50 protein-coding genes, 1 tRNA gene and 3 pseudogenes (1 of these 54 running past the window's edge) are annotated in these 57,671 nt (G+C 57.3%); 36 read left to right on the top strand and 18 right to left on the bottom strand.

The features are described from left to right. Positions 1 to 734, bottom strand: partial view of an MFS transporter gene (locus F7R06_RS00285; protein ID WP_090322809.1) — the 5' portion only. The gene continues 505 nt to the left of window position 1, outside the view; 734 of the gene's 1,239 nt are visible here — the first part of the coding sequence; its start codon is at positions 732 to 734; the stop codon falls past the left edge of the window. 771 nt (positions 735 to 1,505) lie between these two features. Here F7R06_RS00285 and F7R06_RS00280 point away from each other — a divergent pair. The 4 genes from F7R06_RS00280 (at position 1,506) to F7R06_RS00255 (ending at position 6,099) form a co-directional block, all read left to right on the top strand. Further along, positions 1,506 to 1,688 carry a hypothetical protein gene (locus tag F7R06_RS00280; RefSeq protein ID WP_162493930.1) on the top strand — a complete coding sequence of 61 codons (183 nt, stop codon included), beginning with the start codon at positions 1,506 to 1,508 and terminating at the stop codon, positions 1,686 to 1,688. Positions 1,689 to 1,765: 77 nt separating this feature from the next. After that, positions 1,766 to 2,647, top strand: a complete 882-nt coding sequence (locus tag F7R06_RS00275; protein ID WP_090322817.1) for an McbB family protein — start codon at positions 1,766 to 1,768, stop codon at positions 2,645 to 2,647. A gap of 772 nt (positions 2,648 to 3,419) precedes the next feature. Then, positions 3,420 to 4,625, top strand: a complete 1,206-nt coding sequence (locus F7R06_RS00265; protein WP_090322820.1) for a YcaO-like family protein — start codon at positions 3,420 to 3,422, stop codon at positions 4,623 to 4,625. 754 nt (positions 4,626 to 5,379) lie between these two features. Continuing rightward, positions 5,380 to 6,099 carry an AAA family ATPase gene (locus F7R06_RS00255; protein ID WP_090322826.1) on the top strand — a complete coding sequence of 240 codons (720 nt, stop codon included), beginning with the start codon at positions 5,380 to 5,382 and terminating at the stop codon, positions 6,097 to 6,099. A gap of 53 nt (positions 6,100 to 6,152) precedes the next feature. On the opposite strand, the gene F7R06_RS00250 is transcribed toward F7R06_RS00255, so the two are convergent. The 9 genes from F7R06_RS00250 to F7R06_RS00210 all read right to left on the bottom strand — a co-directional run bounded on the left by F7R06_RS00250 (position 6,153) and on the right by F7R06_RS00210 (position 14,587). Continuing rightward, positions 6,153 to 6,431 (bottom strand): DUF971 domain-containing protein, encoded by a 279-nt coding sequence (locus F7R06_RS00250; RefSeq protein WP_090322828.1) that lies wholly within the window; start codon positions 6,429 to 6,431, stop codon positions 6,153 to 6,155. After that, the gene (locus tag F7R06_RS00245) at positions 6,428 to 7,390 is read right to left on the bottom strand and encodes a HEAT repeat domain-containing protein (protein WP_090322831.1); all 963 of its coding nucleotides are present in this window, start codon (positions 7,388 to 7,390) and stop codon (positions 6,428 to 6,430) included. Before F7R06_RS00245 ends, F7R06_RS00250 begins: the two co-directional genes overlap by 4 nt. After that, positions 7,387 to 8,235 carry an ABC transporter ATP-binding protein gene (locus F7R06_RS00240; RefSeq protein WP_090322833.1) on the bottom strand — a complete coding sequence of 283 codons (849 nt, stop codon included), beginning with the start codon at positions 8,233 to 8,235 and terminating at the stop codon, positions 7,387 to 7,389. Before F7R06_RS00240 ends, F7R06_RS00245 begins: the two co-directional genes overlap by 4 nt. Continuing rightward, positions 8,235 to 9,017, bottom strand: a complete 783-nt coding sequence (locus F7R06_RS00235) for an ABC transporter permease (protein WP_090322836.1) — start codon at positions 9,015 to 9,017, stop codon at positions 8,235 to 8,237. Before F7R06_RS00235 ends, F7R06_RS00240 begins: the two co-directional genes overlap by 1 nt. A gap of 128 nt (positions 9,018 to 9,145) precedes the next feature. Beyond that, positions 9,146 to 10,564, bottom strand: coding sequence for an ABC transporter substrate-binding protein (locus tag F7R06_RS00230; protein ID WP_090322839.1), 1,419 nt, complete (start codon positions 10,562 to 10,564; stop codon positions 9,146 to 9,148). Positions 10,565 to 10,783: 219 nt separating this feature from the next. After that, complete coding sequence (locus F7R06_RS00225; RefSeq protein ID WP_008060065.1) at positions 10,784 to 11,029, bottom strand: 4Fe-4S dicluster domain-containing protein; 246 nt, start codon at positions 11,027 to 11,029, stop codon at positions 10,784 to 10,786. A gap of 26 nt (positions 11,030 to 11,055) precedes the next feature. Next, positions 11,056 to 12,786, bottom strand: coding sequence for a fumarate reductase/succinate dehydrogenase flavoprotein subunit (locus tag F7R06_RS00220; RefSeq protein WP_090322840.1), 1,731 nt, complete (start codon positions 12,784 to 12,786; stop codon positions 11,056 to 11,058). Continuing rightward, a complete protein-coding gene (locus F7R06_RS00215; protein WP_090322843.1) occupies positions 12,783 to 13,535 on the bottom strand; it encodes a GntR family transcriptional regulator in 753 nt (250 codons plus the stop codon). The genes F7R06_RS00220 and F7R06_RS00215 overlap by 4 nt, the downstream gene beginning before the upstream one ends. A gap of 164 nt (positions 13,536 to 13,699) precedes the next feature. Continuing rightward, a complete protein-coding gene (locus F7R06_RS00210) occupies positions 13,700 to 14,587 on the bottom strand; it encodes a Dyp-type peroxidase (RefSeq protein ID WP_090322845.1) in 888 nt (295 codons plus the stop codon). Positions 14,588 to 14,915: 328 nt separating this feature from the next. Here F7R06_RS00210 and F7R06_RS00205 point away from each other — a divergent pair, with 328 nt between their 5' ends. Continuing rightward, the gene (locus tag F7R06_RS00205; RefSeq protein WP_090322849.1) at positions 14,916 to 16,541 is read left to right on the top strand and encodes an NADP-dependent glyceraldehyde-3-phosphate dehydrogenase; all 1,626 of its coding nucleotides are present in this window, start codon (positions 14,916 to 14,918) and stop codon (positions 16,539 to 16,541) included. 44 nt (positions 16,542 to 16,585) lie between these two features. Next, complete coding sequence (locus F7R06_RS00200; protein WP_090322851.1) at positions 16,586 to 17,629, top strand: FUSC family protein; 1,044 nt, start codon at positions 16,586 to 16,588, stop codon at positions 17,627 to 17,629. Positions 17,630 to 17,636: 7 nt separating this feature from the next. On the opposite strand, the gene F7R06_RS00195 is transcribed toward F7R06_RS00200, so the two are convergent. After that, positions 17,637 to 18,530: a DMT family transporter gene (locus F7R06_RS00195; protein ID WP_090322853.1), complete on the bottom strand. Its 894-nt coding sequence runs from the start codon at positions 18,528 to 18,530 to the stop codon at positions 17,637 to 17,639. 136 nt (positions 18,531 to 18,666) lie between these two features. On the opposite strand from F7R06_RS00195, the gene F7R06_RS00190 reads away from it, so the two are divergent. Beyond that, positions 18,667 to 19,104, top strand: coding sequence for an Lrp/AsnC family transcriptional regulator (locus F7R06_RS00190; protein WP_090322856.1), 438 nt, complete (start codon positions 18,667 to 18,669; stop codon positions 19,102 to 19,104). 66 nt (positions 19,105 to 19,170) lie between these two features. On the opposite strand, the gene F7R06_RS00185 is transcribed toward F7R06_RS00190, so the two are convergent. Next, complete coding sequence (locus F7R06_RS00185; protein WP_090322858.1) at positions 19,171 to 19,842, bottom strand: Bax inhibitor-1/YccA family protein; 672 nt, start codon at positions 19,840 to 19,842, stop codon at positions 19,171 to 19,173. A 123-nt stretch (positions 19,843 to 19,965) separates the two neighbouring features. On the opposite strand from F7R06_RS00185, the gene F7R06_RS00180 reads away from it, so the two are divergent. Further along, positions 19,966 to 20,053 (top strand) — tRNA-Ser (locus F7R06_RS00180). Positions 20,054 to 20,610: 557 nt separating this feature from the next. Here the strand turns inward: F7R06_RS00180 and F7R06_RS00170 are convergent. Continuing rightward, positions 20,611 to 21,891, bottom strand: a complete 1,281-nt coding sequence (locus F7R06_RS00170; RefSeq protein WP_090322863.1) for a haloacid dehalogenase-like hydrolase — start codon at positions 21,889 to 21,891, stop codon at positions 20,611 to 20,613. Positions 21,892 to 22,144: 253 nt separating this feature from the next. Here F7R06_RS00170 and F7R06_RS00165 point away from each other — a divergent pair, with 253 nt between their 5' ends. From F7R06_RS00165 to F7R06_RS30935, 12 genes and pseudogenes are all read left to right on the top strand, one after another. After that, positions 22,145 to 22,915: a DeoR/GlpR family DNA-binding transcription regulator gene (locus F7R06_RS00165; protein ID WP_090322866.1), complete on the top strand. Its 771-nt coding sequence runs from the start codon at positions 22,145 to 22,147 to the stop codon at positions 22,913 to 22,915. Between the two features lie 377 nt (positions 22,916 to 23,292). Beyond that, positions 23,293 to 24,282 carry an aldo/keto reductase gene (locus tag F7R06_RS00160; RefSeq protein WP_090322869.1) on the top strand — a complete coding sequence of 330 codons (990 nt, stop codon included), beginning with the start codon at positions 23,293 to 23,295 and terminating at the stop codon, positions 24,280 to 24,282. Beyond that, positions 24,279 to 24,869 (top strand): flavodoxin, encoded by a 591-nt coding sequence (locus F7R06_RS00155; RefSeq protein ID WP_090322872.1) that lies wholly within the window; start codon positions 24,279 to 24,281, stop codon positions 24,867 to 24,869. The genes F7R06_RS00160 and F7R06_RS00155 overlap by 4 nt, the downstream gene beginning before the upstream one ends. 25 nt (positions 24,870 to 24,894) lie before the next feature. Beyond that, positions 24,895 to 25,887 (top strand): aldo/keto reductase, encoded by a 993-nt coding sequence (locus F7R06_RS00150; RefSeq protein WP_090322874.1) that lies wholly within the window; start codon positions 24,895 to 24,897, stop codon positions 25,885 to 25,887. A gap of 59 nt (positions 25,888 to 25,946) precedes the next feature. Further along, positions 25,947 to 26,420: a (R)-mandelonitrile lyase gene (locus tag F7R06_RS00145; RefSeq protein WP_090322877.1), complete on the top strand. Its 474-nt coding sequence runs from the start codon at positions 25,947 to 25,949 to the stop codon at positions 26,418 to 26,420. A gap of 233 nt (positions 26,421 to 26,653) precedes the next feature. Next, positions 26,654 to 27,427, top strand: coding sequence for a carboxymuconolactone decarboxylase family protein (locus tag F7R06_RS00140; protein WP_090322879.1), 774 nt, complete (start codon positions 26,654 to 26,656; stop codon positions 27,425 to 27,427). Between the two features lie 127 nt (positions 27,428 to 27,554). Then, positions 27,555 to 28,499, top strand: coding sequence for an alpha/beta hydrolase (locus F7R06_RS00135; RefSeq protein ID WP_174552498.1), 945 nt, complete (start codon positions 27,555 to 27,557; stop codon positions 28,497 to 28,499). Between the two features lie 57 nt (positions 28,500 to 28,556). After that, positions 28,557 to 29,612: an alpha/beta hydrolase gene (locus F7R06_RS00130; RefSeq protein WP_090322885.1), complete on the top strand. Its 1,056-nt coding sequence runs from the start codon at positions 28,557 to 28,559 to the stop codon at positions 29,610 to 29,612. Between the two features lie 82 nt (positions 29,613 to 29,694). Continuing rightward, positions 29,695 to 30,587 (top strand): annotated as a pseudogene (locus tag F7R06_RS00125) (LysR family transcriptional regulator). Positions 30,588 to 30,897: 310 nt separating this feature from the next. Next, positions 30,898 to 31,467: a lipid-binding SYLF domain-containing protein gene (locus tag F7R06_RS00120; RefSeq protein WP_090322888.1), complete on the top strand. Its 570-nt coding sequence runs from the start codon at positions 30,898 to 30,900 to the stop codon at positions 31,465 to 31,467. A 707-nt stretch (positions 31,468 to 32,174) separates the two neighbouring features. Further along, a complete protein-coding gene (gene alr / locus F7R06_RS00115) occupies positions 32,175 to 33,404 on the top strand; it encodes an alanine racemase (protein ID WP_090322891.1) in 1,230 nt (409 codons plus the stop codon). A 731-nt stretch (positions 33,405 to 34,135) separates the two neighbouring features. Further along, positions 34,136 to 34,357 (top strand): Rid family hydrolase, encoded by a 222-nt coding sequence (locus tag F7R06_RS30935; RefSeq protein WP_245706703.1) that lies wholly within the window; start codon positions 34,136 to 34,138, stop codon positions 34,355 to 34,357. 344 nt (positions 34,358 to 34,701) lie between these two features. Here the strand turns inward: F7R06_RS30935 and F7R06_RS00105 are convergent, their stop codons facing one another. The 3 genes from F7R06_RS00105 to F7R06_RS00095 form a co-directional block, all read right to left on the bottom strand. Next, positions 34,702 to 36,942: a TonB-dependent receptor gene (locus F7R06_RS00105; RefSeq protein ID WP_090322894.1), complete on the bottom strand. Its 2,241-nt coding sequence runs from the start codon at positions 36,940 to 36,942 to the stop codon at positions 34,702 to 34,704. 110 nt (positions 36,943 to 37,052) lie between these two features. Continuing rightward, positions 37,053 to 37,454 (bottom strand): ParB N-terminal domain-containing protein, encoded by a 402-nt coding sequence (locus F7R06_RS00100; RefSeq protein WP_090322897.1) that lies wholly within the window; start codon positions 37,452 to 37,454, stop codon positions 37,053 to 37,055. Positions 37,455 to 37,480: 26 nt separating this feature from the next. Next, complete coding sequence (locus tag F7R06_RS00095) at positions 37,481 to 38,371, bottom strand: HpcH/HpaI aldolase/citrate lyase family protein (protein ID WP_090322899.1); 891 nt, start codon at positions 38,369 to 38,371, stop codon at positions 37,481 to 37,483. On the opposite strand from F7R06_RS00095, the gene F7R06_RS00090 reads away from it, so the two are divergent. From F7R06_RS00090 to F7R06_RS00035, 12 genes are all read left to right on the top strand, one after another. Continuing rightward, positions 38,370 to 38,618, top strand: coding sequence for a hypothetical protein (locus tag F7R06_RS00090; RefSeq protein WP_139204796.1), 249 nt, complete (start codon positions 38,370 to 38,372; stop codon positions 38,616 to 38,618). The two genes, F7R06_RS00095 and F7R06_RS00090, sit on opposite strands and share 2 nt — an antisense overlap. 365 nt (positions 38,619 to 38,983) lie before the next feature. Continuing rightward, a complete protein-coding gene (locus F7R06_RS00085; RefSeq protein WP_090322903.1) occupies positions 38,984 to 40,378 on the top strand; it encodes a Y4yA family PLP-dependent enzyme in 1,395 nt (464 codons plus the stop codon). Between the two features lie 5 nt (positions 40,379 to 40,383). Then, positions 40,384 to 41,436, top strand: a complete 1,053-nt coding sequence (locus F7R06_RS00080; protein ID WP_343287506.1) for a PLP-dependent cysteine synthase family protein — start codon at positions 40,384 to 40,386, stop codon at positions 41,434 to 41,436. Positions 41,437 to 41,461: 25 nt separating this feature from the next. Further along, the gene (locus F7R06_RS00075) at positions 41,462 to 42,622 is read left to right on the top strand and encodes an NAD/NADP-dependent octopine/nopaline dehydrogenase family protein (RefSeq protein WP_090322906.1); all 1,161 of its coding nucleotides are present in this window, start codon (positions 41,462 to 41,464) and stop codon (positions 42,620 to 42,622) included. A gap of 39 nt (positions 42,623 to 42,661) precedes the next feature. Beyond that, complete coding sequence (locus tag F7R06_RS00070; protein WP_090322908.1) at positions 42,662 to 44,512, top strand: IucA/IucC family protein; 1,851 nt, start codon at positions 42,662 to 42,664, stop codon at positions 44,510 to 44,512. 13 nt (positions 44,513 to 44,525) lie between these two features. Beyond that, positions 44,526 to 45,770 (top strand): MFS transporter, encoded by a 1,245-nt coding sequence (locus tag F7R06_RS00065; protein ID WP_090322911.1) that lies wholly within the window; start codon positions 44,526 to 44,528, stop codon positions 45,768 to 45,770. 141 nt (positions 45,771 to 45,911) lie between these two features. Next, on the top strand, positions 45,912 to 46,427 hold the full coding sequence (locus F7R06_RS00060; protein WP_090322914.1) for a sigma-70 family RNA polymerase sigma factor: 516 nt from the start codon (positions 45,912 to 45,914) through the stop codon (positions 46,425 to 46,427). Beyond that, positions 46,428 to 47,405: a FecR domain-containing protein gene (locus F7R06_RS00055; RefSeq protein WP_090322917.1), complete on the top strand. Its 978-nt coding sequence runs from the start codon at positions 46,428 to 46,430 to the stop codon at positions 47,403 to 47,405. Positions 47,406 to 47,499: 94 nt separating this feature from the next. Next, positions 47,500 to 49,914: a TonB-dependent receptor gene (locus F7R06_RS00050; RefSeq protein WP_090322919.1), complete on the top strand. Its 2,415-nt coding sequence runs from the start codon at positions 47,500 to 47,502 to the stop codon at positions 49,912 to 49,914. Positions 49,915 to 49,976: 62 nt separating this feature from the next. Continuing rightward, complete coding sequence (locus F7R06_RS00045; protein WP_090322923.1) at positions 49,977 to 51,164, top strand: ABC transporter substrate-binding protein; 1,188 nt, start codon at positions 49,977 to 49,979, stop codon at positions 51,162 to 51,164. Beyond that, entirely contained in the window at positions 51,161 to 52,222 is a 1,062-nt protein-coding gene (locus tag F7R06_RS00040) for a FecCD family ABC transporter permease (RefSeq protein ID WP_090322925.1), read from the top strand. Before F7R06_RS00045 ends, F7R06_RS00040 begins: the two co-directional genes overlap by 4 nt. Continuing rightward, complete coding sequence (locus F7R06_RS00035; RefSeq protein WP_090322927.1) at positions 52,216 to 52,971, top strand: ABC transporter ATP-binding protein; 756 nt, start codon at positions 52,216 to 52,218, stop codon at positions 52,969 to 52,971. The genes F7R06_RS00040 and F7R06_RS00035 overlap by 7 nt, the downstream gene beginning before the upstream one ends. 45 nt (positions 52,972 to 53,016) lie before the next feature. Here F7R06_RS00035 and F7R06_RS00030 read toward each other — a convergent pair whose 3' ends face one another. Both F7R06_RS00030 and F7R06_RS00025 read right to left on the bottom strand, forming a co-directional pair. Continuing rightward, positions 53,017 to 54,387, bottom strand: coding sequence for a heavy metal sensor histidine kinase (locus F7R06_RS00030; protein ID WP_090322930.1), 1,371 nt, complete (start codon positions 54,385 to 54,387; stop codon positions 53,017 to 53,019). Continuing rightward, positions 54,384 to 55,055 (bottom strand): heavy metal response regulator transcription factor, encoded by a 672-nt coding sequence (locus tag F7R06_RS00025; RefSeq protein ID WP_090322932.1) that lies wholly within the window; start codon positions 55,053 to 55,055, stop codon positions 54,384 to 54,386. Before F7R06_RS00025 ends, F7R06_RS00030 begins: the two co-directional genes overlap by 4 nt. A 146-nt stretch (positions 55,056 to 55,201) precedes the next feature. Between F7R06_RS00025 and F7R06_RS00020 the strand changes: the two genes are divergently transcribed. The 4 genes and pseudogenes from F7R06_RS00020 to F7R06_RS00005 all read left to right on the top strand — a co-directional run. Beyond that, entirely contained in the window at positions 55,202 to 55,705 is a 504-nt protein-coding gene (locus F7R06_RS00020; protein ID WP_090322934.1) for a GlcG/HbpS family heme-binding protein, read from the top strand. Positions 55,706 to 55,715: 10 nt separating this feature from the next. Next, positions 55,716 to 56,126 carry a hydroxyisourate hydrolase gene (uraH, locus tag F7R06_RS00015; RefSeq protein ID WP_090322936.1) on the top strand — a complete coding sequence of 137 codons (411 nt, stop codon included), beginning with the start codon at positions 55,716 to 55,718 and terminating at the stop codon, positions 56,124 to 56,126. Between the two features lie 507 nt (positions 56,127 to 56,633). Then, positions 56,634 to 57,407: pseudogene (locus tag F7R06_RS00010) on the top strand (PAS domain-containing protein); the annotation flags it as partial. A 137-nt stretch (positions 57,408 to 57,544) separates the two neighbouring features. Further along, a pseudogene (locus tag F7R06_RS00005) lies at positions 57,545 to 57,671 on the top strand (ATP-binding cassette domain-containing protein); the annotation flags it as partial.

Raw genomic sequence — 57,671 nt, 5'->3', positions numbered from 1 at the left:
AGGAAAATCGGGAAACACAATACGTTCACCACGAGGGTGGCCGCGAAGCCCAGCAAAAGCTTGGAGTTGCCGGTAACGATGGCAATGCCATTGACCGTTTCCCGGATCGAGAACTCCTCCTCGAACTCACAGGGCTCAACATTGGGCAACATAGCCGTGTAAATGGCGGCGCAGAAGAATGTCAAACCATCGATCAATATGCCCCAGACCGGATCCCAGAAAATGATGAATACTCCCAGCGTCGCGGGAAACAGCACAGCGACCAGGTTGTCGACAAAGTTCATCGCACCATTGCCCGCCACCAGTGCTTGTTTGGGCAGTAATTTGGCAAGCAGTACTTGGGCGCACGGACGGGAAACCCCAATGCCGATGCCAAATATCAGGTAGACAAAGACCAAGCACCACCACGGTGCACCGGAGAAGAACAGCGCCACTGCGGCCAGTTGCGCGCAACCCCTCGCCGTGTCGGTGTAAATCAGTACTTGCTTCGGCGACTTTCGATCCGCCAGCAAGCCTCCGGCCAGGGCCCCGATCACGCTCCCTACCCCGACTGCCGCCATAACAAAACCAAATACTTCTGCTCCGTAGCCGGTCCGGATAAGCGCTATCGGCAGAGCGGCTAGACAAATAGCGTCGCCGGCCATCGAGAGACTTTGGCCTATCAGCAATTTGCGAAAAGACGTGACGCTCAGCGCTTCGGTATAAGGTGATAAGCGATCGGCAATGGAGATCATAAGTAATCCTCCTTGAGACCTATACTTGCGTCCTGGTTTAAGCGCATAGCGAGCTTCACCCCCCCTCTCCGGACTTCAAGTTCTCCTCGACCGAGAATCGAGACCTTGAGCTGCTGTCCACGGAAGCGGTATGTCAGTCGATACTTGATTGGCTGACCCACCGCTTTCGCGAGCAGGCGCGCGTGCATCAGATTAGGTTGGATTCGGGGACGAGTTGTGCCAAGTACGCCCATACCCACGGATAAATCCTTTGGATAATACCTGCTGCAGTTCATACCCCTAAGCGCGCTGTTAGACAACCCGCAAACGCAATGCCCTGCAGTCCTTACTCTAACGAAGCGGACAATCAAAAAATCGGGCCTACCGTTCGTCGTATTTTTTTTAAAAAATCAGCACTTGAAAAAATAAAAATCATAAAAAAACACAAAACGCACATTTAATCCTACAGAAATCCCCCACTCGACATAGCAAGATCATTTCTACTTACCGAAAATTAAAATACGGTTTGAAAAAGAGATTTAAAAATTCCACGCTAGACACTATCCGCACTAAAACCAAACCAAACCATCAAGATTCCGAATCTCATGCAGGACACTTCTTGAAAGTGTGTAGGAATGCCCCTACAACACAAAAAGGCCCCTCCCTTGCACACAACAGAAAAATCAACTAACTATTGCAACACCACTTAATTTCAAGTGGCAAACACAACGAGTAAAAACAAAATGAAAAACAACGAACTTGGAAAAGTGCTATTCAATTTTAGAAATGATGTTGGATCGAACTCCAATCCACAAGTCGCTGGCGGCTCCGGAAGTGCAGGAGGTTGCGGGGGCAGCGGTGGATGTGGTGGGGGTGGCGGATGCAGCGGTGGTAGCGGTGGAGGAAATGGGGGCTGTGGCGGAGCAGGAGGCACTGGCGGTGGTGGCACCGGTGGCTGCAGAAGCATGTAGTTGAAACCGATAATAAACTGCCTACTAATTTCCCAGGCTAACAGGATCTTTCAAAGTGAAAGATCCTTTAGGAGGAGATAAATGCAACTGATATTCTCAGAATTTGACATTGTGAGCCTGCCTAATGAGTCACTAATAATATCTATCAATGGCGCATCAAAAACCGAGTCAAAAAAACTATTGAATGTGCTGCAGGAACTAAAAAAACAAAAGCTACCCAGCATACCGAAAGCGCTATTCGATAAAATAGTATCCGCCCAAAAACTACCTCTAAAAGAAACTTATAGGTTCTTGAATTTCGCCATAGGCCTTAAAAATCAACCATCGGAAATATATTTCAAAAAGGTATTAATAGCGCATGATTGGGGCAACCGAGAAGAATTCGAAGCTATCATTGATCAAGAAATTAAATTCGACTACGAAATAGTTAGCGACTTTGAATCCTTAATTGACCGAGCCCAAGGCAATGCATTTCTAATTAAAATAATATGCATGCAATACAATTATTCAAAACTTAAAAACCTATACTTTTGTTTAGCAGACTCATCTCCGAGCAGCGCCATCTCGATAGGATACTTGAACGGAGGCACGTTTCGTATAAGTCAACCATACATTCCTAACATTGGAAACCCCTGCCATTTTTGCCTTGTAGAGAGGCAACTAAATTATGAAAGAATCAACGAAAGTCGAAACTCCTGGTCTGCCCTACTGAACTTTTGCGTTGACCAAAACATTACAACACCCTCCCCAAATTTAAGCTTGTTACAGAGAAATCTAGCATTAGGCACTGTAATAAAAAAAATCAAGCTTCATACGGAACACAATCAAGACTTCAGATATCAAGACAACTCTCTTGCATCAATGAGTATAGATTTAAACAGTGGATTAATTACTGAAGAGTTGACCACTCACTGGCATTCCTGCACCTGTTTGAGATCTAAATATGAAAAATATTCCACATGATTACTATCTGAAATTCCTCGATCAAAAAGTCATGGAGGACACCTTGGAATTCCATAGCAAAGGCAATTTCACCATCCATGACTGCGTTAAAAATATATCCATATTGCACAACCTTCCGCCACAGACACTTTCAGATTTAACAGGTAACGAACTGCAATTATATCCTGATATGGATATCACTACAAAAGGCGAAACGCTCAACGCGCTAGAGCCTACAAGCCCTTTACATCGAAATCAATCATGCGATTTCTTCGACGATCAAAACATAACATTCGATTTGATAAAAAATTAATCAGCCCACTATTAAGAATTAGCAAAGACACTCATAAAAGAGGATACCCTAGTGCAGGAGCACTATATTCGGTAGAAGTATTTTGTTGCTCGCTATCACCTAAAAACACATGGCCATGCCCTGAAAAAATATTACATCCACTACCACACTCAAGAAAATTTGAAATAATGCAGGGGAGTTACGACGCCAACTCAATAAAAGAGGCTATTTTGCCCAAAGGAAGCAAAATTGGCAATCCCAGCCTAGCCATAGTTTATGTAATGTATATGCCAAAAACGCTATTTAAATATCGTTATCGCGGCTACAGGTTAGCGCTAATGGAAACCGGATCAATATATATGCTAATTGATCTTCAATGCAAACATTTAAATATCAAAAGCCGTCAATGGTCTGGGTACACCGACAACATGCTGTGTAAGGTCATCGGACTAAATCCAACTCTATTTTTTCCTGCATGTGTACAGTTGATCGGAGGCTAAATTGAAAATTTCAAGTTACAGCAATGATCCCTCACTACCTGGGGAAATGTGGTGCCACCCCCCATGCATTTTCGACTTCCCTTTTTGCACGGAGATTGGCGATCAATGGGGCTCAATAGGTTCAGGAATTGGCACAAGCTCAACATCAATAAAAACCGGCTTGGGCGAATACTTCGAGAGACGTCACTTCTATTTAGAAATATTATCCGATAGCTTTTCGACTCTAGAGGATAGTCTTACGCCCAAAGAGGTCGATAGTTTCAGAAAAGCATTTAGTCAAACCGCTGCTAAAAACATAAACCTAGCTGATCTGACGGGTCGAAAATTCAACATGACCACCGCCATACGTATTTCTGATTTTTCATGCTGTTCAATTCCGACCGTGTGTATCTCCCTGACCCACAACAACAGCGACGACGACAAAATTTACCCAAGTCGAGACACGTGTGGATGCAGCTTTCATTGGAATCCAGAACTCGCGATTCTTGGCTCTATTAAAGAATCATTAGAACGCCAATTTCTCACTCGATTCTGGCTAACCAAACAATGCATAGAGACAATCAAACCAGCCGAGATATCAGCTACGATAAAAACGCTCCCTTCATACGGTCTATTCAACGCACTGACAAAATCAGGACAACTATTAATAATTGACATTTCCGACGATGACTTCCCAGGAGTTTGCTTACTAACAGTTTACGGGAGCAATGACTCCAGTAGAAATGTTCACTACTGCGCAGGAATGTCTTATTCAGAAAGTCGGGCAGAAGCATTGAACAAGTCAATATTGGAGTTATGGCAAACATTTCGGTTCATGAATTTATTCAGAGTTTTTCACGGCGACCCAGACACTCTTAAGGACTCTTACATTCGCCACTTTGTAAAATGCAACCACTATAAAACCTTTGAAGAAATCACGTCACAACTAAACTACCGCCCACGCGCATCACACAATAAAAGCACACATTGCAAGTTAGATACTGAAAATTTGATTGGATGTTTGAGACGGAAAAACTTCGAAGGATACCTCTACGTAAAAACAACTCAAATAGAAGAAACCAACTACACATTTTGCAAATTCACTTCGCCCTGTATATTTATGCACATGAACAATTCAGCAGACATCAACATAATCAACGATTATTCAGAGGCTTTTTTCCTCGAAATACATAACGAAAGAAAAGAAACAATGGTTCCATTCCCATAGAGAATTCAATCATGACTAAAAATATCTGGCCCAGAATTTTTTCCCTGACCTCCATATTCATTAAAGAACAATTAAAAGAACCCATCTCATTATTTTGGATCATGATATCACCTTGCGCGATGTTCTATTTTTTTGCAGCAACCAGGCAAGACGCCAACTATTTCTCCAGCAACTACATTACAGTCTCAGCATGGTTTTATGCCTATATCTCCTCGAGCGTTGCATTATTCGGATTCGCCTTTTACATAATCGGAAGAAGGGAAAGCGGATTCACACGATCATTTATTTACTCCAAGGACTCAAAATTAATTTTCCTTTTATCACACTTCATTACTTATTCACTAATATCGACATCCTATTGTGCGACCTTTTACCTAATGACGAAATTTCCATTTGGAAACTACAACCTCAATGAATTACTAAATATCACACTACGCTTCTACGTCTGCTTCATCATGTTTTGCACTCTCGGGGCTGTATTTTCATGGCTACCGATTAACTTTCAGAACTCGAACACGTTGCTTTCCATCTTTTCGTTCTGCATGCTAATTCTCGGAGTAATGAGTACCGCCACAGCAAACCACATCACTGATACTTTGAATCTTGCAAACCCACTAACTCTTGCAAGCAAAATAATGGAACAAGGCCTTCAATCCAATCAGCCCACCACAATCGCAATAGTTTTTTTGTTCACTTTTACACTATTTAAGACATTCAAACATCTTAGAATAAATCCTGTATGGAGCCGATATTAATGAAAAAGTTTAGGGCGCAAAACATTGATTTTTCCTATTCAACCACCCCCCTCTTAACCCAGGCGTCTCTTGAGGTTACTCAAGGAGATATTGTCGGAATTCTCGGACCCAACGGCTCTGGAAAAACAACTTTTTTCGATATCATCTGCGACCTTAAAAAAGCAAAGTGCGGCTTTATAAAAAACGACTTTAGTCATTTCTTATACCTTTCTCAAATCATTACCACTTCTCCACCGTTGCGCATGCGCGACATTTTTAAAATGGTGACTGCGCTGTCATCAAGCGAACCAATGACACAAGATAAAGCCCTAATAAAATTAAGTGCGTGGAGTCCTGCGATAGTTGACCGGTACCAAGACATTTGGAACAAAAAATCATCGCTATGCAGCTACGGAGAAACACGCTGGTTCTTTACGCTTTCTCTTCTTTCAATCTCTGCAGACTTCGTGATTCTCGACGAACCTACTGCTGGTGTAGATCCAGAATTTCGTCACTATATTTGGCAATGTCTTCACGGCGCAGCCAGAGAGGGCACTGCCATTCTAGTTTCCTCGCATAATGTTGATGAAGTCATTAACCATTGTGATTATTTTTACATGCTCAGCCAGCACCGCTTCAATCGCTTTGCCAATGGTAGTGAGTTCATGAATAAGTATGGAGCAAAGACTGTGGACGATGCATTTATCCGAGCCATTACTGAACCTGAATTCGCGACATAAAAAACTGGAACCGCACATAGGGGGAGATGCTCCAGACTGAAATAGCTCCCTATTCAGTCCCTAAATCCAGCCAGATAAGCCCACGGATATATCCCCCGCTCATGCCCATCACTGAACACCAGCTGCAGTCCATACCCCTGCGCATTCACTTCGACCACCTGAACGCGGTCATCAACCAGCGGTGCCATTCCCCGCATTCGAAACGCCCGGCATTGCGAACACGGGCATTGGCGACGCAACTCGACGTGGTCCAGCCACTGTTCGCGACCGTCCGGCCAGTTCAAGCGCAATTGTTGTTTGCTTCGGGAATTGCCGATGACCAGCGGGCTCATTGCAGTTGACTCAAGGCAATGCGCACCGCCTTGCGCACTTCCGGGTCGCCGTCGTCCTGGGCGGCCAACAGCGGCGCGATGGCATCCCGCTCGTTCAACTCGCCCAAGGCCAGCGCGGCTTCCTTGCGCAGATTGCTGATGCGGTGGCCGAGGGTTTCGATCAAGGCATCCAGAGCCGGGGCATAACGTAAACGCCCAAGGCTGCGGGTGGCGCGCAGGCGGACTTGCCAGTAATCGTCACCCAAGGCTTCGACCAGCGCGGCACCGGCGTCGAGGTGTCCGACCTTGCCCAACGTGGTGGCGGCCTCTTCGCGCACTTGCCAGGCCTGGTCCCGCAGGGCCTGTCGCAGGGCCGGCAGCACCTGTGCGTCTGACGCCAGCCCCAACGCCCCGGTGGCCGCGCGACGGACTTCAGTGTCCGGGTCATCGCTGGCCAGCCGTGCCAGGGCCGGTAAGGCATCGAGCTGCTTGAGCCAGCCCAGCACGCCAACCGCTTCACGCCGGACGTTGGCGTCGTGATCGTCCAGCGCCAGCAAGGCCGCCGGGGCTGCCAGGGGAAAGCGCAACTCGCGCAAGGCCCGGAATGCAGCGATGCGCACGCCGATGTCGGCATGCCCGGTCCACGGCAGAATCACCCTGCCGGCCGCTTCACTCTTGAGCAGGCTGAGGCTTTGCGCGGCGGCGGCTTGCACCGCTGGCGCGGGATCGGTCAGGGCCTGGCACAACGCCTCGACCACGGGCTCGTCCTCCCAGGCTTCGAGCAAGCGCGCGGCTTCGGCGCGAACCTCCTCGGCCGGGTCGTGCGCCAGGCGATCGACCAGCCACAGCAGGCCATCCGGTTCTTCCAGGTCAGCCAGGTCGATCAGGGCGATACGGCGCACACCGGCATCCTCATCGGTCAGGCGTGGTTGCAGGGCGAGAATGTCGTCGTTATCGGTTACATCAAAGAGTGAGGTCATAGGGCAAATCGCGGCAGTTTGTTTTCAGGAGGAAGTCCGAGAGGGTTCAGGCGCGGTAGCTGCCGACCGTCTTCGTGACGCAGAAGCTCGAGGCAGTGACGCTTCAAGCGCGAGAACTTGTGGCTGGTCACCAGTTCGGTGGTGCGTGGCCGAGGGAAGTCCAGGTGCAGGTCTTCGATGATCCGGCCGGGGCGCGAGCTCATCACCAGCAAGCGATCGGCAAGGAACAGCGCTTCATCGATGTCGTGGGTAACGAACACCACGGTGGTGCGAATCCGTGTCCAGATGTCCAGCAGCAGTTCCTGCATGTTCAAGCGCGTCAGGGCGTCAAGAGCACCGAAAGGCTCGTCCATCAGCAACAACCGTGGACGATTGACCAGCACCCGGGCGATTTCCACCCGCTGCTGCATGCCGCCGGACAGCTGATCCGGCCAGCGCTCGGCAAAGCCTTCAAGGCCCACCAGGGCGAGGATTTCATCGGCGGCCCGGTGCCGTTCGGCTTTGCCGATACCGCGCATTTTCAGGCCGAAGGCGACGTTGTCGCGCACCGTGCGCCAAGGGAACAGCGTGTGCTGCTGGAACACCATGCCGCGCTGTGGCGACGGGCCAGACACCGGCGCGCCGTCGACGTTGAGGACGCCGGTGCGCGGTTGCAGGTGACCGGCCAGCGCACCGAGCAAGGTGGATTTGCCGCAACCGGACGGCCCGAGGATGCACACGAACTGTCCCGGTTCGATCTGGCAATCGAGCCCCTGCACCGCTTCAAAAGCGGCGCTGCCCTCGCCCAGGCTGATCGACAGGGCGCGAATATCGATACGCCCTTCCGGGTGTTGAAAAACGCTCATCAGGCTTTACCTCGTGGTCGATGCCAAGGCGTGAACAGTCCACCGAGGCGCTTGATCAATAGGCTGCTGCCCATCCCGAGTACCCCGATCAGCAACATGCCGACCACGATGTCGGCGTAGTTCTGGATGGTGTAGGACTCCCAGGTGTAATAACCGATGCCGTACTGGCCGGAGATCATTTCGGCGGTCACCAGGCAAAACCACGAGGTGCCCATGCCGATGGCCAGGCCCGTGATGATGCTTGGCGCAGCCCCCGGCAGAATCACTTCCAGCAGAATCGCCCGCCGCCCTGCTCCGAGGCTTTTCGCCGAGGCGATCAGCCGTGGATCGACACCTTCGACGCCGTGCACGGTGTTGAGCAGGATCGGAAACAACGCGCCGGTGAAGGTGATGAAGACCATCGACAGTTCTGACGAGGGGAACATCAGGATCGCCAGGGGGATCCAGGCCACGGCCGGTATCGGCCGCAGTACTTCCAGCGGCGGCAGCAACAGGTCTTCGGCCCATTTCGAACGGCCGATGGCCAGTCCCAGGGCAATGCCGATGACCAGTGCTGCGAGGTAACCGGCGAACACCCGGCCAAGGCTGCTGCTCAAGTGCTGGGCGAGTTTGCCGGAGTCGCCGAGACCGAGGGCCGCCTGGATCACGGCCAGCGGTGTTGGCACATTGGCGAATGTCACCAGGCCGAGGTTCCAGTGATGGCTGGCGGCGAGTTGCCAGAACAGCAGGCAGAGCAGCAAGGAGGCGGCTCGGGGAGGCCAGCGCTTAAAGGGTCCGTTCACAATTGTTCCTCTCAACCGATTTCCTGTAGGGGCGAGCCTGCTCACGATGAGGTGTCAGTCGACATTTCCTTGGCTGACACTCCATCGCGAGCAGACTCGCTCCTACAGGGGACTGCGGTGTTTTTGAATTAACGCACGGCCACCGCCTGGGTGGTGGCATCGGTGAAGTCGAACACCTTGCCGCCCTGGGCCGTGGCGAATTGTTGGGCCTGTCCCTTGAGCAAAAACGCACTGAGGCGCCCTTTCGCATCACTGGCAAACCACGCCTGATCCGCCAGCAACTTGATGCCGCTGTCGCTGGCCTGGGCATACACCGCGCGGATGTTCTTGCCTTCCTGCTTGAGGCTGGCCAGCGCGGTGAACGCGGCTTCCGCCGACGCGTACTGACGGACTTTCGGTTCGCCACGCACCCAGATCTCGGCCACGTGGCTGAAGTCGGTGATGGCTTTGCCAGTGGACGCATCGACCGCCTTGAGCGGGGTTTGCGCGTAGTTGGCCAGTTGCGCGTTGTAGTCCAGTTTCGAGGCCTTGAAGGCGGCGCGGATGTACTGGTCGTCGATGAAGGTATTCAGATCGAGCCCGCGATCAGCCTTTTTCAGTAGTTTGAGGGTGTCGATGGCGGTGCCGACAGCCTGGCGATATTCAGGCTTCCAGCTCAGGTCACGGGTCTGTACGCCCAACGGACCGTGGAACAGGTAATTGACCTCGGCATCGACCCCGGTGACCTTGGCGATCAGTTCGCTGTACTTCTCCGGTTCGGCGGCGAGCAACTGATTGGCCTCGATGCTGGCGCGCAGGTAGGCGACGACGATCTCCGGGTATTTTTTCGCGTAGGCCTGGTCAACCAGCGCACCGTGGAATGTTGGCGCGCCAGCCTGGGAACCGTCATAGATCTTGCGTGCGAAGCCCCGGCTCGGGAACAGCTCGGCGAACGGCACGAAGTCGGCATGGGCGTCGATCTTGCCGGCCTGCAAGGCGGAGCCGGCGACTTCCGGTGGCTGGGCAATGATGTTCACGTCCTTGAGCGGGTCCCAACCCTGGGCCGCCACGGCACGCAGCAACATGCCATGGGCGGTCGAAGCGAACGGCACGGAAATGGTCTTGCCCTTCAGCTCGGCCAGCGACTGCACGCCCGAGGCACTCGGCACCACGATGCCGTTGCCACTGCCCTTGATGCTGCCCGACAGCACGCTGATGAACAGGCTGTGCTTGCCCGCCGTTTCGAACGCCACACCGTTGAACGAACCGGGGAAATCGGCCATGGCGCCGAAGTCGAGTTTGCCGGCAACCATTTCGTTGGTCAGGGGCGCGCCGCTGGTGAAGTTCTTCCACTCCACGTCGTACTTGGCGTCCTTGTATTGCCCGTCGTGGGGCAGGTACTTGTCGAGCAGGCCCAGTTCGCGGATCAACAGACCACCAGCGGCGCAGTTGATCGTGGTGTCCTGGGTGCCGATGGCAATGCGGATGGTTTCGGCCGAGGCCGACAAGGTGAATGAGGCCAGTACCAGACCGGCAAACGCTGCACGCAGCGATGTTGGCAAAACCATGGTGAATCCCCTCGAATCGTTTATTGGATGTTCGTCTCCGCCACGATCAGGGCGTGGTGGGAAACGAGGGGTGTTTGAAACAGGCGTCCGGTGGTGGCCGGATGGCTTTAACGCATTTTTTCAACACACGATCTGGAGCCGGCTTGAACGGCGAAAGCGGTGTGTCTGTTGCAGAGGTGGTGAATGTGAAATCGTTTTCGCTGGCAAGCCAGCTCCAAGTCAGCGCAACAAATAAGGGATGTCCACTTTCACCGCCCCGGTCGGGCAGTCCTTCTCACAGGGCATGCAGTACCAGCACTCATCGAAGGCCATGTAGGCCTTTTGCGTGGCCGGGTTGATGGCCAGCAAGTCCATCGGGCAGACGTCGACGCACACGGTGCAGCCTTTGTGGGCGATGCAAAGATCCTCGTCGACGGTGACCGGCGCGTTGGAGCGGAAGAAGATTTCCTGGGGTTGATAGGCCATGTTCGGTCTCTCTTTTGTTGACAGCATCAAGCCGCGTCGGCACCGACCCGCAACCGGTCGTAGGCCTGCATTTCATCGGCGTCGAGCGGGATGATGTAAGGCTCGACGGCTTTCTTGAAACTGGTCATCAGGCCGTTTTCATCCTTTTTCAGGTGGCAATGGCAGAACCAGTCGTTGTCGTTGCGTTGCGGATGATCGACCCGATAGTGGTAAAGCCCCCAGCGACTTTCAGCGCGGAACAACGAGGCCCGGGCGGCCATTTCGGCACAGTCGCGGATCATGCTGACTTCCATGGCACGCATCAGTTCGTGGGCGTTGTGGGCCTTGATCTGATCGAGGTCGCGCTGGATATCGCTGAAGCGCTGCAGGCCGATTTGCATCTTCTTGGTCACTTTCGGCGGTTGCAGGTAGTCGTTGACGAAGCGTCGCAATTTGTACTCGACCTGGGCCGGTGGCAGGCCGTGTTCGCGGTCCAGAGGCGCGTAGACCCGTTGTTTCTCGGTTTCGATCTGCGCCGCATCCAGCGCCGAAAACTCACGCCCGGCGACGAAATCCGCCGCATTGGTCCCGGCAAACCAGCCGTAGGTGAACGCGCCGAGCATGTAGTTGTGCGGCACTGCTGCCATGTCCCCCGCCGAGTACAAACCCTTGACCGAGGTTTCGGCTCGCTCGTTGACCCACACCCCCGATGCCGAATGCCCGCTGCAAAAACCGATCTCGGAAATGTGCATCTCGACCATCTGCGTGCGGTAGTCGGTGCCGCGATTGGCGTGGAACTGGCCGCGACTCGGGCGCTCGTTGCTGTGCAGGATTTCTTCGATGTTCTGGATGGTTTCCTCGGCCAGGTGATCGAGTTTGAGGAACACCGGACCATTGCCGCTTTCCAGCTCCTGATGGAACTCCCACATCATCTGCCCGCTCCAGTAGTCGCACTCGATGAAGCGTTCGCCCTTGTTGTTGGCGGTGTAGCCGCCCAGCGGACCGGTGACATAAGCGCAGGCCGGGCCGTTGTAGTCCTTGATCAGCGGGTTGATCTGGAAGCATTCCAGGTTCGCCAGTTCGGCCCCGGCGTGATAGGCCATGGCGTAGCCGTCGCCGGCATTGGTCGGGTTTTCGTAAGTGCCCATCAGGTAGCCCGAGGACGGCAGGCCCAAACGCCCGGCGGCGCCGCACGCCAGAATCACCGCCTTGGCCTTGATCACATGAAAGTCGGCCGTGCGGCAATCGAAGCCCATCACACCGTTGACCGCGCCCTCTTCGTCCTTGAGCAAACGGGTACAGACCAGGCGATTGGTGATGTTCACCCGCGCCCGCTTCAACTGGCGATACAGCACTTTCTTGATGTCATGCCCTTCGGGCATCGGCAGCACGTAGGCGCCCATGTGGTGAACCTTTTTCACCGCGTAGTCGCCGGTTTCGTCCTTTTCGAACTTCACGCCCCAGCGGTCCAGTTGCTCGATCGTTTCGAAGCTGTGGGTCGCATAGGCGTAGACCGCCGTCTGGTTGACGATGCCGTCGTTGGCGATGGTGATTTCCTTGGTGTACTGCTCCGGCGTCGAGTGGCCGGGGATGATCGCGTTGTTCAGGCCGTCCATGCCCATGCTGATCGCGCCGCTGCGCTTGACGTTGGCCTTGTCGATCAACAGCACCCGCAGGTCGCGGTTGCGTTCCTTGGCCTTGATCGCCGCCATGGGCCCGGCGGTGCCACCGCCGATCACGACGATGTCGTATTCCTGCTCCAACGTGTTTCGGCTCATGCCTGCTCCCCTTTTTGCCGGTCGATCCGCAGGCGGTACTGGAACGCGTCGCCTCGGTAGTAAAGGTGTTCGAAGTCCAGGGGGCGGCCTTCAGCGTCATGGGTCAGACGCTCGATGCGCATGATCGGCGAGCCCGGTTCGACGTTCAGCGCCTGGGTCAGATCGCTGTCAGCCAGCACCGCATCGATGGCCAGATCGGCGTGACCGAGGGCCAGGCCGCAGTCGTTTTCGAGGATCAGGAAGATGTCGCGGGTGACCAGGTCTGCCTTCTCCAGGCGCTCGCCGATGGCTTTGGGCAGGTAGGTGATTTCCAGCGAAATCGGCTCGCGATTGATCAAGCGCACCCGTTTGATCTGCGCCACGACTTCACCCTCGGCGACCTGCAAACGCTCGGCCACCTGTTTGTCGGCGGCAATGAATTTGAAACTGCGCAGGCGGTTGATCACCTCGTAGCCGCGACCGGTCATGGACTCGGCCAGGCCTTGCAGGGTGCTGACGTTCTGGAAGGTCTTGGGTTTGGCGACGAAGGTGCCCTTGCCGTGAATCTTGAAGATCAGCCCTTCCTTTTGCAGGTCACTGAGGGCCTGGCGCACGGTGATGCGGCTGACTTTGAACAGCGCGCCGAGCTCGCTCTCCGAGGGCATCTGGCTGTCTTGCGGGTACTGACCATCGAGAATGCGGGCGCGCAGCACATCCCGCAGCTGGGTGTGCAAGGGAACGCTAGTGAGGGATAGAACGTTATCGGTCATGAAGATCACTTGTTATAACGAGTTATGACGTGATCTTAGAGTTCTAAAGAGAGGGCTGAGAAATACTGTTTGGGAATAAGGTTAGAGCGCACGATCAAGCGTGCGGTGAAACACCTGTGGCGAGGGAGCTTGCTCCCTCGCCACAAAAGCCAGCTCGTGATCGGTCAGTCGATACGCAGTGCACGCAGGTCCAGTCGACCGTCCTTGAGCGGCGGGCACCAGTAATAGCCGCCGGTAATCGGCCGGCTGATTCGGTACAAACCGTCGGTGATGCCGTCTTCCAGGCCGCTCATGCGCCGCAGCTGGACTTCGAAGGCGTCGAGGGAGAAACCGAACGCGAGGAACATCAGGCCAGCGCGGTCGCCTTCGATCCATGGCATCGAGCGACGCACGATGAACGCCTCGGGCGCGAAGCTTTCCTGGGCTGTGCGTTTGACGTGGGCGGAGATTGGCGCGTCATCGAGTTCTTCGTTGTCGCTCAGGCGTCGGCCCATGATGTGGTCGGTTTCGTGGGAAGGCAGCGCGTGGAAGCCCTTCAAATCGTGCTGCCACTGCTGAATCGCGGCAAAACTGCCACCGACCGTGCCGTCGACGCCTTCAGCCACCAGCGCGGCAGCCGCAGCGGCCTCGTCCTGGGGGTTTTCGGTGCCGTCTTCGTAGCCGGTCAGGTCATGGCCGTCGCGATGGCGGAAGCCTTCGGTCATCTGCACCAGGCGCAAGGCTGGCGCCAAGGCCGCTTCAAGGGCATTGCTGCGATTGAGCAGCTCACCACGGTCGACGCCATGCAACCAGCACCAGAGCGCGTGTTGGGTCGACGGGTTGTCAACGCCCACGCCCGTCAGCGCCGGGAACACCCGCAGCCCTTCAATGTTGCCGTTCAGGGCCTTGACCAGGGATTCACCGAAGCCGACCACGGCCGACTGGCCGTCCACCAGTTGCATCAAATTGTCGAGCGCCGCCGGCAGCGCAGCGGCGGATTCGAGGGCGAAGAACATATGGCGAGCTTGAGGCGGAACAGGGGTGGCGAGAATGCCCGGCTGGTAATGACTCATATGAACTCCTTATGAAAGAGCACGAAGTTTAACCGCAGCACCGGCCGTTGTGTGTGCTCAGGTCAATGTCCATGTACAAGAACTGCATAAAGCGGTCTACGCTAGAGACACAAGATCCAGACCCTCAACCCCTCTACTCTGCCTGTCGCCGCGCGATCGACTCAACATCCGGGGCATTGAACGTTGAATGTAGGAGCGAGCTCGCTCGCGATAAACCCAAGACCACCGCGGGGCGTCTGATTTTTACGCGTTATCGTTCACGACCTTCGCGAGCGAGCCCGCGCCTGCCATGGCCCGGGCTCGCCAACATCTCTTCAGGGGTAGCGACATGACCACAGCGAACATCCTTGGCAATCTGTTTCCCGAGGCCGGCAGCATCCCGGAAAAATACCGCCTCGACGGCCCCACCGAACAGCGTGAATACCTGGTCGACGGCATATTGAAAACCTGGCCCGGCCCCCTCGCCCAGGTCCGCAGCCCAGTGTATTTCAGTGGCCCGAATGGCGATGAACAAGTCATCCTCGGCAGCACGCCATTGCTCGATGCCGAGACCGCCTTGACCGCCCTCGACGCCGCCGTCCGCGCTTATGACCGCGGCCAGGGCTTGTGGCCGACCCTGCGCGTGGCCGAGCGCATCCAGCATGTCGAATCCTTCCTCGGCCGCATGCGCGAACAGCGCGAGGCAGTGGTCAAGTTGCTGATGTGGGAAATCGGTAAAAACCTCAAGGACTCGGAGAAAGAGTTCGACCGCACCTGCGATTACATCGTCGACACCATCAACGCCCTCAAGGAACTCGATCGTCGCTCGAGCCGCTTCGAGCTGGAGCAGGATACCCTTGGCCAGATCCGCCGCGTACCGATGGGCGTGGCCTTGTGCATGGGCCCCTACAACTACCCGCTGAACGAAACCTTCACCACGCTGATCCCGGCGCTGATCATGGGCAACACCGTGGTGTTCAAACCGGCCAAACTCGGCGTGCTGCTGATTCGTCCATTGCTGGAAGCCTTCCGCGACAGCTTCCCGGCCGGGGTGATCAACGTGATCTACGGCAGCGGTCGCGAGACTGTCAGCGCCCTGATGGCCAGTGGCAAGATCGATATCTTTGCGTTCATCGGCACCAATAAAGCCGCCAGCGACCTGAAAAAACTCCATCCAAAACCCCACCGTTTGCGCGCGGCGCTGGGCCTGGATGCGAAGAATCCCGGTATCGTCCTGCCGGAGGTGGATCTGGACAATGCGGTCAATGAAGCGGTCACCGGATCCCTGTCGTTCAATGGCCAGCGCTGCACGGCGCTGAAAATCCTCTTCGTCCACGAAGACGTGGTCGAGCGCTTCATCGAAAAATTCAACGCCAGGCTCGCCACGCTCAAACCCGGCATGCCGTGGGAAAGCGGCGTGGCCCTGACGCCGCTGCCGGAGTCGGGCAAGGTCGCTTACCTGCATGCGCTGGTGGCGGATGCGCTCGACAAGGGGGCGAAAGTGGTCAATCCCCATGGAGGTCAGGCACGCGCGTCGTTCTTCTATCCCGCGCTGCTGTACCCGGTGACGCCGCACATGCGCGTCTATCAGGAAGAGCAGTTCGGTCCGGTGGTGCCAATCGTGCCTTACCGGCATCTGGATACGGTGATCGATTACGTCTTGGAGTCGGACTTCGGCCAGCAGTTGAGCATCTTCGGCACCAACCCGGTGGCGGTCGGGCGACTGGTGGACACCTTCGCCAACCAGGTCGGGCGCATCAACCTCAACGCCCAATGCCAGCGCGGGCCCGACACCTACCCTTTCAACGGGCGCAAGAACTCGGCCGAGGGCACTTTGTCGGTGCATGACGCACTGCGGGTGTTCTCGATCCGGACACTGGTCGCCACTAAATTCCAGGAGAGCAACAAGGACCTGATCAGCGAGATCATCAGCGGCCGCAGTTCAAGCTTCCTGACCACCGATTACATTTTCTGAGGAGTGCCGATCTGAGCCAGTCCAAAGCCCTTCAACTGCCGCCGCTGCTGCGCCGTTTACTGCGTCCGCTACTGGACCCGTACCGGCGCTATCGTCATGCCAGGGTCATCCACGCCGTACGGGTGTCACTGGGGTTGCTGGCGTCGATCCTGCTGACCACTGGCATCCACCTGCCCCACGGTGAGTGGGCGTCGGTGACGATGCTGGTGGTGATCGGCGGCTTGCAACACCACGGCAATATCGGCAAAAAATCCGCCGAGCGGGCCATCGGCACCCTGGTCGGGGCGACGATCGGCCTGGTGCTGGTGGTGCAACAGGCGTGGCTTGGCATGCCGTGGCTGACCTATTTCGCCATGGCGGTGATTTGCGGTTTTTTCTCGTACCACGCCATCGGCAAGGGCGGTTATACGGCACTGCTGGCTGCCATTACCGTGTTCATCGTCGCGGGTCATGGTGACAATCCGGTTTCTGACGGGTTGTGGCGTGGGGTCGATATCCTCATCGGTATTGCCCTGGCCCTGGCGTTTTCCTTCGCCCTGCCGCTGTACGCGGTCTATTCCTGGCGCTACAACCTGGCCGACGCCTTGCGTGATTGCGCGACGATCTACGGACGCATCATCAACGGTCAACCCGTCACGGCGGACGAACATCTCAAGCTTATGGGGCGCCTGAACACGGTGATGGTGCAGTTGCGCTCGCTGATGCCCTCGGTGTCCAAGGAAGTGAAGATTTCCATGACCGAACTCGATGCCATCCAGCGTCACTTGCGCATGTGCGTCAGCACACTGGAGATCCTTGGCAACACCCGGCCGGATGCCAGTGACCCGGACGCCATGGCCCATCTGCAATCGGCTTTGAAAGCGGAGCACCGGCTGATTCGGGTGCAATTGATCGGCATGGCCCGGGCGTTGAAATCAGGCGCGTCCCAGCGGCTCAGCCGCCCCGTCGAAGTGCTGCCGGATTCAAGCCTGGACACGCCGGTCTATAGCTCGCTGGACGGTTACCGATTGCTGGTCCGGCAGTTGGCGGCCAACATCGGCGAGATGCGCCAGCGCCTGGCGAAGACTTCGCCGCGCTGGAACATCTGACCCTTGATTACTGTGCAACCGTGCGACGCAACTTCAGGCCCCAGCCCTGTTGCATCCCCGCCGCCGCCAGCAGAATCGCGGCAACGCCGATCCATTGCAGGGGTTCCAGGCGATGACCGAAGGCAAACCAGTCGACAAAAATCGCCGCAATCGGATAGATGAACGACAGCGCGCCGGTCAGGGCGGTCGGCAGTTTCTGGATCGCGCCGTATAGCAGCACGTACATCACCCCCGTGTGCACGATGCCCAGGGTGACCAGGCTGGCCCAGGCACTCGGTGCCTGCGGCAGCGCCGAAAAATGCGCGAATGGCGCCAGCAGGAGCACGCCGGTGCTGACCTGAATCAGTGCGATCAGATGCGGCGGCGTGCCGGTCAGGCGTTTGATGATCAACGCGGCAATCGCATAAAGAAATGCAGCGCCCAACGCCAGAACGATGCCGATCAGGTACTCGTTGCCGCTCTCGCCCTGCCCGCCATGGGCACTGACAATCGCCAGCATCCCGAGAAACGAAACGCCCAGCCAGGCGATCTTCTGCAGCGTGATTTTCTCGTTTAGGAACAGCGCGGCCAGGCCCACCAGCATGAACGGCTGCACGTTATAGACGGCGGTGCCGATGGCAATCGACGCGCGGGAATAAGAGGCGAACAACAACACCCAGTTGCCGACAATCGCCACGCCGCTGAGCACCGCCAGCAGGAAGGTGGTGCGGGTCAGGATACCGGGACGCAGGAAACCGAATGCAGCGCAAATCAGCAGCAAGGTGCCGGCCCCGAACAGGCAGCGCCAGAACACCACATCCAGTACCGGTTGCCCGGACACCAGCACAAACCAGCCGATGGTCCCGGAGATCAGCATGGCGGCGGTCATTTCGAACGAGCCGCGACGTATTGTTTTGTCCATCATCAGACTCCTGTGTTTGAGGCCAAAGTATGCCAATCCAACCGGGAGCTTCTCCAGTGCATAAATCAGGCTAAACTCGGATTCTGCCTTTTTTATCAAGGTAACTTTGAAGAGTTGCCTAATCGAGGATTGCACCATGACCGATGACATCGACCAAGTGCTGATCACGGCGCTGATGGACGACTCACGACTTTCGCTCAAGGCCCTGGCGCAGATCAGCGGCCTGTCGTCGCCGAGCGTCGCCGAGCGCCTGCGACGACTTGAAGAGCGTGGCGTGCTCAAGGGTTATACCGTTGAAATCGATCCGAAATGCTTTGGCTATCAGCTCCAGGCGATCGTGCGCATTCGTCCACTGCCGGGTCAGTTGCAGGAAGTCGAACGGCAGATCCAGGCTATTCCGGAATTCACCGAATGCGACAAGGTCACCGGCGACGACTGCTTTATCGCGCGCTTGCATGTGCGTTCCATGGAACAGTTGGACACCCTGCTTGACCGGCTCAATACCCACGCCGAAACCAATACGGCAATCGTCAAGAAAACCCCGGTCAAACGCCGGTTGCCGCCAATGGCCTAGCGGTTTTCGGCAAATCACAGGCAAGAAAAAACCCGCCGAAGCGGGTTTTTTACTCAAGGCTGGCGATCAATCATCGCGACCCATGATGCCAAACAGCTGCAACAAGCTGATGAACAGGTTGTAGATCGATACATACAGGCTGATGGTCGCCATGATGTAGTTGCGCTCGCCGCCGTGAATGATGGCGCTGGTCTGGAACAGAATGCAGACCGAAGAAAACAGCACGAAACCGGCGCTGATCGCCAGTTGCAGACCGCTGATGTGGAAGAACATGCCCGCCAGCGTTGCACCCAGCAGTACAAAGAAGCCAGCAGTGATGAAACCGCCGAGGAAGCTCATGTCCTTGCGGGTGATCAACACATAGGCCGACAGGCCACCAAATACCAGTGCGGTCATCGCGAAGGCCGAGCTGACCACTTCAGCGCCGCCCTGCATGCCCAGGTAACGGTTGAGAATCGGGCCGAGCAGGAAACCCATGAAACCGGTCAGGGCAAATGCCGACACCAGGCCCCAGGCGGAATCACGGAGTTTGTTGGTGAGGAAGAAAAGCCCGTAGAAGCCGATCAGCACCACGAAAACGTTTGGATAACCGACACGCATCTGCTGCGCAACGAAGGCCATCACACCGCTGAATGCGAGCGTGAGTGCAAGCAAGCCGTAAGTGTTGCGCAGGACGCGGCTAACCTCTAGCTGCTCAGCCTGCAAGCTGTTACTAACTGCGTAATCCTGTTCGCGCATGGCGACACTCCTGTTGGTTTGAAACGTTCAGTCGCAAAGATCATAACAGACGCCCTGTAACAAGCTATGCAGAGAGTTTGACAGTGTGTTTCATTCAGGTATTATGGCGCCCGCAACACAAACGGAGGTGTGGCCGAGTGGTTTAAGGCAACGGTCTTGAAAACCGTCGACTGTAACAGGTCCATGAGTTCGAATCCCATCGCCTCCGCCATCTTTATACGACAAAGCCCTGATTTTTCAGGGCTTTGTCGTTTCTGGAACTCGCGATCTTTGGTCTTCCCTTTCTGGATCGTTTCCGCATCTTTTCGGTCATTTCCGCAACTTTACCCTTTCGACATCACTGGTCCGACCTCGACACGCAGGTGGATGTGGCTGTCTTCAAAAGACAGCTATCGGCCGATGCTGTTGAAAAAGTCGGTCCTCCCAGACTGCCCGCGTACCGACAGCTGAAAAAGCGTTTTTTGCGCGCCGCTACGCGAAATCTGAGCCGGAGATTCTCTGCTCAATGTAAAGATTTCAATTTCAAGCGCGTACTTTTCTACCGTGGAAATCAGGGCCGACTTTTTCAACAGAATCGGCCAAAAGCGGCCTGTGGGGTGCGCCTCGAGAACCTGGGCCAACTCACAATTTTGACTCGATACTACTTACAGACTCACTCGGGCCGGCAGCGGTACCTATTTTCTGACGCAGAATCATCATTCCGGCAGATACAAGGCGAGTTGCACTGCGGCTCGCGGATGGCCGCCGGCCACCCGCGAGCCACTACCATCAAGCCAGCAGCTTAAGCTCGTCTTTACCGTACTTGAGCGATTTCTCGTCTGGAATCATCAGGCCGGTGTGCTCGTCGCGCCCCTGCAGGACGAAGCGTGCGTTCGGGTTGCCCAGTTGGGTAGCGGCCTGCTGGCTGTCGGCGCCGATCTCGCCCTTCTTCATGCGGTTGACGATCACCCCCACCGCCGTATCGTTGAAGTCGCGCAGCATCCAGGCATCGCCATCGCTGTCGCCAGCCACCAACACCGGGCCATAGCCCTTCTGTTTAACCAGCACGTTCTTGATGCCGACGGTCTTGCCCGGACCGTAATTGAAGTGCCAGTCTGGCTGATAGCGAGTGGTGTACTTGCCGTCTTCCATCGCCATGCGCAGGCCGATCACGTTCTCTGGCGGCACGCCGTATCCGTAATGAGGATTGCCCGCGAACACGCGTACCACATCGTCGATTGAGGCGGTGCTGACATAGACGTCGATGCCGTTGGCGCGCAGCGTGTGCATCAGGCCGCGAATCTCCTCATGGATACGGATGCCATGAAAGTGGGTATCGGCCACCACCCCAGCCTTGCCCGGCAATGTGCGTGAACTCTCGTACTTGACCTTGCGCAGCGCGTCGCCGATGGCGTAGTTGTTGGAAGCTTCGGCCATCGCCTGCAACTCAGCCGTGGTCATGTTCTTGTAGAAATACAGAATCCACTTGTAGCCGATCTCCACCGGATAACTGTCGCAGATCGCGTCGTACATGAAGTAGAGCTTGGCGAGAAAATCCTTGTACTGCTCGCTGGCCTGGATCTCTTCCAGGCTCTTGTCGCCGGCGAGCCCCTTGTAGTTGGCGTGCAACCAGCGGTAATCCGCTTCCACATCGCTGGCGATGTCTTCCATCTTGACCGGCTTGCCGTCCACCGTGGTGTAGTCCTTCATGAACGCGCCGTTCGGCACGTCCTGACGCACCACCTCAGCGAACTCATCGGGCGTCAGCTTGTACTGCAAATGATTGATCTGGTAGACCAGCAGCGCTTCTTCACAGTCGTTCATGATGCAGGTGTTGTCCCAGTCGAACACCGCGTATGGGCGCTGGTCAGGACGGTAGGACGCGCTTTTGACGCCGTGCTCATCGATCACCGCCTGCAGGCGCTTTTGGTTAAGCGGCGACCAGCGCGCCGGGTCCAGCGCACTCGGTGAGGCCGGGGGCGTGGCGGCTTGCGTTATACGCGATGACAACAACAGCGGAGAAACGACGGAAACGGTGGCGAGGGTGTTCAGAAACTGGCGACGCTGCATGGCATAGCTCCTACTTCTAGACGAGAGGTTACAACCGAGGCGATGGCGAAAGCGTGTTTCGAAATACGGACGAGGGGAAGAATCCGTCCGGCCACGAGGCTAGCTCCAAACACACAAAAAAACAATAATGCCTCAATATTACACAAGCATGACGCACAGACCGTATCAGCCGGGTCCCGCCAAACTTGACAGCGACTGACGCCCCTCCACAATGCGTGCTCGGACAGCGACTCGAACAGCAGGGACACCCGGTATGTGGCAAGAAGAGCGTTACCAGCGGATCCGCGCACTGCTATCGACCTTGCAGCGCGTCACCACCGACCGCATCGTCACGGAGCTGAATGTTTCTCGCGAGACTGTGCGGCGCGACCTGGTCGCTCTGGAAGAACAGGGAGAGTTGAAGCGGATACACGGCGGCGCCATCCGCGTTGAGGACGAAGCACCCATCGCCGAGCGGGCGCAAAGCAACGTCAAGTTCAAGCGCGACCTCGCGCGCGCCGCGGTCAGCCTGCTGTCGCATGGGCAGACGGTGTTCATCGACGCGGGCACCACCACCGTCATCCTTGCCGAAGAGTTGGCCAAGCTGGGAGGGCTGACCGTGATCACCAATTCGTTCAACGTGGCACTGCAACTGCGCAACCCCGCCGCGTCGGGCGGTCGGCACAACGAGGTGCTCGTACTGGGCGGTTCACTCGACGACCGTGCGCCGGCGACGGTCGGCAGCACCACGGTAGCGGAAATTGGCCGCTATCGGGCCGACCTGGCGCTGTTGTCGCCGGTCGGCATCGACGCACAGCGTGGTGCCAGCAACTACGACCACCGCGAAGCCGAAGTGGCGCGCGCCATGGCCGACAATGCCGAAGGCGTAGTCATCCTCGCCGATTACAGCAAGATTGGCGTGGAGAGCCGCGTCGCCTTCTGCCCGCCAGAACGCATCGACGTGCTCATCACCAACCACAAGGCGAGTACCGAAGCGGCGTTCGCCGCACTGAACGCCAAGCTGAAACGTATTGTCCTGGTGTAGCGGTGATTTGGCGGTTGCAGCAGGCATTGACGTAGCGTGATGCTCAAGTGCAGCGCAACCGGGTAGATCTTTGGCGTTTTCACACAGCCTGGGCCGCACTCTGCCCTCTTTTATAGGCACCGATCGGCCAGGAGCGGACGGTCGATTATTTACTATCGAACGCGAACGTTAAGCCTGACTCTGTGCCAGAAAGAATTCTTCATGGGGAACTGAGTATGTCCTTACTAAGAGCGCCTGGGCGTCCTTTAAGGCAAGTCGCCACCTCCCTCTCTTCTGGGACTGATGAGCAAACCTCATGAACCCTTGCCGATCTACCCAACTAGTCTCCACTCGTTAGCTGGCTTACTGTTTCCCAACGCAAACGTCGGGAGATCGAAATGCACAAGCGCACACTCGGAAACAGTTCACTCGAAGTGTCAGCCCTGGGCTTGGGTTGCATGGGCCTGAGCCATGGCTACGGCCCGGCGACTGACACACAACAAGCCATTACGCTGATCCGTTCGGCGGTTGACCGAGGCGTTACGTTCTTCGATACCGCCGAGGTTTACGGCCCGTACCTGAACGAGCAAGTGGTGGGTGAGGCATTGGCGCCAATTCGCGATCAAGTGGTGATCGCCACCAAGTTCGGCTTCACCTTCGGTGCCGACAATAAGCAGCAGATTCTAAATAGTCGCCCTGAGCACATTCGACTCGCCGTCGAAGGCTCATTGCGCCGACTCAAGACCGATTTCATCGATTTGCTTTACCAGCATCGGGTTGACCCGGACGTACCGATTGAAGACGTCGCCGGTGTAGTGAGAGATCTGATTGGCGAAGGCAAGGTCAAGCACTTCGGCCTGTCGGAAGCCGGTGCGCAAACCATTCGCCGTGCACATGCGGTGCAGCCAGTCACGGCGCTGCAAAGCGAATACTCGTTGTGGTGGCGTGAGTCTGAGCAGGAAATCCTGCCGACGCTCAAGGAGCTGGGAATCGGCTTCGTGCCGTTCAGCCCACTGGGCAAGGGTTTTCTCACCGGCACAGTAACGGCCGACGCCACATACGGCAGCGACGATTTTCGCAGCATCGTGCCGCGCTTCAGCCAGTCGGCACTGCAAGCCAATCAAGGGTTGGTGGTGTTGATCCGCCAGATCGCCGCGCAACAACAAGCGACACCGGCGCAGGTTGCGCTGGCCTGGTTGCTCGCCCAGGCACCGTGGATTGTGCCGATTCCCGGGACAACCAAATTGCATCGCCTTGAAGAAAATCTTGGCGGCGCGGACATCACCCTCGACGCGGCCGAACTCAAGGCTATCGATGCGGCTCTGGCGCAAACACCCATCGAAGGCGAGCGCTATCCCGAGTCTCTCAAGGCGCGCGTCGGCCGATGAACAACGATCACGATCCGCTGCGACGCACGGTCATTGCGGCACTGGCGAGCGCCCCGCTGCTGTCGCTTGCCGACACGCAAACCGCCAGCGAAATACCACGTTCAGGCTCGCGAATTCTGGTCGCGTACTTTTCCCGCTCCGGCAATACCCGCGTGGTTGCCGGGCTCATCCAGCGCGGATTGGGTGCCGACCTGTTCGAGATCCGTCCGGCCAGAGCCTATCCCGAGGACTACCTGCAAACCGTGGAGCAGGCGCGTCAGGAGCGCGACAGCGGCTTCGAGTCCGAGCTGGAAAGCAAGGTTCTTGCTCTGAGCGACTACGACACGATTTATCTCGGCTTTCCGATCTGGGGTGAGACCACCCCGCCAATCGTGCGTGCTTTTCTGAGCGCCCACGACCTGACTGGTAAAACCCTCATCCCCTTCAACACCCACGGTGGTTACGGCTTGGGCAATAGCCGCAGCATCCTCGAAAAGCACGCGCCCAAGGCTAAGGTGATGGAAGGCTTTGTGATGGAGGGTGAGCAAGAGCGCAAGACCATGGAGCGCGTGAATGGCTGGCTGAGCGATCACCCTCACACGCGCTAATCAATTTCTGGATTGGAGAAGCACCATGAAAACCCGCACGCTGGGCAACGGCCTGAAAGTTTCCGCACTGGGCCTCGGCTGCATGAGCATGACCTCCGCCTATGGCCCGGCCGCCGACAAACCGAGCATGATCAAGCTGATTCGCTCGGCCCATGAGCAAGGCATCTCCTTGTTCGACACCGCCGAGGCGTATGGCCCATTCGCCAATGAAGAGTTGTTGGGCGAAGCCTTGCAACCGATCCGCGAACAGGTGGTCATCGCCAGCAAATTCGGTTTCGATATTGACCTGGTCACCGGCGCACGAGGCGGCGGCACCAATAGCCGACCCGAGCATATCCGCGCCGTGGCAGAGGCGTCGTTGAAGCGTTTGCGCACCGATTGCATCGACCTGTTTTATCAGCATCGGGTTGATCCGCAGGTGCCCATCGAAGACGTTGCCGGTACGGTCAAGGAGTTGATCGCCGAGGGTAAGGTCAAGCATTTCGGTCTGTCCGAGGCCGGTGTGCAAACCATTCGCCGGGCGCACGCCGTGCAACCGGTCACGGCGGTACAGAGCGAATACTCGCTGTTCTGGCGTGGACCGGAGCATGAACTGCTTGGCGTACTGGAGGAACTGGGTATCGGCTTCGTGCCGTTCAGCCCACTCGGTGCTGGCTTCCTCACGGGTCAGATCGATGAGAACACCCAGTTTGACGCCAGCGATTTCCGCAATTTTGTCCCGCGTTTTTCACCTGAGGCGCGCAAGGCCAACTTGGCGTTGGTCGACGTGGTGAAAGCCGTCGCTGAGCGCAAGCAGGCGACGCCTGCGCAAGTAGCACTGGCCTGGTTGCTGGCGCAGAAACCATGGATCGTGCCGATCCCGGGCACGACCAAACAACACCGACTGGAAGAGAACCTGCGCGCGGTCGAACTGGAAATGACCGGCGACGATCTGCGCGTGATCAATGAGCAAATGGCGCAGATCCAGGTGCACGGTGAACGCTTGCCGGAATCGGCGCTGAAGATGACCGGGCTCTGAGCCTTACCACGGCGGCTCCGAGCGCGGAGCCGCTTCACTGTCTGACTGGAGTTCATTCGATGAACCGATTGATCGCACCGCTCGTGGCCCTGTCGCTGTTGAGCGCAGAAACCCAGGCCGCCAGCGAAATCCGCATCACCCAGAATGGCGCTCAGCCCTCGATCAAGGGCGCAGCGGAAAACTTCACCGGCACGGTACGCGTTGATGGCCTGTTCAAGGGTGATCTGCCGGCGCGCATCGGCGGCGGCACGGTGACCTTCGAACCTGGCGCGCGCACCGCGTGGCATAGCCATCCGCTGGGCCAAACATTGATCGTCACCGCCGGGGTCGGCTATGTGCAGCAAGAGGGTGGCCCGCGCCAGGAAATCCGTCCGGGCGACATTGTCTGGATTCCGCCGCACATCCGTCACTGGCATGGCGCCACAGCCAGCAACGGTATGACCCATATCGCAATCGCTGAAGCCGAGGACGGCAAGACTGTGACTTGGGAGGAAAAAGTCTCGGACGCGCAATACGCAGCGCAAGCGCAGTAAATGAAGTTACGGAATGTGTCGGGACCTAGCGCTCGACACTTTTCTCGGGATATCCCCACAACGCCTCAAGCTCAGTGTTTGCGGGGCGGTGACAGGTTTCCAACGCTCATTGAAAAACCGACTCATGAGTTCTGCTCAGGAGTCCTTGCGCAATATCGGGGTTAATCGCCAAAACCATCCTCCGTACGATCCAGCGACACCGCAGTGACCCGCAATGGACGGAGTCTTTCACGATGATCACCGACGCTCACAAGACCACTCCCCTCCCCGCGTTGATGGCGCTCTGCCTGAGCCTCGGGGCGATGTTCAACGTTACTACACAAACAGCCGAGGCCTCCTCAGCCATGACCAGCACGCAAGCCACCGCAGAAACGCTATCGAGCAAACAGCAGGCCATTCCTCTGATCGCAGCATTCATGGCGACCAGCGACATGCCAAATCTCAACACGGCGCTCAACCAGGGTCTCGATGCCGGCCTGACTGTCAACGAAACCCGGGAAGTTCTGGTTCAGCTTTACGCCTACGTTGGCTTCCCGCGCAGCCTCAATGCCTTGAACGAGCTGATGACGGTGGTGCAAGCGCGCAAACAACGCGGCATCGAGGATGTGCCGGGGCGTGAGCCGGGCCGGGTCATTCCAACCGGAGATGAGTTGCTGACGACCGGCACGGCCAATCAAACAAAAATTTCCGGTGCCCCGGTCAAAGGTCCGGTGTTCGAGTTCGCTCCGGTGATCAACCGGTTTCTGCAAACCCACCTGTTCGGCGACATCTTCGAGCGCGACAACCTCGACTGGCAAAGCCGCGAACTGGCGACCGTCGGAGCGCTGGCGGCGACGCCGGGGGTGGAATCGCAATTGCGCTCGCACATGCTGGCGAGCCTTCGCGTCGGGCTCAGCGCAACGCAATTGCGTCAAGTCACCGAGCAGTTGAAAAAGCACGGAGATGCACAGACCGCCGAACGTGCAAACACGGCGCTGGCCCAGGCCCTGGCGGCTTCGGGGAAATAACATGAAATCTGCAAAATACTTGCTCTGCATCACCCTGCTCAGCCTGTTGGCAGCTTGTGCGAACCAGCCCGATGGCTCAGGCCCCTTACTGATTCAGGCGCAAGGCAGCTTCGCCGCCGGTGGAACGATGACCACTGCGCCGGGCACGTTCAACCCGCGCAAGCCGATGGTTCCGGATGGCCAGACCTATCACGGTGACCATGCCTACACCTTCTACCAAATCCCGGTCGATGCCCGAAAACTACCCATCGTCATGTGGCATGGCGCAGGCCAGTTCTCCAAGACCTGGGAAACCACCGCCGATGGCCGCGAAGGTTTCCAGAACATTTTTCTGCGCCGTCACTACGGCGTCTATCTGATCGATCAGCCTCGACGTGGCGATGCCGGGCGCAGCATGGTCGAGGCGACTGTCAAACCGGTGCCGGACGAACAACTGTGGTTCAACCAGTTCCGCATCGGCTTGTGGCCCAACTATTTCAACGGTGTGCAAGTAGCCAAGGATGCACAGACGCGCGAGCAATTCTTCCGGGCAATGACACCGAACACCGGGCCGTTCGACATGGGTGTGGTGTCTGATGGTGTGTCGGCAGTCTTCGACAAAATCGGCCCCGGCATTCTGTTCACGCACTCGCAAGGTGGCGGGCCGGGTTGGCTGACCGCGATCAAGAATGACAAGGTCAAGGCCATTGTCGCCTTCGAGCCGGGCAGCAGCTTTGTCTTCCCGCAGGGTCAGGTGCCCGCGCCGATACCTAGTGCCTTCGACACGGTGCAGGGTGCGACCGTGCCGATTAATCAGTTTATGGCGCTCACGCGCATTCCGATCCTGATCCTCTACGGCGACAACATCCCGGAGCAGGCCGTCGACCTGCCTGCACAGGACAGTTGGCGCGCCCGCCTGGAAATGGCCCGGCTATGGCGCGATGCGGTCAACCGGCACGGCGGTGATGTGCGGCTGGTCCATCTGCCGGAGATCGGTATCAAGGGCAATACTCACTTCCTAATGTCGGACTTGAACAACGTACAGATCGCCGACCTGATATCGAATTTCCTCAAAGAAAAACATCTGGATTGACCAGAGCACACACCCACTTTTTTGAACTGCCCCCTTTTGATTGCTCAGGAGCTTCAAGTGAAAAACACCCTTCTCAAAGCCACGCTCTTGTCGGCGCTGGCCGGACTCTCGGCTGGCGAAGCCGGGGCTGCGGACTACAAAAAAAACCCGTTCACACTGGCTTACGACGGCGCCATTACCAGGAACGAGCCGGGCAAGGTCAACATCCATCCGGTCAGCTACAAGCTCAATGGCCTGGACATCGCCGCCAACGTTTACACCCCGGCCAACTACGATGCGAAGAAGGTCTACCCGACCGTTGTGGTCGCGCATCCGAACGGTGGCGTCAAAGAGCAGGTCGCCGGTCTGTACGCCCAGCGCCTGGCCGAACAGGGCTACATCACGATCACCGCCGATGCGGCCTACCAGGGCGCAAGTGGCGGACAGCCTCGCAGCATCGACAAGCCGGCGTATCGCATCGAAGACATCCATGGCATGGCAGACTTCATCAGCCAATATGCGGGCGTCGATAGCACGCGCCTGGGCCTGCTCGGGATCTGCGGCGGAGGTGGCTATTCGTTGGCCGCCGCGCAAACCGACAAACGCTTCAAATCGCTGGCAACCATCAGCATGTTCAACTCCGGTCGGGTGCGTCGCAACGGCTACAACGACTCGCAACTGGACAGCATTCAGCAACGCCTGCAACAGGCTTCCGCTGCGCGCGCTCAGGAGGCGGCCGGCGGTGCTGTGCTCTATTCGGGTGACGCCAACCTCACCGACGAGCAGATCGCCAAGCTGCCCTTCGAGCTGTATCGCCAGGGCTACGAGTACTACTGGAAAACCCACGCGCACCCGAACTCAACGTTCAAGTACACCACCAGCAGCCTGTTGGACCTGATGCGTTTTGACGCGACCAATCAGATCGAGCTGATCAATCAACCGTTGCTGATGATCGCCGGCAGCAAGGCTGACAGCCTGTACATGACTCAGGATGCGTTTCCCAAGGCTAGCGGCACCCAGGACAAGGAATTGTTCATCATCGACGGTGCCACCCACATCGAAACCTACTGGGTCCCGCGTTATGTCGACGCGGCCATTGGCAAGCTGACAACGTTCTACGCACGAACCCTCTGACGGGCTCTTCGGGGGTCGCGCATCCAGCCGGAACCTGCTTACATGGCATAATCATGCGCTGCCCCATGAGAGGCTCTCATCAATGTCCCGCGCCAATCTCAACGATCTGCAAGCCTTCGTGGTCATCGCCCGCGAAGGCAGCTTCACCCGCGCGGCGGCGCAGCTGGGCGTCTCGCAATCCGCGCTGAGCCACACCATGCGTGCGCTCGAAACCCGGCTTGGGGTTCGCCTGCTGACGCGAACCACACGTAGCGTCTCCCCTACCGAAGCCGGTCAACGCTTGTATCAAAGCATGGCACCGCGCTTTGACGAGATTGAGCTTGAACTGGCCGCGGTCAGCGAGTTTCGCGATACCCCGGCAGGCAATGTGCGGATCTCCGCCTCCGAACATGCGGCGAACAATATTCTCTGGCCAAGTTGTTGAAGGTGCTGCCCGACTATCCGGACATCAAGGTCGAAATCACCGTCGACTACGCCCTCTCCGACATCGTCGCTCAGCGCTATGACGCCGGCGTGCGGCTGGGAGATCAGGTGGCGAAGGACATGATCGCCGTGCCCATCGGCCCGTCATTGCGCATCGCGGTCGTAGGATCCCCCGAGTATTTCAAACACAGACCCATTCCCAGGGAACCAGGAGATCTGGCTGCGCACAACTGCATCAATCTGCGCCTGCCCACCCATGGGAGCCTGATGCAATGGGATTTTGAAAAGGATGGTCACGAACTCAAGGCGCGCGTTGAAGGACAATGGACGTTCAACAGCAGCGTGCCGATTCTGCGTGCGGCTGTTGCGGGATGTGGGTTGGGTTTCCTTCCGGAAGATATGGTTGCCAAGGAGATTACCGAGGGAAGCCTTGTGCGAGTGTTGGAAGATTGGTGCCAGCCCTTTGCCGGTTACCATCTCTATTACCCCAATCGCCGTGAACATTCATCAGCGTTTGGCGTTGTAGTTGAAGCGTTGCTCTACAAGCGCTGAATCATCGACCATCAAGCCGTCTCAATTTTTACCCCCGCCTCACAAACTCGCGATTGAGCAGATGCTTTGGATCGATTGCAGTCGTGGACGAACGGCTGCAATCGGTCGATTGCTGCCCATCGCGACAGGCAACAACCGGCCAACAGCTGACTGCCGATTTCGTCAGAGGAACATGCATGTGCATAGGATTTGACCAACCGCCTAATAGGGTTAAAGTCTAAGTGAAAGATCGGCCCCGTCAGTCTTTGATCCACAACGGATATCGCCACGCAGGTTCCTCATTGGCTGGTACAGAAGCGGAGTATTACTCATGACCAAATACCTTCGAATGATGGCAATTATTTCAATCTTCGCGATCCCGGCGGGCTGCCAAATGGATCATTCAACTTCCGCGTCAGATGTGAAGGCTGCTAACGCGGAATTGAACCGCGAGGCGAACGCGGCGTTACAGAGTTTGTATACCAAAACACCGCAAGCGCGCGCCCTCGCCCAGCGAGCCAAGGGTATCCTCGTTTTCCCTGATGTGCTGAAAGCGGGCCTCATCGCCGGCGCACATCATGGCGAAGGCGAATTGATCGAGAACGGAAAAGTCACGGGATACTACGCCACCACAGCCGCCTCATACGGCCTTCAGGCGGGCGTGCAGAGGTTTGGGTACGTGATGTTCTTCATGACCTCTTCAGCGCTGAACGATCTGAAAACCAGCAACGGATTTGAGGTCGGTGTGGGCCCAAGCATTGTGGTCGTAGATTCAGGCATGGCCAAGTCGATAACTACTTCAACGACGCAGTCCGATATCTATGCGTTTATCTTTGATCAAAAGGGCTTAATGGCCGGGCTGGGATTGCAGGGTTCAAAAATTACCAAGTTGAGTCGCTGAGGCCGTCTGCATGTCGCTTCAGGTAAATACGCAGGCGACGGCTAGCGAAATGATCGCTTTTGGCCGATTTCCGCTGCTGTAACCAGCAGCTATGAATCGAAAGCGATCCATCATGAGCGACCGAGGTCGGCAGAAATGTTCGCGGAGCCCTGGAAGCGATCGACCGGAAAGAGGAACTCATCAGGACGACGCTGACGATAATGACGCCGGAGTGACTGCTAGCGCGTAGGAGCCGCGACTGAATGAAACATAATGCGTCCTCTTTGAGCGTCACGTTATTGCCACAAAGAAGTCACTCTAATGGGTGGAGCCGAGAGTGACGGTTAGGTCATTCGGACCGTTGCGAATCACGGAAAACGTCGGCAGAGGCAGACGACTGCCCGCAGCTCACGGGCTTGCTATCGCGCGCGGAACCAATTGTCGTAAATCCCCCGGTGCGTACCGTCCTCACTCATGGACAGCAACGCAAGGTTGATCTTCTTGCGCAGCCTGCTACGCCCCTCCCATGTCGCGACACAATGTGCTGATTCGCGGTAGCCGTCCGAGCAACAAACCTTGCTGATGCCATTGCATAGGGCCAAGGTGAGCACGAACAAATCCCTTACAAGTTTTTACATCTTCGAACCCAGCGTACAACGGCAACTTACATCGCCTTCCAATAATCGGCACCGGAATAATAAAAAGACCGATTACATGGAGAGTTTCAGATGCCCTTTACCCGCACTGTTCTAGCGCTGTCCCTCGGCCTGATTTTTTTGCAGAGCCAAGCCCAGGCGGCACCGCCGCTATCGCTCGCAAACGGCAACTCCGAGCTGACTGCGCAAATCAGTAATGCCTGGATTGAAATCAACAAAACCGCGCTAGAGCACAATATCCGTACCCTGCAAGCCGAGCTGGCCGGCAAGTCGAAACTCTGTGCAGTACTGAAGGCCGACGCTTATGGTCATGGCATAGGGTTGGTGATGCCTTCGGTGATCGCGCTGGGGGTACCGTGTGTGGCGGTCGCCAGTAACGAAGAGGCTCGAGTGGTTCGCGAAAGCGGCTTTAAAGGCCAGTTGGTCCGTGTTCGCACCGCCTCCCTGGGGGAGCTGGAAAATGCGCTGCAGTACAACGTCGAGGAACTGGTTGGCAACCTCGATTTCGCCCGCCAGGCGGCCGACCTTGCACATAAACACGGTCGCAAATTGCAGGTGCACATCGGCCTAAACTCAAGCGGCATGAGCCGTAACGGCCTGGAAATGGCTACCGAGCAGGGTAAACAAGACGCGCTGGCGATCACCAAACTGCCAAATATCGACGTGGTTGCGATCATGAGCCACTTCGCCGTGGAAGATAAGGACGACGTACGTAAAGGGCTGGCCACCTTCAATGAGCAAGCCGCCTGGCTGATGGACGTCGCGCATCTCGACCGCAGCAAGATCACCCTTCACACTGCTAACTCCTTCGCCACCCTGGAAGTACCTGAATCGCGCCTGGATATGGTGCGCACCGGCGGCGCGTTGTTTGGCGATACCGTCATCACGCGAACTGAGTATCAGCGCGTGATGCAGTTCAAGTCGCATGTGGCCTCGGTCAATAGCTACCCCGCTGGAAACACCGTGGGCTACGATCGCACGCTCACCCTGACACGTGATTCGAAACTGGCCAACATCACGGTTGGCTACTCCGATGGCTATCGTCGCGTGTTCACCAATAAAGGTGTGGTGTTGATCAATGGTCATCGCGTGCCGGTGGTGGGCAAGGTTTCGATGAACACTGTAATGGTCGATGTCACGGATGCACCCGACGTCAAGGCGGGTGATGAAGTGGTGCTGTTTGGCAAACAAGGTGCAAGCGAAGTCAGCCAGACTGAAGTCGAAGAGATCAACGGTGCGCTACTGGCCGACCTCTACACCGTCTGGGGCAGTGCCAACCCGAAAATATTGGTCGAAAGGTGATCCCGTCATTATCGTAACTCAGGGGAGCGCGTTCATTCAGGCACAGTTTTGAAGAGCGCTGACACGCTCCAATGTATGACACGGACCGGCAAGAGAGAGCTTGCTTTCTCTTGTCGGAAGATGACCGTCATACCTTTTTCGAGCTGACTCAATATGACACTGGCTACGGATACATCAGGTTGCTGGCATTCTTACGACCTGTCGCGGATTACTGCCCCGCACCACTCAGCTTTTCTCGTCGAAACTGCCCTGCTGCCAACGCCGCGATACGCTGTTTCTAAAGGTTTTCGCCCAAAAGCTGACGCTGGTGACAGGCAGAAATCGGCCGATTCTGCCCCCTCATAACAACCAGGAATCTGCCACGAACAGCCCCAGATACCGCTTCCGCCCCCCCTTACATCGCAGCCTGCAGTAGCGGCACCGGTCCGCGTTGCAGGAGACGTTTGACCAGCCCGTCGACGGGAAGCGACTGGCTTTCAACGCCTTCAGAAACGTGTACGAGGCGTGATTGAGTGAGTCTCGGGGCGGCTAGCTTTCCTTCTTCGGGGCTACCCAATTCGACCCGCGTTCTGATCGCTGGGTACGCACCAATATGTATCAGAACGCCCCCTTTCCTCATGAATTGAACCAGGTCCTGCCAGCTCCGAGTCCTCGCGCCTGCTGGGTGCAGGGGCCGGGCTAAGCGACAACAACTGAAACATCCAATCTGGAAACCCAAACGGATCTCGGCCATGACCCCTGCTATTCAACGCATCGGCACAACCAAGCGCTTCAGCCAAGCCGTCATTCACGACAACACTGCGTATCTGGCGGGCCAGGTCTCACAATTGACTGAGGGCGATATCACCGCACAGTCACAAGACGTGTTCGACAAAATCGACACCCTGCTGGCCAAGGCTGGCACGGACAAAGGCCAGCTTCTCTGCCCAGATCTGGTTGGCCGACATGGCTGACTATGACGGCACGAATCAGGTTTGGGAGCGGACGCGGGCGCACCTGTGCGCGTGTGCGTGGAGTCACCCTTGGCCAAGAAACATTACCGGATCGAAGTTCAGGTCATCGCGGCGCTGATTGAGTGACCGCATCTGCTCACGGGCTCTTTCGTCCGAAAGCAATGAACACATTGAACGGTCGTCGCTGCCTCACAGCGGCGCCGTCACTCCCTATAAACCCGAAGATCCCTGACGCCCCTTCAGCCCGAATCGCCTCCTGCGGCAGTGGCTGCGGTTACGCCTGCCAAGGCATGATCAAGTCAGGGTAACAACCGCTCAATAGTCCCTACCCCTTCCCCTCCTTCTCAAAAATCAACCGTCGCCGATAACTGCAAGGTGCGCGGATAACCAGGAGAGAATGCGCCATAGGAGGCAACGCCTGACCAGTACTCACGATCGAACACATTCTGTACGGTGGCGCGGAACGTCGTCGGTCGACCTTCGATTTTGGTGGCATAACGGGCGCCGGCATCGAAGCGAGTCCAGGCATCCAGTTCCTGGGTGTTGGCTTGATTGACGTATTGGCGGTCGGTGTAAATGGCACCGCCGGTGAGGGTAAAGCCCTCAAGCCAAGGCGTGTCCCATTCGGCCCACAGGTTGGCTTGCACGTCTGGCACGCCTACCGGTTTGTTGCCGCGATTGGCGGCAGTGGCCGAATCGGTCAACTCGCCATCGAGTAGCGTCACCCCGCCCATCAAGCGCGTGCCCTGTGCCACTTCGCCGAACATGCTCAACTCGATACCGCGATTACGCTGTTCGGCCTGCACGGAAAACACGTTGCCGGCGCCGATTTCGCCACTCGGTTTTTCAATCTGAAACAACGCCAGGGTGGTCATGAACGTGCCGTGTTCATACTTGACGCCGATTTCATGCTGCTTCGATTCGTAAGGTGCGAACGTCTCGCCAGCGTTGGCCGCCGAGCCCGGTGCAATATCACCTTTACTCAAGCCTTCAACGTAGTTGTAGTAGAGCGAAACATCGTCCCAAGGCTTAACCACCACACCAACCAGCGGGGTCGTGGCATTGTCGTTATATTTCGAGCTGACCGAACCTGCAGCGTTGTAATTGCGTGATTCGATGTCTTGCCGGCGCACCCCCAGGGTCAACTGAAAGCGGTCATCAAGCATGGACAGCGTGTCGGTCAATGCGACACCGGATAGATCCGATTCGGAAATGCGCAGCACTGTTGGCGCGTTGATAAATTGCTTGGGCACATCCACCGGATGGTAAATGTTCGAACGGACTTCGGTGCCGTTGTTGATCCCTCGGGACAGCTCATCCTGGTATTGGGTGGCCATCAGAGTAGTCGTGTGAGTGACCGGACCGGTCGCGAACACTCCGCGGATCCCGACGTCGGCGGTAGAGCGGTCGACGTTGAATTTGTAATACCCGGGAATATTGCTGGTATCGCCTGCCTCGTTGATGATTCTCGGCACCTGGTCAGACATCCGCTTGACGTCTGACCTGCCGCCCCCCGCATGGGCAAACACGGTGACCGCATCATTCAGGTCATATTCGCCGCCCAGCAATGCCGACTGCTCTTTCGTATCGGACCAACCCCAGTCCTGCGACACGTTGGTCCGGCCATTGGGTGCCGATGGGATATCAATGCCAGGCGCGACTGTGAATGGCCTCGACGGTGCATCGAAACTTTCTTTCTGGCTGATGTAATCAAGGTTCAAGCGCAAGCGCTCGCCACGATAATCCAGCGCGATGGCGCCGATACCTAAATCTCGCTGCTGATTATCAACGGCAGTGTCACCCCCTTGCAGGTTGCCGTTGAAGCGCACGCCAAACTGATTTTCTTCACCAAAGCGACGGCTGACATCCAGATGTGCACCGACTTGGGAGTCGGAGGCGTAGCTGGTGGTAACGCGGGTCAGGTCTTCGTCCAGTGGACGTTTGGGAACGATATTGATCACGCCACCGACGCCACTGTTTGGCGAAATGCCATACATCAAGGCGCCCGGTCCCTTCAGCACTTCGACCCGCTCGGCATACTCGGTGAATACCCGGTAGTTGGGCGCCACGCCATACACGCCATCGAACGCCAGTTCGCCCAGGTTGCCTTCACCGACCGGAAAGCCACGAATGAAGAACGAGTCGACGATGCCGCCGGTCTGCCCGGTGGAGCGCACCGAAGGGTCACGCTCCAACGCATCGGCCACGGTCACCGTTTGCAGATCGGCCAATGTCTTGGCGGTGTAACTGGTCACGCTGAACGGAGTGTCCATCACGTCTTTGTTGCCCAGCATGCCCAGTCGGGCGCCCCGCGCAACCTGGCCACCGGCGAACGCTTGCGGCAATGCGGAGGGACCACTGTAGCTGGCGTTGATGTCGGTGGTGTCGAGGGTCAGCGAATGGGTGCTGTGATCGGCCGGTGTCGCGATCGGAGTGTTCGAGGTCTCGTCAGCGGCAACGCCCTGTTGCTCGGGGGCTGCAGCCCAGGCGTTGGCGCTTGCTGCGACCAGGACAACATTCAGCATGGCGGTACGAATGGCGAGTGTTAACGCGCGCTCACCGCAAGGACGACTGACAACAGGCATGACGTGAGGATCCTTTTCAAACAGGGAAAATGGTAATCACTCCTATTGCCAGTCTATTTGCGAAAAAGTATCACTCTCAGTAGAAACTTTTTTCTGCTGCGCTGCCAAAGCTAGGCATACAGGCGTTCCAGCGGTATCGCGATCACCGGCAGCGCCGGATCAAACGCGTGCCGGGTGGTCTTGTATGGAAAGATCTCACCCCGGGCAATCGTGGTGAAAATCCGCGCCACTTCGAACGCCTGCCCGGTCCGCCAATGCCGCACACACACCCGCGGATCGGTGTAATCGAGCTGGATGCAAGGCACCCGCTTCAATCCCAATTGCAAGGCCGCGTTGAACCGGTGATTGCCGTCCATCACGATGCCCTGCGAGCGCTCGACGATAATCGGCTCCAGCCAATGCCCGGCCCGTGCAATCGACTCGCGCAGCCTCGTCACATTGGCAAGGTCGACCTGCTCGGACTGCTGCACTTCACTCAGCGGCCGCAACGTAATCCGATAACCGTGTTCCATGGTTGATCTCCTGATTCGCCGAGGCTTCAGCAAGCGCCTGCGCGAGCAATGGGCGCATATTGGCTGGCCACATCGAGCAGGCGCCGGGCATGTTCGATCAGCGGCAAATCAACCATCTCGCCATCCACCTGCACCGCATGACTGCCCGTGGCCACGGCCCTCATCACACGATCGGCCCACGCCAATTGGCGCGAATCCGGCAGGAAGGCGCGCTGAACCGTGACCAGTTGCGAGGGGTGGATGCACAGCTTGGCGCCGAACCCCAACGATCGCGCGTAAAGGGCGTCCTTGCCGACCACCGCCAGATCGCTGATCGCCGGCGTGACGCCGTCAATCGGAGACGGTAAGTCCGCCGTGCGAGAAGCCAGCACGATGCGGTGGCGGGCGAAGAGAAACGCTTCAGGGATCTGGCTGCAATTGATATCGAGGGAGAAATCCAGCGAGCCGAACGCCAGGCGCGCCACCCCTGGAATCGCGGCAATCGATTCCACCTGCTGCAATCCTTTGGCCGTCTCGATGATCGCGATGATCTTGAGTTCCGGTTGCCACTTCAGCAACTGTTCGACGACCCGGCCAAGGGCATCCGGGCATTCCACCTTGGGCAGGAAAATGCCGTTGCAACGCTCGGGATAGCGCATGTCGTTCAGCCAGGCCTGGTCCTGGTGGAACAGGGTACTGCCGACGCTATTGAGGCGGATGTAACGCTCGCAGGAAACGCTCGGCGTACTCTCCTGCCATGCCCAAATTGCTGCCCGAGCGGCGGGTTTGCTGTCCGGATGAACGGCATCCTCGAGGTCGAGAATGATCGCGTCAGGATTCGCTTCGACGGCTTTGGAAAACCGTTCGGGGCGGTTGCCCGGCACGAACAGGTAGCTGATCGCGAGTGGGGTTTTGCTGCTGCGTCGATCGGATGTCATGGCGTTGCTCCTTGGCGTGAATCGTTGTGAATCTGAAAAAAATCAGGCCCTGTCAGCGCCGGATTTCCGCGCCTGCCCGTGGCGGCCTGCACCTCGCCGTAACGCCTTGTTCATCAGGGTATTACGGGATTTTTTTAAACAGGGCGAACGCGTACTTGAACGTTTAAATGCACGCTCATTCATTCGCCCTGTGCAGGTCGTTATTCAAAAATATTTGAAAACCTTACTTGATAATGGTTCGCATTAGCAATATTGTTCACATCGCCAAGAGGAACGATCCTCGCTTCAAAGAACGTCATCAGTCGCAATGGGAAGTGCATACCGGTAATAGCACATGAATGTCAGTTACGGGTCACTTACACAGGCTGTGTCATCAACTAGTGGCCGATCAAAATGTCCGTACAAACCTTATGGAGTGGGGTTCTCATGCAATTGTTTTGTCAATCATCCATTACGATCCGCGCTAAAAATCCCTCTTCAGGTTTCGCGTGGCATCCGCCTCCACTGCATTGAAAACTCGTATCTGACGAGCAAAAAAATACTGCTTCCATCGATAACTGCTGGTTGTCAAATATCAATGGCCACGTTCTATTTCGAGCCAGAGGATTAACTATGCCTGCAATGAATGCGCAGCCCATCGAACAGCGAATTGAAGTTCATCATCCGGACAGGCTAAAACCGCTTATCGACTTTGTTATTGCCACACTGATCAACCATTTTCCGGGCACACTTTCAGCTCTGGTCAAACAACATGGCTCACCATTAAATCTGGTCTGGCCACATGCTTTCGAATTGAATACGAAGGCGCTGCAAACGGTGTTGAACCAACACAATGTGCGTCACGCCATCTTCTATGGCGCCAAGGCCAACAAGTCCCAGAGCCTGCTGAGCGCTGCGGCAAATTCGGGTATTGGTGTCGATGTTTCGAGCATTTATGAGCTGGAGGCAGCCCTGCGAGCCGGTACGCTGGCGGCAAAAATCTGCGCGACCGGCCCGGCCAAAACCGCTGCGTTTCATCAAGCGCTGATCAGCGCGGGTTCACTGATTTGTGTGGACTCGCTGGAGGAATTCGATCACCTGCAAACAGTGATCGAATCCCTGACAACTCCCGCAAAAGCACGGATTTTACTTCGTTACAGGCCTGCAAGCTGTCCGAAGAGTCGATTTGGAATGGGCTTTGAGGACTTGCTTGAATGCCTTCATCGGCTGACCCGACAACCCAGGCACTTTCACTTCGAGGGGTTCCATTTCCACTTGGGCGGTTACGGATTCGAATCCCGTGCGCAAGCCTTCCGTGAAGTCTCAGGGTTTGTCCAGGCAGCCCGTGAAATGGGACTGAATCCACAAATAATCGACATCGGCGGAGGCCTGCCGATTCGTTATGTCGAGCCTCAGGCCTATTGTCAGTTTTTACAGCACGACAATAAGTACGAGCATTATTACAACAATATTGTGCCCGACTCTTATTATCCCTATGGCAGTGAGCTGACAGCGCCTCAATGGTTGACATTGTTCCTCCAGGCCGACCACTCGCCCGGACTGTCCATTGCCAACTATTTGAACATGCAAAAGATAACACTGGCACTGGAGCCCGGCCGAAGTCTGGTGGACCAGGCGGCCATTTCATTGTTTCGGGTCACACGCACAAAAAAACTGGCCGACAACAAAATCGTCATTTTTGTTGAAGGCAGTAGTTTCAGCGCCTGTGAAACCTGGTTTTCGTCGGAGTATCTCGTTGATCCGATACTTATTAGCACAAGTGAACTACCGCACACACCGACTCAAGCTTATATCGCTGGCCATAGCTGCCTGGACGACGACGTCATTACCCATCGCCTGATCAACTTTGCCACCACCCCCCAGGCAGGCGACTTATTGGTTTACGTCAATACCGCCGGTTATCAGATGGACTTGCTGGAAAACGAGTTTCATCGCCATCCCCTGCCCCGACGCTTGATGGCGACCTGTTGTACGGAAGGTAACTATGCATTTGCACCTGACTACTAAAGGGAATGATTGAAATGATATTGAATAAAGTTTCTGACCTTATTGGCAATACACCCATGTTGGGTATTGATGTTCCGGATACCGACGCCAGGCTGTTACTCAAGATTGAAAAGAACAACCCCGGCGGCAGCATCAAAGACCGCATGGCGCGGAACATGGTGCTGGCCGCGCTCAAGTCCGGGCGCCTGAAACCCGGCGGCGTCATCGTTGAGTCGTCGTCCGGCAACACCGGCATCGGCCTGGCCATGGCCGCCGTCGAATTCGGCCTGCAGTTTATCGCCGTGGTCGATCATCACGCGGCTCAGGACAAGATCGCCGTCATGAAGGCGCTGGGCGCCGATATTCGATTCGTTAAAGGCACCTATCGCGAAGACGAAGTGGCGGTGGTCGAGCGCCAACACATGGCGGCAGAACTCGCGACCGACATTCCCGGCGCCGTGTTCATGAACCAATCCGACAACGCCGCCAATGCAGGCGGTTACAGTGATTTCGTCCGCGAAACGATTGCTCAGGTACAAGGCCCTATCGGGGCCTACGTCGGTTGCGTCGGTACCGGCGGTTCGATGACCGGGATCGCCCGTGGATTGAAACTGCACAATCCCGACACCGTGACCGTTGCGGTGGAACCGGCCGGCTCCATTGTCTTCGGTCATCCCGGCTATCCCTACTACCAGTCGGGCACCGGCACCCCGGCCGGTGACACGGTCGGTCTGGTGCTCGACTACAGCTGCATCGATCTGGGCGTGCAGGTCACCGATTCCCAAGCCTTCGAAACCGCCCGCTACATCGCCCGACACCTGGCGCTGTTGGTAGGTGGCTCGACCGGCGGTGCGATTTTCAAGGCATTGGAGCTGATCCACAAAGGCGTGCTGACCGGGAACGTGGTCGTGCCAATCGCCGATGGCGGCGAAAAATACCTGCACACCGTGTTCGACGATAAGTGGCTGCAAGAACGTGATTTGCTGGATACGAACGTCGCACCGCAACTGGATGCCTGGCTGGGCAAGACCCAATGGCTGGACACCGTTTCCGCACCGCTGCAATTAAACGTCGCATGACCCACCCACACAGGAACGCCTCTCGATGAATCTGTTGAAAGTCGCCATTTGTGGTGGCGGCAGGACCGGCCATCTCAACGCCATTCTGTTCAAGCAGCTGCCCAATGTTCAGGTTTCGATGCTCACCAGCAATCTGGAAATCATCGAACAGCATGCCCGTCAGACGCCGATGCAGGCGTTGTTGCCCAACGGTTCGACACTGCAAGCCCGACTGGATCGGGTGACCACTGACGCCAGGGCCGCCGTCGAGGATGCCGACATCGTCATCATCACCGTGCCGGCCCATGCCCGGCCGCAAACCCTGAAGGACATCGCACCGCATCTGAACGCGAGCAAACCGGTGTACATCGGTGCGATTCCCGGTTTTTGCGGTTTCGACTGGCTGGCCGAAGCCACCCTGCCCGACCGCCCGAACCTGGTGATCTGGGGCATGAAGGACGTCCCGCATACCGCATTCGAGCTGACGCCTGGACGCTCGATCAAAATGGGCGGCGGCAAAAGCCAACTGTACGTGGCAACCCATGCCCGAGAGCCGCAAACCGCGCGCCGACAGCTGGAGAAAATACTGACCAGGCTGTACGGCCCCTGCGTGACGATGCTGGAAAACTACCTGGAGATCACCCTGACGCCGGGCAACCCGATCATGCACAGCTCGGTGATCTACGGGCTGATCGGCCCCTTTGGCCAATGGCATCGCAAGATCTTCCCGCAACGCCTGTGCTGGTGGACCGAGTGCCCGGAACTGGGTGCCTACTTCCTCGAACGCATGGATCAGGAAAGCCAGGCGCTGTGCGCGGTCATTAGCCAGCGCATGGGCATCGACCTGTCATCGGTCAAATCCTTGAAACAGGAAATTGTCGAGGCCTACGGCGAACAGATCCGCGACCAGAGCAGCATGCTTTCGATTCTGCGCACCAATCAGGCCTACAACGACATCCTTGCCCCCATGGTGCCAGCCGACGGCAACCGCGCCGGCTACGTCATCGAACGCGAGAGCCGCGCCTTCAGCGAAGACGTCGCCTACGGCCTGGTGCTGCTGGTGGAAATGGCCAAGCGCTTCGACCTCAAGGTGCCCCATATCGAAGAAGTCCTGCAGTGGAGCGTTGGCTACATGCATGGCCTGCGCGACTCCGCGCTCGACTACTTCCCAAGCCAGTGGCCACACGCGACCAGTGCCGCCGCTTGATCCCTTTATTCACATTATTTCGACGAGCAGACAGCTGATATGGATGACTTCAAGACACTGATCGCCTATTCCCGTAAAAACGCCATGCGACGTCTGATCCGTTGCCTTTTTGCGGAAAACATCCTTGATCGTTCGAGCCTGATTTTTTCGGCTGAAGGGAATCAGGCCACCTACCCGCTGAAGGATGCCCGCGCCCACCTGTTTTTCTCCGACATCGCCAAGGGTCCGGCCGATACCGTGGTCAATGACGGTGATGTGGTGCTGTTGACGGACGAAGGCGTACGCCAGGTGATCACCCGCCATCAGGATTTGCTGGATGTGCTGCGCGACAGCTTCGACTTCGAGCCGACCGACGAAGGCGTGGCCGGGCTCAAGGCCGACATGGAAAACAGCCTGACCAACGATGCCCACGCCCGTCAGCATCGCCAGCAATGGAACGCGCGAATGGAGCAGGCAGCCAGGGATCAGGGCGTCAACAGCTTCACCGACTACCTGCGCCAACATGCCAATACCAAAGACGCCGCCATCCTTCTGGACCAGTGGGGTTCGCTGGAAGGCCATCCGTATTACCCGACATGGAAATCCCGTCCGGGCCTGACCGATGCCGAAGTCGAGCAACTGTCACCCGAGTTCAATGCCCAGGTACCACTGCGCATCGCCTCCTTGCGGGCCGAGCATTCGAAAAGCGAAAGCATGCCTCACGTGACCGGTTACCACGAATGGTTCGCCAGCCACTTCCCGGCGCAATGGGAGCAATGGAAAGCCTCGCTCAACGGCAAAGGGCTGGATGAAACCCAGTGGCTGCCGCTGCCGATTCATGCCTGGCATTTGCAGGCCTATGTGCTCGAGACGTTTGCGGCGGAAATTGAGGAAGGCATCCTGATCACCGACGGCCCTGACATTCAAACCCTGCCGACCATGTCCTACCGAACGATGATGCCGGTACTGGACGATTGCGCACCGCTGATCAAATTGCCGATCGCCGTGTGGATGACCAGTGAATTGCGCAGCCTGCAAGCCAAATCGATTCACATGGGGCCGCGTATCAGCACAGTGATCACCAGGATTCTGGCGGCCGAAAACGGCTTCGATCAGCGTCTGGAAATTTTCCCGGAAGAGATAGGCGTGCGTTACAGGAACGCGGTCACTCAGGACGATCACCCAGGCCGCCATCTGTCTGTGGTCTATCGCGCCAGCAAGCCAGCATTCGAGCGCAACGACCATTGTCTGCCGATTACCGTGGCATCGCTGTTCACTCGGTTGCCCGGCAGTGGCCGGCCGTTGTTCACCGATCTGATCGAGCGGGATGGCGCCAGGGCCAATGCTGAGCAGGTTGAAAGCTGGTTCCGCGAGTACGCCAAAGTGGTCACCCACCCGGTGGTGGCGATCTACCTGTTGTATGGCATCGGGCTCGAAGCGCATCAGCAAAACACCATGGTGCTGTTCTCCCCCGATGGCAAAGCACGTAGTCTGCTGATCCGCGATTTCGGCGATGGCAGGACTTACGCTCCGCTGCTGGAAGCACGTGGCTACACCCTGCACCCGCATGTGCAGCCGGGTATTTTGCCGACGGTATTCTCAGGCGATATAGAACCGGTACGCATGTTCGTGCTGGACGCGGCGTTCCTGACGCATCTGCACGAAATGGCCCTGTGGTTGACCAGGGAATACGGATTCAACAACAGGCGGTTGTGGGAGGTGCTGCGCGAGCAAACCGATCTTGCATTCGCGGCCGTACGCGACCGGGTCTCGCCAGATTTGTGGGAGGTGGAACATCAGGCGTTTGTGGAAGATCCATGGCCAACCCGGTCGTTGTTGCGCATGCACTTGATGCAGTACTCCAACTATCGTTTGCAACACACCCTGACCAACCCGCTCGCTAGCGTTTAATCGAGGCTGTCCCATGTCCCATGCAGGTGTCGTCCAGGGTTCAAGCGTCAGAATCCTGATTTATCTTCTCTTTGCGATCCAGTTGGTCTCAATGGGTGCGATGGAAATGAGCGGGCCCTTCTGGCCCGTCCACCTGCGTGGGCTGACCTCCTCGAAGTCGGTGTTCAGCTTCGCCAGCATCGCGGTGTACGTCGGGCCGATGCTGGGCATTATTCTGACCAGTGCGTTCTGGGGCCGTATCGGCGATCGCTACGGCCACAAGTTGATGATGATCCGCGCCCTCGCCGGCTTGTCGTTGACCCAGCTTGGACTGGCACTCTTCAGCGACATCTGGGTGATTCTGATCCTGCGTTTTCTGCAAGGCGCTTTCGCCGGGTATATCGCACCGGCCCAGGCTTATGGCGTCAGCATTGAAGCCCCTTCGCGGCGCGCACGGCTGTTTGCCATCCTGCAGATTTCCACCAACGTCGGCTCGTTACTCGGCGCGGTCGTGGGCGGACTGATCCTCGACTACGCGACGTTCTTCTGGATCAACATCATTGCCTCGGCACTGTGCGCGGTATGCACCGTGGTGGCGGCGGTTACCTTGCCCGATGTACCGCCGGTAAAAAAAACACCCGTCGCAGACAACGCGACCCCGGCCAGCCGCTCGGCCAGCGTCTGGCAAGGTGCACCGTTACTGTCGTTACTGGGTGTGATGGGCATTCTGCTGCTGGCGCGCATGCTGCCGCAGACGTCTTTCTCGCTCTACGTCAGCTCGGTGTTCGAGGTCAGTCACTCGGTGGTCGGCCTGTGCTACGGCTTGTTGGCGCTGGGTTTCATTCTTTCCGCAACGGCCTGGTCGCGTTATTTCGAACACCGCACCGAGCAGGAAACCCTGCACCGCCTCACCTACGTCGTCATCGGCTGTATCGCCCTGACGGCGGTGGCAGGCGTCACGCACAACCCTGTGGTGTTTGTCATCGCCTACTTCATCTGGGGTGTGCTGCTGGGGGCCACCACGCCAGTGCTCATGGCGTTGATCTCGAAAACCGCCGACAGCTCACAACAGGGTCACGTGCTGGGGATTGCCCAGGGCACCGCGCAATTTGCTTCGATTGCGGGGATCTCGGCCGGTGGTTTGCTCAGCCAGGTCTATGGCTTGCAATACACCTACCTGTTTGTTTGCCTGGCCTACGTGGTGGCACTGATCCCGATTGTCGCGCTGCGTTACTGGCCTGCGCAGATGCAACCGAGTCATGCCCCGCCCGGGGATTGATCAAGCAGACTGGCGTTGAACGACGATCCAAGCACTGATCCGCCTGCCACGCGACTGAGGGATACCTGATCGCTGCTTGCGTCCTGGACGCTTTGTAATCTAGCATTGGGAATACTTCTCAATTGCATAAAGTCCGCAGCCATGAGCGAAACCCTTTGCGCGAATAACGACGATCACCTGCGTGCGATCGAAGCCCTGTACAGCGGCCACCACGGCTGGCTGTATGCGACGCTGAGAAAAAAACTGGGGAACGCCATGGATGCGGCGGATCTGGCACAGGACACCTTCACTCGCATCCTCGCCTCCCGGGTCACTGTCATCGAACAACCTCGCGCGTACCTGAGCTGCGTGGCCAAGGGCATCCTGATCAACTGGTACCAGCGCAAGGCACTGGAACGTGCCTATCTGGATGCCCTCGCTCATGTACCCGCTGCTGAAGTGCCTTCGCCCGAATTGCGCTTCATGGTGCTGGAGACCCTGCACGAAATCGATGCGATGCTCGATGCCCTGCCGCCCTTGGTCAAACGTGCGTTCCTGCTCTCGCAGATCAGCGGCCTGAAATACGACGACATCGCCGAACAACTGGACGTGTCACTGATCACTGTCAAACGCTACATGAAGCAAGCCTTCGTGCAATGTCTGTTGTTGGTGGCGTAAATGCTCAGTCGCCGCCAAGAACCGCCTCCCGATCACCAAGCCCTTGAAGAAGCTGCAGACTGGCTGATGCGCTTGAGTGGGGGCGAACTCAGCGACACTGAACGTGCCGAATGGGAATGCTGGAAAGTCAGCACGCCCGAGCGTGTTCGTGCCTGGGGGCGCGCTCAGTTATTGCAGAGCAAATTCGGCGGCCTGCCACCGTCACTGGCGATGTCGGCACTGGATCGACCCAGCAGCCCGCAACGTCGCGCAGCGCTGGGCAAACTGGCGATGATTCTGGCGATCCTGCCGGCCGCTTGGGGCAGCTGGAAGCTGGCAGAATCCCGGCAGTGGTCGGCCGACTATCGCACGGCCATCGGCCAGCGACGCGAATTGACGCTGGCCGACGGCTCGCACATCACCTTGAACACCGATACGGCCATCGACGTACTGTTCGATGCCCACCAACGGCTCATCCAACTGCGCGAAGGCGAAATACGGGTGCAGACCGCGCCGGATATTTCCCCGATGACGCGGCCTTTCGTGGTCAGCACCCGCCAGGGCCGAATGCAGGCACTGGGCACAGGGTTCACCGTTCGAGAACTGCAGTCACGCACTCACCTTGCGGTGCTGGAAGGCGCGGTGCAGGTCGAACTCGCCGACAATCGCCAGGGATCGCCATTCATCATCAACGCCGGACAACGCACCGACTTTTCGTCCGATCACTTTGGCCTGCTCACCGCCACCCCTCGCTACATCGACGCATGGACCCAAGGCATGTTGATGGCCGACAAGATGCGCCTGGCCGACTTCGTCGCCGAACTGACCCGCTATCGCCGCGGCTTCGTCCGCCTCGATCCGGCGATTGCCGATCTGCGCATTTCCGGTGCCTATCCGATCAGCGACACCCAGCGCACATTGAACATGTTGGCGCAGACCTATCCGATCCTTGTCAGCGGCCACTTGAATGGCTACTGGATCACGCTCTCTGCGGCCTGAGCCAAAAAAAGTGCACGCAGGTGATACTTTTTTTGATCTCGACTGGCTATGGGGAAGAAGAACCTTTCCGTCCTGTTTATAGGCTCGTCCATTAATGCTCGCTGCACGCCTCCTGCGCCCGGATCGTCAGTTCACCCCAGTTTTTCGCAGTGCGTTGCTAAGCCTCGTCCTGGTCGGTGCCGTTTGCCCGATTGCCTTGGCCGCCGTGCCTGCGCAACTGGACGCTGTCGCGGTCCGTGCCTATGACATGCCTTCCGGGCCACTCGGTGCGGCCCTGTCGAGCGTCGCCGTGGATGCCGGCATCGCGCTGTCATTCCAGCCATCGTTGACTGAGGGTCTTGTCAGCCCCGGACTGACCGGCCATTACTCCACCCAGGAAGCGGTCACTCGCTTGCTGGCGGGCAGTGGCCTGGACATGGTGTTGCGCAGCGACGGCAGCTACACATTGGTGCAGCGCCAGGTGACGCTGGATGAAACGGCGGTCATCGGCACCGATAAACGTACCGACGCCCTGCCACCCGTGTATGCCGGTGGGCAGGTCGCCCACGGCGGGCGCCTGGGCATGCTGGGCAACTCGGATCTGATGGACGCGCCCTTCAGCGTCAGTACCTACACCTCGACGCTGATCAAGGATCAACAGGCCGTCACCGTTGGCGATGTGCTGGAGCGAGACTCATCGGTGCGCTCCACGGGGCAGGCGGGAGGCATTGTCGACTCGTTTTTCATCCGCGGTTTTCCGGTCGGTGAAGGCAACCTCGGTGAATTGGCGTTCGACGGCGTATACGGCGTAGCGCCCAACTATCGGGTGTTCACCGAGTACGCCGAGCGTATCGAACTGGTCAAAGGTCCCGCCGCCCTGCTCTACGGCATGTCGCCCAACAACGCTGTCGGCGGTGTCATCAACGTAGTGCCCAAGCGCTCCCTCGATGAGGACCTGACGCGTTTCACCGCCCGTTATGCCATGAACTCGCAGATTGGCGGCCACATCGATGTCAGTCGGCGCTTTGGCGAGGAACGCCAGTTCGGCATGCGCATTAACGGCAGCACTCAGCAGGGCGACACGGCGATCGACGATCAAACCCGTCACGTCGACATCGGCGCCCTGTCCCTCGACTATCAGGGTGAACGCCTGCGAACCACCCTTGACTGGCTCAACCAGAAAGAACGCTTCGACGCCGCCTCACGGCCATTTCTGATCGCCCCGGGCGTGGACATTCCCTCCGCCGCCAATGGCCGTACCAACGTGAGTCAGGAATGGGGCTGGTCCGAAACCCGTGACAAATCGGCCCTGCTCAGCGGCGAATACGACCTCAGCGAGGCATTGACCGTGTTCGCCCACGCCGGCGGTGGACAATCGAATGTCGCGCGAATGTCCGACCAGACCCCGACCATCATCAACGCGGCCGGCGACACCTCTTCTGTTCCCGGCTATTACAAATTCGAAGTCGAGCGTTACACCGTCGACGCCGGCGCACGCCTGCGCTTCGACACCGGGCCGATCAGTCACCGTGCCGCCCTGCAGGTCACCCGTTATCGGGATGTCCTGTCCCGGGGGATCATTTCCGGACCGCCCATCCTGTCGAATATTTATCACCCGGTGGATCGCCCGAAACCCGATATCCCCAAACCTGACACGACCAAAGTGTCCGAGAGCGAACTGACCGGGGTGGCCCTCGCCGACACACTGTCAGTGCTGGATGAGCGCGTCCAGGTAACACTCGGCCTGCGCAAGCAGAACATCCATTCCGACAACTACAACACGGCCGGCAGGGTTACCACCTCTTACGACGACGGCAAAACCACGCCACTGTTCGGTGTGGTGGTCAAACCCTGGGACCACGTTTCGTTCTATTACAACGACATCGAAGGCCTCGGCAAAGGTGACATTGCACCCTCCACCGCGTCGAACGCCGGCGAGGTCTTTGCCCCTTATGTCTCCCGACAACAGGAACTCGGGGTCAAGGTCGACTATGGCACCTTCACCTCGACACTTGCCTTGTTTCAAATCAAGAAGCCCAGTGGCGAATTGGTCTCCGGTGTGTTTTCGGTGCAGGGCGAGCAGCGTAATCGCGGGCTGGAGCTGAATGTGTTCGGTGAAGTCGCGCCAGGCACACGCCTGCTCGGTGGCGTCACCCTGCTCAATGCTGAACTGAGCAAAACCGGCGTTGCCGCCAACCGTGGCAACAAACCGGTCGGCGTGCCGCAGGTTCAGGCCAACCTCTGGGCCGAATGGGATACCTCGTGGGTCGAAGGCCTGACGCTCACCGGTGGCGCGATTCATACCGGCAGGCAGTACGTGAACCAGGCCAACACCCAGCAACTGGATGACTGGACCCGCTTCGATGTCGGCGCACGTTACACCACTCGCATCGATGAACGACCGACCACGTTTCGCGCCACCGTGCAAAACGTGCTCGACCACGAATACTGGTCGGGCGTCGCCTCCTACGGCGCGTTCTCCCAGGGTTCACCGCGCACTTTATTACTGTCGGCGACTGTCGATTTCTAAAACGTTCAGCCCGGCAGCGGTGTCAGCCGTTGACCGTCCTGACTTTTGCAAAGGCTTTGACCATGGTGATTTTTGATCGACGCAGCCACGCTTTCGCTGCGCTGCTTTTGGCAGGACTGCTGAGCCTGGTAGTGCTTTCCCTTGCACCGCGCAGCGTGCTCGCCGCTCAAGCGGATCCGGCGCTCACTGAGGTGACCGATCTACTGGGGCGCAAGGTCAAGGTGCACTTGCCGGTCAGACGCGTCATTCTCGGTGAAGGCCGCCAGTTGTATCTGGTCGCCGCACTGGACACACAAAACCCCATCGAGCGCATCGTCGGCTGGCGCAAGGATCTGATCCAGTCGGACCCGGACACCTACGGCGCCTACCTGCGCAAATTCCCCGACATCGCCAGGATCCCCACCTTCGGCGGATTTGAAGACGGCACCTTCGATATCGAGCAGGCCATATCGCAGCGACCGGACGTGATCATCCTCAATATTGAGGCGCAACATGCGACCGAAGATGCGCGCTACATCGAGAAGCTCGACGCCTTGGGCATCCCGGTGGTTTACGTCGACTTTCGCAACAACCCGATCCAGAACACCGAGCCGACCATGCGCCTGTTCGGCCGACTGTTCGATAAAGAGCAACGCGCCGAAGCCTTCATTGATTTTCGCAACCAGCAAATTCGTCGCGTCACCGACGTCATCGAGAAACAACACCCGCCCCGCCCCAGCGTGTTCATCGAGCGCATTGGAGGCTATACCGATGATTGCTGCCTGAGCTTCGGCAACGAGAACTTTGGACTGTTCGTCGATATGGCCGGCGGCAACAACATCGCCCGCCACATCATTCCCACCACGTTCGGCCAGTTGAACCCCGAGCAAGTCGTCGTCTCCAACCCGGCGCATGTCGTCGTCACGACCGCAAACTGGGAAGCCTTTGCACCTGGCGGGCATTGGGTCGGTGTCGGCCCGGGCGCGGACATGGCGCAAGCCAGAAAAAAACTTGCCTGGTACACCCGGCGCCCCGCCTACGCCGGTATCAAGGCTCAGGACGATCAAGCCTTTCACGCCATCTGGCATCAGTTCTACAACAGCCCCTACCAGTTCGTCGCCATCCAGCAATTGGCGAAATGGTTCCATCCGGCACTGTTTGCCGACCTGGATCCGGACGCGTCATTTCGCCAATTGCATGAGCGCTTCCTGCCGGTGCCGTATGAGTCGGGTTACTTTGTCAGCTTGCGCAAGCCGGAGGTCAAACCATGAGCTCATTGACCGACGCCGTGGTCGCCCAGCGCGAAACCTATCGTCGCCTGGTGCTACGTAAACGCCTGATTCTCCTCGGGCTGGTGATCTTGCTGTTGTGCAGCGTACTGCTCGATCTGGCGCTGGGGCCGGCGAGTTACAGCTTCAACGAAGTACTCGGCGCCCTGTTCTCGCCCGACAGTGCTTCAGCGCAAGTGCGCGTGGTCATGTGGGACATCCGCCTGCCGGTGGCCCTGATGGCCGTCGCCGTCGGCGCGGCGTTATCGCTGGCTGGCGCCCAGATGCAGACGATCCTCAATAACCCGTTGGCCAGTCCGTTTACGTTGGGCATTTCTGCCGCTGCCGGTTTTGGCGCGGCGTTGGGGCTGGCGTTCGGTGTCGCGCTGTTCCCGTTGGCAGCGCAGTACATGGTGCCGTTGAACGCGTTCATCATGGCCATGGTGTCGGCGCTGTTAATCCACTTTTTAAGCATGCGTCGCGGCGTTACCGCCGAAACCATCGTGCTGCTCGGCATTGCCCTGGTGTTCACGTTCAACGCGCTGTTGGCGCTGGTGCAGTTCTTCGCCACCGAGCAAGCCGTGGCCGCCGTCGTGTTCTGGACGATGGGCAGCCTGACCAAAGCCACCTGGCCGAAGCTCGGCGTGATCTGCCTGGTCATTCTCATCACCCTGCCGATCTTCGCCAAACGCGCCTGGGCCCTGACGGCCCTGCGACTGGGCGATGACAAGGCCGCCAGTTTCGGCATCAACGTGCGCCGCCTGCGTTTTCAGACATTGATCATGGTCAGCCTGCTCGCCTCGTTTCCAGTGGCTTTTGTCGGCACCATCGGATTCATCGGGCTGGTCGGCCCGCACATCGCCCGCATGCTGATCGGTGAAGACCAACGGTTCTTTTTGCCTGCCTCGTTGCTGACGGGCTCGTTGATTCTTTCGGCGAGCTCTGTGGTCAGCAAAACCCTGATCCCGGGCGCGATATTCCCCATCGGCGTCGTCACTTCACTGATCGGCGTGCCGTTCTTCATATCCTTGATTCTCGGCGGGAAGAAAAACTCATGGTAAAGCTTCAGCTGGAAAATCTCGGCGCACGCTACGGCCAGCGCGAGATCATTCGCGACGTCACCACCACCACTTTTTTCGGTGGACAGGTGGTCGCGGTGGTCGGGCCCAATGCCGCAGGCAAGTCGACGTTGTTCAAACGCATGGCCGGACTGATCGACGGGCCCGGCCATGTCATCCTGCAAGACTCGAAAAAAGGCGCCCAGGGCATTAGCTACATGCCCCAGGGTTTGAATGCCAGCGCTCGACTGACGGTCTACGAATCGGTGCTATTGGCGCGTAAACAACTGACCGCGGGCTGGGTCGTACACGATGATGAATTGAAACGGGTCGACGAGATTCTCGCGGCGCTGGGCATCACCGGACTGTCGTTTCGCAACCTCGGCGAATTGAGCGGCGGTCAGCAACAATTGGTCTCGATCGCACAAACGCTGGTACGCGAGCCGGAAATCCTGCTGATGGACGAACCGACCAGCGCCCTCGATATGCATCGGCAGGTGCAGGTGCTTGACTTCATGCGCACACTGGCCCGCAAGCGCGAGGTCATTGTGTTCATTGCCATCCACGACCTGAACCAGGCACTGCGCTTTGCCGACCAGGTGCTTGTTATCGCCGACGGCACCACTCAAGGCAGTGGTCCAGGCAACGAGGTCATTACCCGACAGATGTTGCGTAACGTCTACAAGGTCGAAGCACGCATCGAGCAGTGTAGCCGCGGGCTGCACCATATCCTGATTGACGATATCGTTTAATTCGCAAACATCCGCTGTGTCAGGTGCAATACCTTCGGTTCGAGTTCAGGCACGTTTAAGGGGAAACGCCAAGTGAAAGCTTGTACCTGCTTCAGTGCTATCAACGCTTACAGAACCGCCATGCAGTTGCATGATTGAGCGCACAATGGCCAATCCCAGACCACCCGAGTCGTCGGGCTGATTACGTGAAGGGTCGCATCGGTAAAAGCGCTCAAACAATCGCGGCAGATGTTCTGCTGCAATCGGCTCGCCGTGGTTGTGCACCGTAATGTCGAGCGTGTCTTGCATCACCCTGCTGCTGATCGTCACTGCAGATTCGGGAATGGCGTAGCGCAATGCGTTGGCCAGCAAGTTTGCCAATGCTCGACGGATCAAGCCTGGATCCCCCATCAACTGATCCTGAGTCTGGTTAAGCAGTTGCACATCTCGCTCTTGCGCCACGCCTTCGAAATACTCACAGAGCTGCTCAATCAGATCGTGCAGGTTGATTTGCTCGACGTTTACGCGAGCGTTGGCCTGCTCGGTGCGAGCAAGAAACAGCATGCTGTCGATCATTCGTGCCAGCCTTTCATACTCTTCCTGATTGGAAACCAGCAGGTTCTGATAGTCCTCGATGGAGCGACTGCGCCTCAGGGCTTGCTGGGTATGACCCATCAGGTTACCGAGCGGGGTGCGCATCTCATGGGCGAGGTCTTCCGAGAAGCGTGATAGCTGGGCGAATCCGTCCTCAAGGCGTGCAAGCATCTGGTTGAGGGCGCTACAGAGCAGCTTGAGCTCATTCAGTTCATTGAACTCATCCAGCCGCAGATGCAGATGCTGCACGTCAATTGCCGCAGCGCGCTTGGCCAGCAGACGCACGGGGCGCAAGCCTCGTTGACTGACCCACCAGCCAAATACGAAAGCCAGCAGCGCACCGACGGACATGGCCAGCCATAGCTTGAGCCGGTAAGCCCCCATCATCTGCTCACGCTCTGCCAACAACTTGCCAGCGATCAGGGTCAAGCCGCGATCACCCTGCATGACGTCCTGCCAGGCAAGCCGCACCGGCTCGGAAGCGTGATCGTCGACGAGGCGAGCATGGGGTGCCGCCGGCAACTTTGGAATCGTCATCCCCACTGGGTTGATTTCGATCAGCACCTTGCCGGTGTCATCGACGATCCATAGCAAATTGTCGCGATTGCCCAACATGTTTTCGTAGAGCTTGGGCCGACCTCGCAGTTGCTCGATGCTGTCGCTATCGCTGATCAAGGCTTGCATTCGCTCCAGGCGCCCCAGCAGGGCCTGGTCATCGCGCCAGGCAATCTCTCGCTGCAGCGATTGATAGAGATAAAAACCAATGGAGCCCAGTAACAGCGTGCTGACCAGTGCGAACATCATCGCCAGGCGCAGGCTCAGGGTGCGCGGAAACGGATTCAGGATTGCACCTCGAGCATGTAACCGATACCACGCACTGTGTGTATCAACTTGAGTGGGTATGGATCGTCAACCTTGGCCCGCAGTCGACGGATAGCGACATCCACCACATTGGTGTCACTGTCGAAGTTCATCTGCCAGATCCGGGAGGCAATCAGCGAGCGCGATAGCACCTCCCCTTCGCGACTGAGCAGCAGATGCAGCAGGGCGAACTCCTTGTTGGTCAGGGTCAGACGCTCGCCGTTGCGCGTTACCCTGCGTCGCAACAAGTCCAGGCTCAGATCACCCGCCACAAAGTGCTCGACCTCGCGAGGCGGGCCACGGCGCAGCAAAGTGCGTACGCGTGCCAGTAACTCGGCATAGGAAAAGGGTTTCACCAGATAATCATCGGCTCCCAACTCCAACCCCTTGACCCGATCATCAACCGAATCCCGTGCGGTGAGAAACAGCACCGGGGTCTGCCACTTACGCCGGATGATTTGCAGCAATTGCCAGCCATCCAACCCCGGCAGCATGACATCCAGAATGATCAGATCGAACTCACTCTCCTGTGCCAAATGCTGGCCATCCAGCCCGTCAAGGGCGATCTCTACCGCATAGCCCGACTCAGTCAGGGCTTTGCGCAGGTAATCCGCCATTTTCGTTTCGTCTTCAACCACCAGGATACGCATTTTTTCCTCCGGAACAGGCGCACAGGCTAGCCCGCTTCGCTGATTTCTCACATTACATATTGGTAATCAGGAGGCAATCATTCTGACGGGGTGCGCTGGTCATGATGTCTGGCAATGACTCAGACAGCCTCAACCAAGGAAACCGCATGCGTACAAGCCTATCGACTTCATTGCTGGTCACACTCGCAATGAGCTCTGCGTTCGCCGTTGCAGCCCCGGATCAAGTGGCGCAGCGCAAGGACGTGTCACTTGCAATGGCGAACGATTTGCTCAATGCCGCGCTCACAGCCTGTCACGCCGATGGCCGCACAGCCGTTGCCGCCGTTGTTGACCGTGGCGGCAATCTGGTTGCCGTGCAACGCGATGACAATGTCGGCCCGCACAACACGTTAGCCGCGCAACGCAAAGCCTATACCGCCCTGTCGACCAAGACTTCGACGCGGTTGTTAGCGCAGCGCGCTCGCGCTAATCCGGATGCTGAAAACCTCAACACCCTCGATGAGTTGTTGCTGCTGGGTGGAGGCGTGCCATTGACGTTCGAGGGTCAGGTCATCGGCGCCATCGGAGTGGCCGGTGCAGGCGGCGCTGCAAACGATGAAGGTTGTGCAGAGGTCGCTATCAACAAAGTTTTACCTGCCGTTAAAAACTAAGGACATCACCATGACTCTATTGAAAAGTTTCTTCGCTGGCGCTGTATTGAGTGCCCTTTCAGCCCTTGCATCAGCGGCGGCAAATCCACTGAGCGTGCACGTACTCAACTTGCAGGATGGCCTGCCCTCCCCTGGCGTCAATGTCACGCTGGAAAAACAGGATGGGAAAAACTGGGACATGCTCAACAGCGCGGCGACCAATGAGCAAGGTCGTATCACCGGGCTGTATCCGGAAGGTCGGGGTCTGGAGAAAGGTACCTACCGTGTCACCTTCAAAACCGGTGAGTGGTTCAAGGCGCACAAAACGTCCAGCTTCTTTCCGGAGGTACCCGTCATATTTGAGGTGGACGGAACTGTCCCGCACTACCACATCCCGTTGCTTCTCAGCCCCTACGGCTTCTCCACCTACCGGGGCAATTGATAGTCGAGCGATACCCAATGGATACCAGCCGCCCCTACTCGAAAGGGCGGCACTGTCGTTTGACTTTTCACCATCAAAACCTTCAGCGATGACCACGTTCACCCCTCAGGCGTGGTTCTCGTTACAGGGAATGATGCCGGCGACTGCACCTTTCTGGTCCTTGACCATGAATTGGGCCGCTCATCTCCCCCAGTCGATTAAACGGCGCAAAGAATAGCGCCCTTCCCAACGCTGTTCCCGGGCGTATGGGACACAAACCTATACAAGATACTGTCGTGCGCACAAGGCTAATCAGAGGGCGATGACGTTTTTCTTTGACGATGAATACCCGCTCTGCGCTCTATAACTCACTGACCTGTGCAGAGGATCCGATCAACGCATTCCCCACGATCAACCTGCATCCCTTGTGTTCAACCACGAATTTTCTTGTACAATTTATTTCGCATTGTATAAGTTTTGCGTTAGCTTGATGAAAGTGCCAAGCAGTCCATCTCAACTGAGGTACCTATGTTCAACTCGCAAATCAAAAAAAGCCTGGCCATCAGCCAGCAGCGATTGGCCGACTGCGAAGCCACCCTCGCCGCACTAGGTGGCTCCATGGCTATGATTGAGTTCCAGCCTGATGGCACGATCCTCGGCGCCAATAACAATTTCCTGAGACTGATGGGCTATCGCCTTGAGGAAATTCATGCCCGACATCACCGCTTGTTCTGTACGCCGACATACGCCAACAGCGTCGCTTATCAAGGTTTTTGGTCACGCCTGAGTAAGGGGGAGTTCATGAACGACCGCTTCCTGCGCCTGGACAAACAGGGGCGTGAAATTTGGCTGGAAGCCAGTTATATCCCTGTTCATGACGCTTCTGGACGGGTGATCAAGGTGGTCAAGATTGCTACTGATGTCACGGCCCGGGTGCTGAAAGAACAAGAGCAGGAGAGCCAAATCAAAGCGATTAACCGTTCCATGGCAACCATTGAGTTCAACCGACAGGGAGAAGTCATCAGCGCCAACGAAAACTTCCTTGCAGTGATGGGTTACCGCCTCGATGAGATTATTGGCAAGCACCATCGCCTGTTCTGTGAGCGTAGCGAAAGTGAATCCAGCGAGTATCGCCAGTTCTGGGAGCGCCTGAATCACGGCGAATTTTTCTCCGGTAACTTCAAGCGCCTCAACAACCAGAGAAACACCGTCTGGTTACGTGCGACTTACAATCCGGTGTACGACGGCAACGGCAACCTTTACAAAGTCGTTAAGTTTGCGAGCGATATCACTGCTCAGGTTCTCCAGCAGGAAACCGAGTCACGAGCAGCACGCATGGCCTATGAGACTTCACTGAAAACCGACGATACAGCGCACGAAGGTGCCCGAGTGGTGCAGGAGACAGTGGATGTCATGCAAAGCCTGGCTGGCGAATTGAATCGCGTGCTGACATCGATCAACGTGTGGCCGAATTGCTGGCCCGGGTCGGTTTGTCCGACCACGCCAAAAAATACCCGGCGCAATTGTCTGGTGGTCAAAAGCAGCGTGTCGGCATTGCCCGCGCCC

The organism is Pseudomonas moorei, from assembly GCF_008801475.1.
Classification (GTDB): domain Bacteria; phylum Pseudomonadota; class Gammaproteobacteria; order Pseudomonadales; family Pseudomonadaceae; genus Aquipseudomonas; species Aquipseudomonas moorei.
This window is presented reverse-complemented; position numbering and strand designations above follow the sequence as displayed.

Coding starts and splice junctions, on each gene's coding strand:
- F7R06_RS00275 (WP_090322817.1), top strand. CDS start 1,766: ATGCAACTGATATTCTCAGAATTTGACATTGTGAGCCTGCCTAATGAG.
- F7R06_RS00255 (WP_090322826.1), top strand. CDS start 5,380: ATGAAAAAGTTTAGGGCGCAAAACATTGATTTTTCCTATTCAACCACC.
- F7R06_RS00250 (WP_090322828.1), bottom strand. CDS start 6,431: ATGAGCCCGCTGGTCATCGGCAATTCCCGAAGCAAACAACAATTGCGC.
- F7R06_RS00245 (WP_090322831.1), bottom strand. CDS start 7,390: ATGACCTCACTCTTTGATGTAACCGATAACGACGACATTCTCGCCCTG.
- F7R06_RS00240 (WP_090322833.1), bottom strand. CDS start 8,235: ATGAGCGTTTTTCAACACCCGGAAGGGCGTATCGATATTCGCGCCCTG.
- F7R06_RS00230 (WP_090322839.1), bottom strand. CDS start 10,564: ATGGTTTTGCCAACATCGCTGCGTGCAGCGTTTGCCGGTCTGGTACTG.
- F7R06_RS00225 (WP_008060065.1), bottom strand. CDS start 11,029: ATGGCCTATCAACCCCAGGAAATCTTCTTCCGCTCCAACGCGCCGGTC.
- F7R06_RS00220 (WP_090322840.1), bottom strand. CDS start 12,786: ATGAGCCGAAACACGTTGGAGCAGGAATACGACATCGTCGTGATCGGC.
- F7R06_RS00215 (WP_090322843.1), bottom strand. CDS start 13,535: ATGACCGATAACGTTCTATCCCTCACTAGCGTTCCCTTGCACACCCAG.
- F7R06_RS00210 (WP_090322845.1), bottom strand. CDS start 14,587: ATGAGTCATTACCAGCCGGGCATTCTCGCCACCCCTGTTCCGCCTCAA.
- F7R06_RS00205 (WP_090322849.1), top strand. CDS start 14,916: ATGACCACAGCGAACATCCTTGGCAATCTGTTTCCCGAGGCCGGCAGC.
- F7R06_RS00195 (WP_090322853.1), bottom strand. CDS start 18,530: ATGGACAAAACAATACGTCGCGGCTCGTTCGAAATGACCGCCGCCATG.
- F7R06_RS00190 (WP_090322856.1), top strand. CDS start 18,667: ATGACCGATGACATCGACCAAGTGCTGATCACGGCGCTGATGGACGAC.
- F7R06_RS00185 (WP_090322858.1), bottom strand. CDS start 19,842: ATGCGCGAACAGGATTACGCAGTTAGTAACAGCTTGCAGGCTGAGCAG.
- F7R06_RS00170 (WP_090322863.1), bottom strand. CDS start 21,891: ATGCAGCGTCGCCAGTTTCTGAACACCCTCGCCACCGTTTCCGTCGTT.
- F7R06_RS00165 (WP_090322866.1), top strand. CDS start 22,145: ATGTGGCAAGAAGAGCGTTACCAGCGGATCCGCGCACTGCTATCGACC.
- F7R06_RS00160 (WP_090322869.1), top strand. CDS start 23,293: ATGCACAAGCGCACACTCGGAAACAGTTCACTCGAAGTGTCAGCCCTG.
- F7R06_RS00155 (WP_090322872.1), top strand. CDS start 24,279: ATGAACAACGATCACGATCCGCTGCGACGCACGGTCATTGCGGCACTG.
- F7R06_RS00150 (WP_090322874.1), top strand. CDS start 24,895: ATGAAAACCCGCACGCTGGGCAACGGCCTGAAAGTTTCCGCACTGGGC.
- F7R06_RS00145 (WP_090322877.1), top strand. CDS start 25,947: ATGAACCGATTGATCGCACCGCTCGTGGCCCTGTCGCTGTTGAGCGCA.
- F7R06_RS00140 (WP_090322879.1), top strand. CDS start 26,654: ATGATCACCGACGCTCACAAGACCACTCCCCTCCCCGCGTTGATGGCG.
- F7R06_RS00135 (WP_174552498.1), top strand. CDS start 27,555: ATGACCACTGCGCCGGGCACGTTCAACCCGCGCAAGCCGATGGTTCCG.
- F7R06_RS00120 (WP_090322888.1), top strand. CDS start 30,898: ATGACCAAATACCTTCGAATGATGGCAATTATTTCAATCTTCGCGATC.
- alr (WP_090322891.1), top strand. CDS start 32,175: ATGCCCTTTACCCGCACTGTTCTAGCGCTGTCCCTCGGCCTGATTTTT.
- F7R06_RS30935 (WP_245706703.1), top strand. CDS start 34,136: ATGACCCCTGCTATTCAACGCATCGGCACAACCAAGCGCTTCAGCCAA.
- F7R06_RS00105 (WP_090322894.1), bottom strand. CDS start 36,942: ATGCCTGTTGTCAGTCGTCCTTGCGGTGAGCGCGCGTTAACACTCGCC.
- F7R06_RS00100 (WP_090322897.1), bottom strand. CDS start 37,454: ATGGAACACGGTTATCGGATTACGTTGCGGCCGCTGAGTGAAGTGCAG.
- F7R06_RS00090 (WP_139204796.1), top strand. CDS start 38,370: ATGGCGTTGCTCCTTGGCGTGAATCGTTGTGAATCTGAAAAAAATCAG.
- F7R06_RS00095 (WP_090322899.1), bottom strand. CDS start 38,371: ATGACATCCGATCGACGCAGCAGCAAAACCCCACTCGCGATCAGCTAC.
- F7R06_RS00085 (WP_090322903.1), top strand. CDS start 38,984: ATGCCTGCAATGAATGCGCAGCCCATCGAACAGCGAATTGAAGTTCAT.
- F7R06_RS00080 (WP_343287506.1), top strand. CDS start 40,384: ATGATTGAAATGATATTGAATAAAGTTTCTGACCTTATTGGCAATACA.
- F7R06_RS00075 (WP_090322906.1), top strand. CDS start 41,462: ATGAATCTGTTGAAAGTCGCCATTTGTGGTGGCGGCAGGACCGGCCAT.
- F7R06_RS00070 (WP_090322908.1), top strand. CDS start 42,662: ATGGATGACTTCAAGACACTGATCGCCTATTCCCGTAAAAACGCCATG.
- F7R06_RS00065 (WP_090322911.1), top strand. CDS start 44,526: ATGTCCCATGCAGGTGTCGTCCAGGGTTCAAGCGTCAGAATCCTGATT.
- F7R06_RS00060 (WP_090322914.1), top strand. CDS start 45,912: ATGAGCGAAACCCTTTGCGCGAATAACGACGATCACCTGCGTGCGATC.
- F7R06_RS00055 (WP_090322917.1), top strand. CDS start 46,428: ATGCTCAGTCGCCGCCAAGAACCGCCTCCCGATCACCAAGCCCTTGAA.
- F7R06_RS00050 (WP_090322919.1), top strand. CDS start 47,500: ATGCTCGCTGCACGCCTCCTGCGCCCGGATCGTCAGTTCACCCCAGTT.
- F7R06_RS00045 (WP_090322923.1), top strand. CDS start 49,977: ATGGTGATTTTTGATCGACGCAGCCACGCTTTCGCTGCGCTGCTTTTG.
- F7R06_RS00040 (WP_090322925.1), top strand. CDS start 51,161: ATGAGCTCATTGACCGACGCCGTGGTCGCCCAGCGCGAAACCTATCGT.
- F7R06_RS00035 (WP_090322927.1), top strand. CDS start 52,216: ATGGTAAAGCTTCAGCTGGAAAATCTCGGCGCACGCTACGGCCAGCGC.
- F7R06_RS00025 (WP_090322932.1), bottom strand. CDS start 55,055: ATGCGTATCCTGGTGGTTGAAGACGAAACGAAAATGGCGGATTACCTG.
- F7R06_RS00020 (WP_090322934.1), top strand. CDS start 55,202: ATGCGTACAAGCCTATCGACTTCATTGCTGGTCACACTCGCAATGAGC.
- uraH (WP_090322936.1), top strand. CDS start 55,716: ATGACTCTATTGAAAAGTTTCTTCGCTGGCGCTGTATTGAGTGCCCTT.